This window comes from Stenotrophomonas sp. 89682_Sma (genome assembly GCF_056481405.1).
Genome location: NZ_CM151147.1, coordinates 55,852 through 113,522 on the forward strand (window position 1 = coordinate 55,852; position 57,671 = coordinate 113,522).

Here is a 57,671-nt window from a genome sequence, read left to right on the forward strand (position 1 = left end):
CAGAAATACCGCGTGCTGATGCAGTTCGGCGACCAGCTGGGCGACTTCGTGGAAGTGACCGCCAACACCAATGACGGTCGTGACGCGCTGCTGCAGCAGTACCACGACTGGTTCGGCGAGCGCTGGTGGATGCTGCCGAACCCGACCTACGGCGGCTTCGAGCCGGCGCAGTTCAACAATGACTACAGCCAGTCGCGCCAGGCCCGCCACGACGCCAAGCGCGCTGCCCTGGACTACGCGCCGTGAGCCGCGCGCCGCTGCCGCTGCGCGACGACGAGCGCCTGATCTTCGCGCTGGACGTGCCAGATCGCGTGCAGGCGCTGGAGTGGGTCGACCGCCTCGGCGACAGCGTGGCGTTCTACAAGATCGGCATGGAACTGCTGGCGTCGGGCGAGTACTTCCAGGTGCTGGACGAGCTGGCCCGCCGCGACAAGCGCGTGTTCGTCGACCTGAAGTTCTTCGATATCCCGGCCACTGCCGCGGCGGTGATCAAGCGCCTGTCGCAGTGGCCGGTCAGCTACGCCACCATCCACGGCTGGCACCCGGCGATGATGGAAGCCTGCGCCGCCGCCAACAGCAGCGACATGCGCCTGCTGGCGGTGACCGTGCTGACCTCGATGGGCCGCCCGGACCTGGCGCAGATGGGCATCGACCGTGAACCGGTGGACGTAGTGGTCGAACGCGCGCTGGCCGCGCAGGCGGCCGGTATCGATGGCGTGATCGCCTCGGGCCAGGAAGCCGGCCCGATCCGCGCCGCTACCGGCGCCGGGTTCTCGATCGTCTGCCCGGGCATCCGCCCCGGTGGCCCGGTCGGCGATGACCAGAAGCGTACCGTTGGCGTGGCCCAGGCCTTTGCCGATGGCGCCGATGCCATCGTGGTTGGCCGTCCGATCCGCCTGGCCACCGATCCGCAGGCCGCGGCGCGGGCCATCCAGCAGGAAATCGCGTCGGCGCTGGCTGCGCGCTGAGATTCCGTTGCGCAGGCTGCAGGCCCGAACGCCATCCCGACCCGCGCGGGATGGCGTTTCTGCGTCCGTCCACCGAGCGGTTGTGCCCGAATCGCCGCAAAACCTGCCGTAGATTTCATTGCTTCTACGTCCATCATCCGGTGGATCAATAAAATCAATGATTTATACGACGATAGGTAAAGTGTTGCCTTAACTTGAACGGCAGCGTAGGATCGCCGCCATCCGGTCCTCGGACCGGACATGTGCCACAACACTGTCCACCGGCCCTGCGCCGGTTTGAAGAGCCTGTGATCCCCGTGATCCCGGCTCTTTTTTTATGCGCCGGGCCAGCGTCCCCTGCCGCTGGCAGCGCGATCTGCCCCTCTTGCTGGCGGAAACCGTGACGTCCCGGCTTGCCGCTGTCACGTCACAGGCCGCAAGATGCGGACCGGTCCGGGGAGTCCGAGTGCATGAGCGTGGCAGTGCGAGGAAGGTCTGCGCGTGGATGGGGGCTGGCAGCCATGCTGCTGCTGGCCGTGGCGGCGTGTCGTGAATCGGCCCAAGACCCGGCCAAGCCGGCGGCTGAGCCGGTCGCGGCGGTGCAGGCGATGGCGCTGCGCCTGGCCGAGGACGATCTGGTCGGCTACGCAAAGCTGTCGGTACCGCCGAGCCAGTACCAGCGCCTGCAACAGGCCTGGACCGAAGGCCACAGCCAATGGCCGCTGACCGAACTGCCGCTGGGCGACCAGCTGCTGCCGATGCTGGCCGCACTGCGCAAGCCCAACGCCGGTGCAGAACTGCAGCGCAGCTTCGATCGCCAGCTGGCCGGCCAGGCCGGCGCCGTGCGCCAGGCCGCACAGTCGATGGGCAACTTCGGTGTGCAGTACCTGCGCCACCAGAAGGGCTATACGCCTGGCCAACAGGCGCATTACATCGCCCTGGTCGAAACCCTGGCCAGCTGGGCGCAGGGTGCCCCGATCAGTGACCGGGCCCGCGCACGCAGCACCATCGCCGCGCTGGTCGGCGCCGCCAACAAGGTCGGTTTCGACGACGAAGCCGGCCTGCAGGCCGCGGGCATGGAAGGCAGCCTGGCGCAGCTGGCGCCATTCATCCACACCCTCAAGGCGGTGCTGGGCAGCTACGGGCTGGGCGTGGACGACGCGTTGCGCAGCGTGCGCGGCGAACTGCTGTCGGTGGAAGGTGACAACGCCCTGGTACGCCTGCGCTACGACCTCGCCGGTCGCGAGATGAGCCTGCAGCTGCCGCTGAGCCGCCGCGAAGGCCATTGGTACCTGACCCGCACCCTGGCCGATACCGACGCCCTGCTGCGCAAGGCCGATGCGGCCCGCGCCGCTGCGTCGCCGTCACCGGCTGAAGCCCCCGCCGAGGGTGGGGAAGCGGCAACGCCGCCGCCTAAGCCATAATGGCGCCGATGTCGAAACAGAACCCGCTGCCGTTCCCCGGCGAAGAATCCCAGTCGACGCCCGCCGATACGGTGCCGGCGTCCCCCTCGACCGGTACCGGCCCGAACCCGGTACCGCCGCCCGCGCACGCGCGTCCGGCCGGCCGACGCCCACTGTGGGCACGGTTGCTGGGCCGCCTGGTCGAGCCGTGGCTGTCGCTGAAGATCGAGCCGGAAGACCCGGGCCAGTACAACGATGGCCGCCCGGTCATGTACGTGCTGGAAGACTACGGCCTGTCCAACGCGCTGATCCTGGACAAGGCGTGCCGCCAGGCCGGCCTGCCGTCGCCGCTGGTGCCGCTGGCCGGTGACCCGACCGGCCGCAAGCGCGCCTACCTGGCGCTGTCGCGGCGCAGCTCCAGCAATTCGCTGATCCCCGAGCAGCGCGGTGCCAAGACCCATTCCGATTCGCTGGCCAAGGTCCTGCAGGCACATCGCGTGCGCGATGACCTGGACGTGCACCTGGTGCCGGTGTCGATCTTCGTCGGTCGCGCGCCGGACAAGCAGAGCGGCTGGTTCGCGGTGCTGTTCTCGGAAAACTGGGCGCTGGTCGGCCGCTTCCGCCGCCTGCTGGCGGTGCTGCTGAATGGTCGCAGCACCATCGTCCGCTTCGCACCGCCGATCTCGCTGCGCAACACCGTCGACGAAGGCCTGGAGCCGGAGCGCACGGTGCGCAAGCTGCAGCGCGTGCTGCGTACCCATTTCCGCCGCATCCGTGAATCGGTGATCGGCCCTGACCTGTCGACCCGGCGCCTGCTGGTGGACCAGGTGCTGGCCGCCGAACCGGTGCGCGAAGCGATTGCCGCGCAGGCCAAGCGCGACAATTCGAAGACGGCCGATGCCTGGAAGAAGGCACACGCCTACGCCTGGGAAATCGCCGCGGACTATTCCAGCCCGGTGGTGCGCTCGGCCAGCTTCATGCTCAGCCACGTGTGGAACCGCATCTATGCGGGCGTGCTGGTGCACCATCTGGACAAGTTCAAGGCCGCCGCGCCGGGTCACGAAGTGGTCTACGTGCCCAGCCACCGCAGCCACATGGACTACCTGCTGCTGTCCTACCTGCTGTACGACCGTGGCATCGTGCCGCCGCACATCGTGGCCGGCATCAACCTGAACCTGCCGGTGGTCGGCACCCTGCTGCGCAAGGGCGGTGCGTTCTTCATCCGCCGCTCGATCCGTGGCAACGCGCTGTACTCGGCCGTGCTCAGTGAGTACGTCGCGCAGCTGGTGGCCGGCGGCTACTCGCTGGAGTACTTCGTCGAAGGCGGCCGCTCGCGTACCGGCCGACTGCTGCAGCCCAAGGGCGGCATGATCTCGATGACGCTGCGTGCGTTCCTGCGCCAGCCGCGCAAGCCGGTGCTGTTCCAGCCCATCTACATCGGCTACGAGAAGCTGATGGAAGGCGGCAGCTACCTGGACGAACTGTCCGGGCGGCCGAAGGAAAAGGAATCGATCTGGTCGCTGCTGTGGGGCATCCCCAAGGTGCTCAAGCAGAACTACGGCCAGGTGGTGGTGAACTTCGGCGAGCCGATCGCGCTGAACGATGTGCTGGCCGAGAAGGCGCCGGAGTGGAAGGGCGAGGCAGTCTCCGAGGACGAGAAGCCGGCGTGGCTGTCGACTACGGTGGATACGCTGGCCGAGCGCATCCAGGTGCACATCAACGGTGCTGCCGACGTCAACCCGATCAACCTGCTGGCGCTGGCGCTGCTGTCCACGCCGAAGCACGCGATGGGCGAGGCCGACCTGATCGCGCAGATCGAGCTGTGCAAGACCCTGCTGGTCGAGATGCCGTACTCGGACCGGGTGACGGTGACCCCGCACTCGCCGGAGCGGATCATCGCCCATGCCGAGGAAATCAACGTCCTCACCCGCATCAAGCACCCGCTGGGCGATGTGCTCAGCGTCAGCGGCGATACCGCGGTGCTGCTGAGCTACTTCCGCAACAACGTGCTGCACCTGTTCACCGCCTCGTCGTGGGTGGCCTGCTGCTTCCAGAACAACCGCCGCATGAGCCGTACCGGCCTGGTCCAGCTGGGCCGCACGGTGTACCCGTTCCTGCAGGCCGAGCTGTTCCTGCCGTGGAGCGAGGACGAGTTTGCACAGCGCATCGACCAGACCATCAACGTGTTCGTGCGCGAGGGCCTGCTGCAGAACGTCAATGATGACGACGGCGGCATCCTGGCGCGCAACACCGGGCAGACCGACGAAGTGTTCCGCCTGCGGGCGATCGGCCATTCGCTGCAGCAGGCGTTCGAGCGCTATTACATCGCCATCTCGGTGCTGGTGAAGAACGGCCCGGGCGTGCTGGGTGCGGCCGAGCTGGAAAGCCTGTGCCAGCAGGCGGCGCAGCGCTTGAGCCTGCTCTATGCACCGGCCGCGCCGGAGTTCTTCGACCGCACCCTGTTCCGCGGCTTCATCCAGAAGCTGCGCGAGCTGCGCCTGGTGTGGCCGGACGAGAACAGCAAGCTGCTGTTCGACGAGCGCCTGGATGCCTGGGCCAAGGACGCCAAGTTCATCCTCGGCCGCGAACTGCGCCACACCATCGAACGGGTCAGCCCGGAAGCGGCACGCCCGGACGAGCCTGCGCCGCAGGATTGAAGGTAGCGCCGGGCAGTGCGGTGGGTGCGGACCTTGGTCCGCACACCTTCCATCTGTGCCAACCAAGGTTGGCACCCACCAGGACCGGTGCTACGCCGGTTCGTCGGGAATCTGCAGGCTTTCCAGCTTGGCGATGCAGTCCTTCAACTGCAGCTTGCGCCGCTTCAGGCGCTTGGATTCCAGCTCGTCCTCGCCATTGGCGGCCATGCGGGTGATCTGTTCATCCAGCAGGCGATGCTCGGCGCGCAGGGCGGCGAGGCGTTCGACGATCTCGGCGGGGCTGTAGGTGTCCACAGCCTCCGAGCATACACAGCGATGATGACTGCCGGGAGAGGGGAATTCCGACCCCCGGCCGGGGCGGCTCCGAGCCGTTAGAATGGACCCCATGAGTGCCGTGATTTCCCTTCCCGATCCCCTGCCGCGTTCCCAGCCACGCGCCGCCCGCGATCCGCGCGTGGCCGAGCGCGAGCTGCACAAGCTGGCCAAGCGCCTGCGCCGCCAGGTCGGCGAGGCGATCGCCGACTTCGGCATGATCGAGGCCGGTGACAAGGTGATGGTCTGCCTGTCCGGCGGCAAGGACAGCTACACCCTGCTGGACGTGCTGCTGCAGCTGCAGAAGAAGGCGCCGGTGCCGTTCGAGCTGGTGGCGGTGAACCTGGACCAGAAGCAGCCGGACTTCCCCGAGCATGTGCTGCCGGAGTACCTGGCCGGGCTGGGCGTGCCGTACCACATCATCGAGCAGGACACCTATTCGGTGGTCAGCCGGGTCATTCCGGAAGGCAAGACCATGTGTTCGCTGTGCTCGCGCCTGCGTCGTGGCGCGCTGTACAACTACGCCGAAACCCACGGTTTCACCAAGATCGCGCTGGGCCACCACCGCGACGACATGGTGGCCACGTTCTTCATGAACCTGTTCCACCACGCCAAGCTGTCGGGGATGCCGCCGAAGCTGCGCAGCGACGATGGCAGGCACGTGGTGATCCGGCCGCTGGCCTACGTGCGCGAGAGCGACATCGTCGACTACGCGCAGGCGCGCCAGTTCCCGATCATTCCCTGCAACCTGTGCGGCAGCCAGGAGAACCTGCAGCGCCGCCAGGTCGGCCTGATGCTGAAGCAATGGGAAAAGGACCACCCGGGCCGCATCGAGCAGATCGCGCGTGCCATGGGCGAAGTCCGGCCCTCGCAGCTGGCTGACACCACCCTGTTCGACTTCATGGCGCTGGGCCGTCGCGACGACGCGCCGCTGCCCGACGCCCATGCCTGGCTGGCCGGTTCCCCGGCCGATGCCGACGCAGATCCCGAGACGCCCGCCGTTTAAGGTCGGCCGCCCTTCCTCTTTGCCATCCGGAATTCCATGTTCTTTCGCAACCTGACGTTCTTCCGTTTCCCGACCACCACCGATTTTTCCGAAGTCGACACCCTGCTGCCGCACGCGCTGCTGAAGCCGGTCGGCGCGCTGGAAATGAACTCGCGCGGCTTCATCTCGCCGTTCGGCCGCGAGGAGAAGGAACTGCTGTCCCACCGCATCGCCGAGCACCTGTGGCTGACCGTGGGCGGCGAGGACAAGATCCTCCCGGCGGCGGTGGTCAACGACCTGCTCGAGCGCAAGCTGGAGGAGATCGAGGAGAAGGAAGGCCGCCGCCCGGGTGGCCGCGAGCGCAAGCGCATGAAGGACGACCTGCTGCATGAACTGCTGCCGCGCGCCTTCGTGAAGTCCTCGCGCAACGACGCCTTCATCGACCTGCAGCACGGCTACGTCGCGGTGGATACCTCCAGCCGCAAGACCGGCGAATACTTCATGTCCGACATCCGTGGCCTGCTCGGCAGCTTCCCGGCGATGCCGCTGAATGCCGAAGTCGCGCCGCGCTCGATCCTGACCGGCTGGATTGCCGGCGAGCCGCTGCCGACCGGGCTGAGCCTGGGCGAAGAGTGCGAGATGAAGGATCCAGTGGAGGGGGGCGCAGTGGTCAAGTGCCAGCACCAGGAGCTGCGCTGCGACGAGATCGACAAGCACCTGGATGCCGGCAAGCAGGTGACCAAGCTGGCGCTGATCTTCGAAGACAACCTGTCGTTCGTGATCGGCGACGACCTGATCGTGCGCAAGCTGAAGTTCCTCGACGGTGCCCTGGACCAGCTGGAGCATGCCGACGAAGACGGCCGCCGCGCCGAGTTCGACGCCCGCTTCGCCCTGCAGAGCGCCGAGATCCGCCGCCTGTTCCTGTTGCTGGAAGAAGCCTTCAAGCTCAGCAAGGCTGACTGAACAGGCAGCCCGACGGCCGCCGGTCATCCGGTGGCCCGAAGCGGCGCTATGCTGGGCGCATGAGCCGTCTGCTGCGCCGCCTGATCAGCCCGACCCCGCCCGCCACCGTACAGCGCGACACCGTTCGCCTGCGGCTGGAGGATGCCGAGATCGAGGTGCTGCGCGTGCGCGACCCGCGCGCGCGGCGCATCAAGCTGAGCGTGGATGAGCGCGGCGCGCGCCTGACCCTGCCGCCGCGGGCAAGCCTGGTGATGGGCGAACGCTTCCTGGAACAGCACCGTGACTGGCTGGCGCTGCAGCTGCGCCAGTACCAGGGCCAGGGCCTGCCGGCACCGTTGCAGCCCGGCGAAGATGGCGTGCTGCCACTGCGCGGCGAACTGCTGCCGCTGCGCTGGCAGGAAGGCCGCTACGCGCGACTGGAAATCGACGCCCACGGCGCCTGCGTGCAGTGGCCGACCCGTGGCGGTGACGCCACCCTGCGCCGCCTGCTGCGCGAGTTCTACGAGGCACAGACCCGCACCGACGTCGGTCGATGGTTGCCGAAGTACCTGCCCACCCTGCCGCGCGCGCCCAGCCGCCTGCGGCTGAAGGTGATGTCGTCCCAATGGGGGTCGCTGGCCCCCGACGGCAGCATGGCGCTGGACCTGGCCCTGGTGCTGGGTCGTTCGGAGGCGTTCGAGTATGTGCTGGTGCACGAACTCTGCCACCTGATCCAGCCGAACCACTCGCCCGCGTTCTGGCATGAAGTGGAACAACGCTTCCCCGACTGGCGCGAGCAGCGCGACTACTTCCAGCTGGAAGGGCGACGCCTCAAAGCGATGCTGCGCCAGCTGCTGTGACCGCGCCCCGCACCCTGTAGAGCCGAGCCCACGCTCGGCTGACGCGCGCAGCGCGGGATTCCAGTCATCACGTTGAAGAGCAGCCGAGCATGGCTCGGCTCAACAGAAGAGCGCGCACAGCGCGCGACCGGCTCTTGCTCTTCCTTCTTTCTTCCGTGGTGGGCACACCGGAAACTGTCGAAGGACGGGCGGGTGGGCCATGCAGGGGCGTTGGCGCCATGGATGGCGCCATCGAGCTTACAGGGACGTACTTGCAGCGTCCCCTGCATGGCTCACCCGCCCGGCCAAGCACGGCTTTGCCGTCGGATGCCACCCACCACGAGGGGCTCAGCCGTTGGCCGAAACCCTCACCCCGCCCGCAACGCCGCCGCCGCCGCCCACCGCGCCGCCACCCGTGGTGCCGTAATGCACACCGCCTGGTCGGTCACCGTCGTCACCGCCCGCTCCAGCAGCTGGATATCCGCCTCATGCTGGCGCGCCACATGCGGATCCTCGAAGAAGATCGCGCGCTGGCAGCGCCCTTCCAGCACCCGGTCTGCAATCTGTGCATCGCCGCCCATCGGGCCGCTCTGGTAGCGCGTCACCCACGGCGTGTCGCTGGGCCAGCCACGGCTCCAGGCCAGTTCGTTCAAGCGCTGGCCGGTGGTACCGGTCGCCACGCGCTCGCCGAACCGTGCCAGCACATCGAAGTGCTCATCGGCGAAGGCCAGCATCGCCGGCTTCATCGCGTCGTGCGCGATCAGGGCCAACGTCTGCCCCTCGAACGCATGCAGGTCGTCAGCCCCGGCATCGGCGGCCAGACCGGCGTGGATGCGTTCCACCTCCACCCAGTCGCGTGCGGTGGCCACGGTCGAAATGAACGGCTTGCCGTGGATCACGCACTGCCGCTTCAGCGCCGTGGCTTCCGGAAACACGGAGGACGGATCGACCGGGTCGATCAGGTAGATCGCGCCATCCAGCGTCCGTTCCGGCCCCATGCCAACCACCTCGGCGACCAGCTTCATCAGGCCACCCTCGCGACCGTAGGGATAGCGGTGCAGGCCTGCGTATCCGGTCAGGAAGCCCTGTCGCTCGATCGCGTCATGGGTGCGGCCGACCGCGTGCAGCGACACGCCCAGCTCGCGCAGACCGGGTTCGCTGACGCGCAGCCAGCGGAACAGGGCGGCGCGCGCGTCGTGGTGGTGGAGACGGTTGGCAGCCAGGCCGATGCGCATCGAATGCTCCGCAGATACGGGTGAAAGCGGCAGTGTATGTCGCCATTCACCTATCTTGGTGCTTTTACAACTTTCTTCATTGCGCCTCATCCACGCGCCGCTAGCGTAAGAGGCAGCGGTACCGCTGCGCGGCCGTTCATTTCCGCCCGCCAGAAGAGGATGCCCATCGTGAACGCTGCTGGCCTGCGTGCCGCCACCGCGGTCGTGGCCGGCCTGCTGTTGCCTGCCCTGGCCGCCGCTGCGGATTGCAGGACGCCGCTGCGCATTGCCTGGCCCGCCGACCGCGCGCCGTTGTCCTCCAGCGAGCAGGGCCAGCCGGGCGGGCTCAGCGCGCAGTACCTGAAGCTGCTGGGCGCGCAGCGGCCACTGCAGATGCAGCCATTGCCAACCGCCGCCATCGCCGAGGGAACGGTACCGCCCGACGTCCAGGCGCTGCTGGGCTGGCCGCGCTCGCAGTTGCCAGCGGGTTGGGTGGCCAGTGCGCCCTACGTGCAGCTTCCACAGGTCATCGTCCGGCGCCGGGATGCATCGCCGGTGCTGGGCCTGGAAGCACTGCGCGGACGCACCGTGGCCAGTCCCGACCCGCTGTCGCTGGTCGGGGCGCTGACCGAACAGGCACCTGGCGTGCAGCTGTTGCCCCCCGCCTCCATCGACGACGCCCTGTCACTGCTGGGCACGGGCCTGGTCGATGCCGTGGTCGCCAATCTTGGCGAGGTCGAGGCCGCGTTGCGCCACTATCAGGGCGAGCCGCTGGCAATCGCCGCGCCGGCCTCCATCGACGACGCGCCGGTGCTGGCCACGATGCAGGCCTGCGCCGACGTCATCCCGCTGTTCGAGCAGGCCGTGTCGCAGCTGTCCGCGAACGATCGCGCGGCGATCCGCAGGGCCTGGTTGCCAGACCAGCCGCGACACCCGTCCTCGGCGTCCCCCTTGCGCTGGCTGGTGCCGGCCTCGCTGACCCTGCTGGCGCTGGTACTGGTGTATGCCTTCGGCTACTGGCGCGTGCATCGCGAGAGCGAGCGCCGCCGCGAGGCTGCGCAACGCCTGCAGGAGGTGACCTCGAACCTGCCAGCGGTGGTCTATCAGGCGCGCCGCTCCGCCACCGGCCGTTACAGCTTTCCCCAGATCGCAGGCGATGTGCAGGCGCTGTTCGGAATCAGCGTGGAAACCGCCCTGATCGATCAACAGCGCCTGCTGGCAGCGGTTCATCCCGATGATCGCTCGCGGCTGATGGACACCGTCGACGCCGCTGCCCTGGCGCGGGGCGCGATCGACGTCATCTTCCGCACGCGCTCGCCACAGGGCTGGCGTTGGGTCCACTCGCATGGACGGCCGCTGTCCCTGGACAGCAGCGACGTCGAATGGAGTGGCTACTGGATCGACGTAAGCGAAGTGCAGTCGCGCACCCATGCGTTGGCCGAGGCGCGCCATGCGGCCGAGCAGGCCGCGCTGGCCAAGACCCATTTCCTGGCAACCATGAGCCACGAGATCCGCACGCCGATGAGCACCCTGCTGGGCATGCTCGAGCGGTTGGCGGACAGCGATCTGGATCACCGCCAGCAACAGGTGCTGGTGACCGTGGGTGATGCTGCCCAGATGCTGCGGCAGATCCTGGACGATGTGCTGCACAGCGAACGGCTGCAGGCACTGCCGCTGCAGCTGCGGCCCACGAGCGTGGCGGCACTGGTGCGTGCGGTGCAGCAGCTGCTGATGCCGGTGGCGGCCAGCCGGAGCCTGCATCTGCGGATCGAACTTGATCCGGATTTGCAGGGCGGATCGCTGGCCGACGGCCTGCGCCTGCGCCAGATCCTGTTCAACCTTGCCGGCAACGCGCTCAAGTTCACCGAGCATGGCGGCGTGGACCTGCAGGTGCGGGTGCTGCAGCAGCGCGATGGCGGCCAACGCCTTCGCCTGCAGGTAAGTGACAGCGGTGTGGGCATCAGTCCGGAACGGCAACAGGCCGTGTTCGCTGCCTACACGCAGGCCGAGGCATCAACAACGCGCCGTTTCGGCGGCAGCGGCCTGGACCTGGCGATCTGCCGTGAACTGGCCGCATCAATGGAAGCAGAACTTTGCCTGCGCAGCACGCCGGGCAAGGGCACCACCGTGTGGCTGGAACTGGACCTGGACGCCTGTGAGTTGCCTGCGGAGGCGTTGCCGCTTCCGGCAGAAGCAGCGTGGCCACTGTCGTCGGCCCGGGTGCTGGTAGCTGAAGATCATCCCACCAACCTGCATCTGCTGGAGCAGCGGCTGCGCGATCTGGGACTGCAGGTGCACGCCTGCACCGATGGTCGCCAGGCGTTCGAGGCCTGGCAGGCGCGGGCGTTCGACCTGGTCATCACCGATTGCCACATGCCGCACATGGATGGCTTCGCTCTGGCACGGGCCATCCGTGGCGACGCCTGCGCGATTCGCGCGCAGGTCCCGATCATCGCCCTCACAGCCAGCGTGCTGGACAGCACCCGCGAGGCCTGCCGCGAAGCGGGCATCGATCATTTCCTGGCCAAGCCGGTAGAGGCGCAGGAACTGCGTGGCTTGCTGGCCGTGCTGCTGGCGCCGGATTCAGTGCGCCAGTAGGCGGATGATGCTGGCGGCGGCGTCGCGGCCTTCGGCCACGGCAGTCACCACCAGGTCGGCGCCACGCACTGCGTCGCCACCGGCGAACAGGCGTGGGTGCGCGGTCTGGAAGGGCAGGCGGTCCTTGCCCCCGGCCACGATGCGGCCGTTGGACTGGCCTTCCACGCCGTGTTCGGCCAGCCAGGCCGGCACGGTCGGAGAGAAGCCGAAGGCGATGATCACCACGTCCGCCTCCAGCAGTGATTCACTGCCGTCGATCGGTACCGCATTCTGGCGGCCGTTGGCATCCGGCTCGCCCAGGCGGGTCTCGACCACGGTTACACCGATCACTTCGTCATCGGCACCGGCTTCGATCGACAGCGGCTGTCGGTTGAACAGGAAGCGCACGCCTTCCTCGCGCGCATTGGCGACCTCGCGCGCGCTGCCGGGCATGTTGGCCTCGTCGCGGCGATAGGCGCAGGTCACCTTGGCCGCGCCCAACCGTACCGCGCTGCGCACGCAGTCCATGCCGGTATCGCCACCGCCGAGCACCACCACGCGCTTGCCGTTGAGATCGGGCAGGGCGATGGTGTCTTCCCAGCCGGCAATCGGCCGGCCCTTCGGATCATCACCACCGACGATGCGGCTGTTCTGCACCAGGAACGGCAACGCCGGCAGCACGCCTTTCAGGTCCTGACCGTCGAGGCCGCCATCGGTGTAGCGGTAGGCGCCGGTACCGACGAACACCGCATCGTGGCTGTCCAGCAACTGCTGCACGCTGAGGTCACGGCCGATCTCCACGCCGAGGCGGAACTGCACGCCCATGCCCTCGAGCACTTCGCGGCGGCGGTGGATCACGTCCTTGTCCAGCTTGAAGCTGGGAATGCCGAACTGCAGCAGGCCGCCGATCTGTTCGTAGCGGTCGTAGACCACCGCGGCGATACCAGCCCGGGCCAGGCGGTCGGCACAGGCCAGCCCGGCCGGCCCGGCGCCGATCACCGCCACGCTGTGGCCGCTCGGCTGCACCGCGCCCAGGTCCGGGCGCCAGCCCGTGGCCAGCGCGGTATCAACGATGTACTTCTCGACTGCGCCGATGGTGACCGCGCCGAATTCCTCCAGCGTGCAGCTGCCTTCGCACAGCCGGTCCTGCGGGCAGACGCGGCCGCACACTTCCGGCAGCGGGTTGGTGCTGTGGCACAGCGTGGCCGCCTCGTGGATGCGATTCTCCTGCACCAGCTGCAGCCACTGCGGGATGGCATTGTGCACCGGGCACTTCCAGCTGCAGTACGGATTGCCGCAGTCCAGGCAGCGGCCGGCCTGGTACTGCGCGTCTTCCTTGCCGAATTTTCCGTACAGCTCACCCCAGTCGCCGGACGTGCGCAGTTCCACCGGAATGCGCTGTGGCATGGTGCGGGGCAGGTCGAGGAACTGGAAGGCGTGCTTGCGGCTCATGGCGGGCTCTGTGGTGTTTTCCGGATGCCGGCCAGCGGCCGGCACTACAGCGGTGGGGAGGCCGGGGCGCCGGTTGCGGACGGCGCCCCGCCGTGTCATGCCGCGCGGCGCAGGGTTTCGGTCAGCGACTCGATGCTGGCGGCCTTGGGTTTGACCAGCCAGAACTTGCCGATGTAATCGCGGAACTCGTCCATGATCTGCTGCGCCCAGATGCTGCCGGTCAGTTCGCGGTGGCGGCCGATCAGGCGGTGCAGGTGCTGGCGGTAGTTCTCGAAGCCCTCGGCCGACACGCGGTGGATGTCGATCAGCTCGTGGTTGTAGCGATCGACGAAATCGCGATCCACGTCCAGCACGTAGGCCAGGCCACCGGTGAAGCCGGCACCGAAGTTCAGGCCGACCTTGCCCAGTACCAGCACCACGCCGTCGGTCATGTACTCGCAGCAGTGATCACCGGCCCCTTCCACCACCGCCAGCGCGCCGGAATTGCGCACCGCGAAGCGCTCGCCCGCACGGCCAGCAGCAAACAGCTCGCCCCCGGTGGCGCCGTACAGGCAGGTGTTGCCGATGATGGCCGTGCTGCGCGCCTCGAAGCGCGCGCCGCGCGGTGGGCGTACCACCAGGCGGCCACCGGCCATGCCCTTGCCGACGTAGTCGTTGGCTTCGCCTTCCACTTCCAGGTGCAGGCCGCCGACGTTGAAGGCACCGAAACTCTGTCCGGCACTGCCGCGGAAGCGCAGTTCCAGCGGCGATTCGGCCATGCCCTGGTTGCCGTGCACGCGTGCCACCGCGCCGGCCAGGCGGGTGCCGATGCTGCGGTCGGTGTTGTGGATCAGGAAGCGGTGCTCGCCGCCGCGCTTGTGTTCGATGGCCGGGGCCAGCAGGCCGTCCATCTGCGTGGCCAGGCTGTCCGGTGATTCGTACAGGCGCTGGGGGGCGCAGTGGCTGCCCTCGTAGCGGGCATCGGCCAGCAGGCGCGACAGGTCCACGCGCACACCGTCGCGCGGTGCGGCCTCGATCTGCCGCAGCAGGTCGGTGCGGCCGACGATCTCTTCCAGCGAACGCGCGCCCAGGTACGACAGCCAGCCGCGTACTTCCTCGGCCAGCAGGCGGAAGAAATTCTCCACGCGCTCGGGCTGCCCGGTGAAATGGTTCTCGCGCAGGCGCTCGTCCTGGGTGGCCACGCCGGTGGCGCAGTTGTTCAGATGGCAGATGCGCAGGTACTTGCAGCCCAGCACGATCATCGGTGCGGTGCCGAAACCGAAGCTGTCCGCACCCAGCAGCGCGGCCTTGACCACGTCCAGGCCGGTCTTCAGGCCACCATCGGTCTGCAGCAGGGTGCGCCCGCGCAGGTCGTTGGCCAGCAGCGCCTGGTGCGCCTCGGCCACGCCCAGTTCCCAGGGCACGCCGGCATAGCGGATCGAACTGACAGGCGAGGCACCGGTACCGCCGTCGTGGCCGGAGATGGTGATCAGGTCCGCGCCGGCCTTGACCACACCGGCGGCAATCGTACCCACACCGGCATGGCTGACCAGCTTCACCGACACCAGCGCGGTCGGGTTGACCTGCTTGAGGTCGTAGATCAGCTGGGCCAGGTCTTCGATGGAATAGATGTCGTGGTGCGGCGGCGGCGAGATCAGGCCGATGCCCGGGCGCGCATAGCGCAGGCGTGCGATCAGTTCGTTGACCTTGTGGCCCGGCAGCTGGCCGCCCTCGCCGGGCTTGGCGCCCTGCGCGACCTTGATCTGCAGCACTTCGGCGTTGACCAGGTACTCGGCGGTGACGCCGAAGCGGCCCGAAGCGACCTGCTTGATCTTGCTGCGCTTTGCGGTGCCATAGCGGGCGGGATCCTCACCGCCTTCGCCGGAATTGCTGCGGCCGCCGAGGCGGTTCATGGCGATGGCCAGTGCTTCATGTGCTTCCGGCGACAGTGCGCCCAGGCTGATCGCGGCGGTGTCGAAGCGCGGGAACAGGGCACTGGCAGGCGCGACCTCGTCCAACGGCACGGGCGTGGCCGCCGGCACCAGTTCCAGCAGGTCGCGCAGCGCCGACGGCGGCCGTGCATGCACGGCATCGCAGTACTGCTGCCACGCACGTGCGTCACCGCTGCGCGCCGCGCGCTGCAGGGTGGTGACCACGTCCGGGTTGTACATGTGGTACTCGCCGCCGTGCACGTACTTCAGCAGGCCGCCGACATCCACGTCCTGCTGCGCGTCCCAGGCCTGCGCGCGGAGTTCGCGTGCATCGGCATCCAGGCGGGCGAAACCGGCGCCACCGATGCGCGAGGCGGTATCCGGGAAACACAGGTCCACAACTTCAGGTTCCAGGCCGATGATCTCGAACAGCTGCGCGCCGCGGTAGCTGGCCACGGTGCAGATGCCCATCTTCGAGATGATCTTCGACAGGCCCTTGTAGACGCCCTTGCGGTAGCGGCGGCCGATCTGCGACTGCTCACCGCCCTTGCTGAGCTTGAGGATGCCGCGGCGACCGAGGTCGAACAGGGTCTGGTAGGCCAGGTACGGATACACCGCGGTGGCGCCGAAGCCGAGCAGGCAGGCCATGTGGTGCGGGTCGCGCGCGGTGCCGGTCTCGACGATCAGGTTCACGTCGCAACGCAGGCCCAGCCGCGAGAGGTGGTGATGGATGGCGCTGGTGGCCAGCAGCGCATGCACCATCGGCCGCGCGGCCACCGGGTAGCGGTCGGACAGCAGCAGCATCACCATGCCATCGCGTGCGGCCTGCTCGGCCTCGGCGCAGATGCGCTCGATGCCGGCGCGCAGGCCTTCGTCTTCGCTGTAGGACAGGTCGAGCAGGCGGTTGGCCTGCACGTACTGGTCCATCTTCAGCAGCTGGCGCAGCTTGCGTTGGCTCAGCACCGGCGAATTGAGGATGACGTGGTTCACCGTCTCCGGGCCGGCATGGAAGATGTTGGTCTCCTTGCCGAGCTGGGTGGACAGCGACATCGCGCAGTCTTCGCGCAGCGGATCGATCGGCGGGTTGGTGACCTGCGCGAAGGCCTGGCGGAAATAGTCGTACAGCGGGCGGCTGCGCTGGCTCAGCACGGCCATCGGTGTGTCATCGCCCATCGAGCCGGTGGCTTCCTGCTCGGTCTCGGCCAGCGGACGCAGCACCTGTTCCACTTCCTCGCTGCTGAGCTGGTACAGCTTGTGGTAGCTGCGCAGGGTGCCTTCGTCGAAGGGTTCTTCCACCAGCGACGGGTCGATCAGTTCGGTCTGCAGGTAGGTGACGCCCTGCTGCAGCCACTGCTTGTACGGCGCGCGGCCACGGTTGATGCGGTCCACCGCGTCGGAGTCGAGCAGATCGCCACGCTTGAGGTCGATGGCCACCATCTCGCCGGGGCCGAGCTTGCCCTTGCGCACCACGCGTTCGGTCGGCACTTCCCACACGCCGGCTTCGGAGGCGACCAGGAAGTGGCGGTCGGCGGTCAGCATCCAGCGCGCCGGGCGCAGGCCGTTGCGGTCGAGGGTACACACGGCGTAGCGTCTGTCGCAGGCGACGATGCCGGCCGGGCCGTCCCATGGCTCGCTGTTCAGGCCGTGGAATTCGTAGAACGCGGCCAGGTCCGGATCCTTGAATTCCAGCGATTGCGTGGCCGGCGGCACCAGGATGCGCAGCGCCTGGATCAGCTCCATGCCACCGGCGACCATCAGCTCCAGCATGTTGTCCAGGCTCTGCGAATCCGAACCGTGCATGGAGATGACAGGGTCGAACTCGGCGATGTCGAAGCGCGGCGTCTTCCACACCTTGCTGCGCGCCTGCGCCCAGCGCCGGTTGCCTTCGATGGTGTTGATCTCGCCGTTGTGGGCGAGCATGCGGAACGGGTGCGCCAGTGGCCAGCGCGGCAGCGTGTTGGTGGAAAAGCGCTGGTGGAACACGATGGCGCTGGAGGCCAGTTCGCGGCGCTGCAGGTCCGGATAGAAGCGGCTGAGCTTGTCCGGCAGCACCATGCCCTTGTAGCTGATCGCATCCGGGGTGAGGGTGGTGACGTAGAAGTCGGCGTGTTCGCGCAGCTGCTGCTCGCTGCGGCGACGGGCCAGGAACAGCGCCAGCGCGAAGCCGGCATCATCCTGGCCGACGCCGGCGTCGACGAACACCTGTTCGATGCGCGGCAGCGTGTCGCGCGCCAGCTGGCCGCAGACGCTGTCGTCGGTCGGTACCTCGCGCCAGCCGGCAACCTTGCAGCCCACCGCTTCCACCTGCGTCTGCAGCTGCGCGCGGCAGGCCTGCGCCGCGTCGGCCTGGTGCGGCAGGAACACCAGGCCGGCAGCGAAGCGCGCGGTGGTGGTGATGCCGGCCTCGCTGGCCAGCAGTTTCAGGAACGCATCGGGGCGGCGCAGCAGCAGGCCGCAGCCATCGCCGGTCAGGCCGTCGGCGGCCACGCCACCACGGTGGGTCATGCGCGAAAGCGCGGCGATGGCGGTATCAACCAACAGGCGCGATGGTTGATCGTCGAGCTGGGCGACCATGCCAAATCCACAGGCATCGCGCTCGGAGCGCGGGTCGTAAAGCCCTTGGCGGTTGCGGGGGGCCATCTCTACCTCGATGCGTATAGGGTTGGCGGCGACACTCGTCCCCGCTCATTCCCTGGAGCGCATCGTGAGGCCACCGGATGCCTCGACTAGATCACAGGTTGCTGCAACGCCGCAATACACGGTTGCAGGTGCAACGGAAAGCGCCGGCAACCCAGTGCCGGCGCGGGGCCGGACTCAGCCGCAGCGCGTGCCGCTGACCGCGCCCTTGTCGTCCACTTCGATGTTCAGGCGGTCGCCGAGGAACTCCATCGTGGCCACATCATTGGGCTTGAGCACACGCACCTGACTGGCCCCGGCATCTTCCTGCGCCTGCTTGCCGAGGGCATCGGTGTAGGCCTGGCCGACCAGGCTCTGCACCTGGCTGGCATCGCAGGTGCCGACGGGCGGTGCCTCGGTGGCCTTGCCGGCGTCGTCGGCCGGTGCTTTGGCGGCCTCCGCGGCCTGCTGGGCATGGGCCGTGGCCGAATCCTGTTCATCCAGCGCCGGTGCCTGGCAGGCGGTCAGGGCCAGCACGGCCGGCAGCAACAGGACGGAGAGCGAACGGGCGCGAATCGGAAACGACATCATGACTCCGGAAGGGGTTGTGAAAGCCCGAGCATAGCGGCGAACCGACCCTCACGTGTTTGTCTTGTGTTATCGACAGGATCACTGCGCCGCACCAGTGACACTGCCGGACATGCCAACACCCGCCACTCCGGAACAACAGGCCGCGCGCGCTGCGGGCCTGCGCTACGTTGATGACACCCAGCCCGGCATCAGCCGCCGCCGCGCCGGCAAGGGGTTCAGCTACCGCGATGCCGATGGCCACGCGCTGCGCGATGCCACCACCCTGCAACGCATCCGTGCGCTGGCGATTCCGCCGGCCTACACCGCAGTGTGGATCTGCGCCCATGCCAATGGCCATCTGCAGGCGACCGGCCGCGATGCGCGCGGACGCAAGCAGTACCGCTACCACGCCGACTGGGCCAGGGAGCGCGACGCCGGCAAGTTCGACCGCATCATTGCCTTTGGTGAGGCCCTGCCTGCATTGCGGCAGCGGTTGTCGCGCGATCTCAAGCGGCCCGGCTTCCCGAAGGAGAAAGTGCTGGCCATGGTGGTCGCGCTGCTGGCCGACACGCTGGTGCGGGTCGGCAATGAAACCTATGCGCAGCAGAACCGTTCGTTCGGACTGACCACACTGCGCAACCGCCATCTGGAGCTGCTGCAGGGCGGCCGGGTGCGCATGCGTTTCCGCGGCAAGTCCGGGCAGCTGCAGGAAGTGACCGTGGGCGATCGCAGGCTGGGGCTGCTGGTACGCCGCCTGCAGCAGCTTCCGGGGCAGGCGCTGTTCCAGTACCGCGATGACGACGGCGCGCCGCAGCCGGTGGATTCGGGTGCAGTGAACGACTACCTGCGCGAGGTGATGGGCGAGGACTTCACCGCCAAGGATTTCCGCACGTGGGGCGGCACCGTGGCCGCGGTACAGGCATTTGCCGCCACCGAGCTGCCGGAGCCGGCCAGCCAGCGCGCCTTGGCGCAGGCACAGCGTGCGGTGGTGTGCGAGGTGGCGGCGCGGCTGGGCAACACGCCTGCGGTGTGCCGCAAGGCCTACATCGACCCGTGCGTGTTCGCCGGCTGGGAGCGCGGCGAACTGGCCAAGCTGGCCGGCCTGCGTGGGCCGCGCCAGTGGGAGCAAGCCACCCTGCGCGTGCTGCGCAGGGCACGCCGGCTCAGCCGCAATAGATCGCGGTGATGTTGTTGGTGCGGCCCTTCTCGATGGTCAGGCGGTCGCCACCTTCGTGGGCCGGTGGCACCCGTGGGCCGTCGTGGCGCAGCACCCGCACGTGCAGGCTGTCGCTGTCCACGCGCGCCCGCGCCACGGTGGCATCCGAAGCCGCCAGTCCGAGTGCGCCGCGCACCATGTCGCTGTGGCACTGGCCGGAAATCACACCGTCGATCGGCTGCACCTGGGCCATGGGCGTGCTGCTGCACGCGGCAAGGGCAAAGCAGACGGCGGCGGTGGCGATGGCATGTTTCATGGAGGCGTTCCTTGTGTGATTGCGTGCAGGGTGCGACGGCGTGTGTGGTGGTGGAATGAATGCCGTGCACATGCAGGACACGGCGCGCTCACTGCCGCCAACAGCAGGGGTGGAGAAACTGCAGGAGCGGCCTGTGCCGCCCGGTACTGCGGCGCATGCGCCCGGTAGTGCCGGCCGCTGGCCGGCAACCCCATTCCCCCCTCGAGGAGACCTGCATGGCCACCACAAAAAAGACCCCCGCCCGCGGCAAGGCATCGCCGAAAGTACGTAAAGGCAGCACTCCAACCAAGACGGTCGCCGACTCTGATCGCCCGCGCGTGGTGAAGACCGCAACCCGCAAGGCGGCAGCCGGGGATCCCCGCGCCGCCCGCGTCGCGGCCCGGCAGCGGCGCCTGCAGGACCAGGAGAAGGCCAAGGATGCCCGCGCGGCCAAGAAGGCAAGCAAGAAGGCAACAAAGAAGAGCGCGACCCAGGCCGGCGCACGCCGCCAGCCGGAGGCGATGCCGGCGCAGCAGCTGGCCAAGCCGGGGCACGAACACGAACTGGCGCTGGCGCCGCGATTCCTTGCACCGGACTATGTGGGCAGCGGCAAACTGCAGGGCATGCGCGCGATCATCACTGGCGGCGATTCGGGCATCGGCCGCGCAGTGGCGGTGCTGTTCGCACGCGAAGGCGCCGACGTGGCGGTACTGCACCTGGACGAGGCCGAGGACGCGGACATCACCCGCCAGCACGTGGAGCGCGAAGGTGGCCGCTGCGTGGTGATCGCCGGTGACGTGCGCGATCCCCGCTTCTGCGACAAAGCGGTGAAGCAGGTGGCCAAGGCGTTCGGCGGCATCGACATCCTGGTCAACAACGCCGCGTTCCAGCTGCACTGCGAGCGGCTGGAAGACCTGGAAGACGCGCACCTGCAGGAGACCCTGCAGACCAACATCGGCGGGTACATCCAGATGGCGCGCGCGGTGCTGCCGCATCTGGGCGAGGGCGCCAGCATCATCAACACCGGTTCGGAAACGGGAATCTTCGGCAGCAAGGCGCTGATCGATTACTCGGCGACCAAGGGCGCGATCCACGCGTTCACCAAGTCGCTGGCAAGCCAGCTGCTGCCGCGCGGAATCCGCGTCAACTGCGTGGCGCCGGGCCCGGTGTGGACGCCATTGAACCCGGCCGACAAGGCCGCGCAGGACGTCGCTGAATTCGGCAGGGACAGTGACATGGGCCGGCCCGCACAGCCCGAAGAACTGTCGCCGGCTTACGTATTCCTGGCCTCGCCGGTCTGTGCCAGCTACATCAGTGGCGTGGTCCTGCCGGTGATGGGCGGGCCTCGAGGCTGAACAGGCCTACTGCGTGGGGTCTGCTGAATGGGGCTTCGCGCAGGTGTGTGGCGTGTGTCAAAGGCTGCGCCGGCGTGGTGGGGTAGGCTGGACTTCCACACCGATCACGTTCAAGGAAAGATCATGCCGGAGATGGATATCAACGCAGCGGCCGATGAAGTCGTCGCCCTGCTGCGGCAGAACGACGCCCGTGGCGCGGCCGCGCGCCTGGAGGCCCTGCACAACGGCCAGAGTGCGATGGTGCAGGAATCGCTGGATCGCTACATCGCGGCGCGTGGCGCCACCGAGCTTGAGGCGCTGCGACGGAGCGGTGGCGTGTCCGCCGCGGATGCGGCCACGGTCAACCCGATGCTGGATCGCCTGGGTGAGGCGACGCGCCCTCCGCGCATGCCCGATGCAGCAGAGACCGCCGGCCTGAGCCAGGCCCAGCAGTACGACGTATACGGCAGCATCGTGGCCCAGCGCGGCAACGCCGCGGCGAACGATGCGATGGCCACCCGGGATCGCGTGGTGCTGGGGTTGCGCGATGAGAACCGCACCACCGAGGCACGCGGGCGTGGTGTCTACGACGACCGCATCGTGGTGCTGTGGAAGGATGCGCAGGGCCACGGCCACGTGCGCGAGTTCAACCAGGCCACGACAGAGCCGACGGCCCAGTACGACGGTCACGCCAAGACCACGCCACGCAGCCCCGGCTTCGGCAACGTGGCGCCGCGTACCAAGACAGAGGGCGAGGACGTCAACGGCGACCGGGTCAAGGATCTTGGACGGTTGGGCGAAGGCACCACCGAGATGCGCGCAACAACCCATCCGCGAAATGGCCATCCCGATGAATTTGCGCTGCGCCCTTCGCAGGACGCGATCACCGCAGGCGCCGGCCGTGTGGAGCGCGACAGCAATGGCGACGGCTGGTTCGATGCGCGCGATACCCAGGGCGTGCAGGACCTCAACGACACCTTCAAGATCCATCGTGGCAGCCGGTCCAATACCGATTCGGCCGGCTGCCAGACCATCGGCGGCGGCGAGTACGACGACTTCGTGTCGACGGTGCGTGGCACGCCTGGGCAGAACCGTTGGCAGTACGTGCTGACCTCGGTTGCACCCGGCCAGGCGCGCGAGCTGGGACAGGACACGCCGCTCGCGGCCAACGACGATCCCCGTCAGCCACAGCATCGCGACCATGCCCTGCAGCAGCAGATCAGCACGCACCTGCAGGCCCTGGGCGGACGCTACGCCGAGCATGCCGATGACTACAGTCTGGTGATGCTGCGCGAAGCGAAGGCCGCAGGCATCACCCGGGTCGACCAGATCGTGGCCAGCAATCCCAGTGGTGGCCGCGCTGCGGGCGAGACACTGTTCCTGGTGCAGGGCAGTCCGGGCGACCCCGCGGCAGTGCGCGCAGGCGTCAACGCGGCCGAGGTGCGCGAGACTGCGGTGGAAACCAGCCTGCGCCAGCTGCAGCAGCAAGCGCGCGAACAGGGTGCACCGGCGCCGGCGCCTGCACAGCAGCAGGAAGCGCCGGCGATGGGAGGGCGCTGAACGATGGTCCGTCTACCATTGATGTCCGGTCTGCCATTGGTGTTGCTGCTGGCCTGCAGCGCCTGCGCGCCCGCTGGAGAGCGTGTCGCGCCGGCAGCGCCCACCGCCAGCTCGGCGGCGAACCCGGAGGCCTTGCCTGAGCAGACCCTGCCCACTGATCGTGGACTGCCCGCACTGCCGGAAGCCTCCGGCAGCGCCCATCCCGGCGGTCGCTACGCTGCGCTGCCCGAACCTGCCAGGCAGGTGCTGATGCAGTTGAAGTGCAACGTGGAAGGTGCCAGCAATGTGCAGGTGCTTTCCATTCCCGCGCAGGGGGGGCGGCAGGATTTCATGGTCACCGATCGCAACGGGCCGCGTTTCCGTTACTGGATACGGTCGTTCTCCAGTAGTGGTGGCGCCACGGGCTATCTGGTGCAGCTGCGGGACTGCCCAGCCAGCACCACCGGCATGCGCGCCTACATTGCACAGGGGGCTGCACCGCTGCAGGACGTCACCGCATCGCTGCTGGCGCAGGCAGGGCTGCCTGATGCGGCGACGATGACGGCCTACCAGGACAAGGGCGTGGGCGACCTGTTCGCCTTCATCGGGCCGCTGGACAAGGTGCCGGTGCTGCGCTGGGTGGCCGAAGCCGACCCCGAGCAGCCATTGGCCGCCGACGCGCGCAGCTTCGACCATGGCAATGCCATCCACGGCGGTTTTCTGCGCTGGAACCAGGATCATTTCGAAGTGGCCAGGACCGTGCCTGCCGGGCTATGGCCCTGCGATGACAGCCCGTTATTGCCGTGCAAGGGCGACCCGTTCGTGACTGGGCGTTGAGGCATCGCGCGCATAGGAATCGGCAATGCGCGGAATGAACTGCTGCGGATTGGCACCGACAAGATTGGTCAGCACCACCACCGCCACGCCGCGCTCGGGATAGACCACGAACGCCGAGCGCGCACCGCCGATACCGGCCACCTGAAGGTCGGGCGATGCGCGCAGTACCGGCCAGCCCCCCGCCCACGGGCCGGCACGGCCATCCGCCAGGCGCTCTGCGCTCCACATCCGCCGCAGGGCCGTTTCCGGCAGCAGACGGCCTTCGGTCAGCGCGACCAGCCAGCGCGCGGTGTCGTCGGCGGTGGTGAGGATGCCGCCACCGGCCCACAGCGAAGGCGGTATGTCGTAGAACCAGTGCGACAGGCGGGACGGTGCATCGGCAGCGTCGGTGGCTCGCGGGGCCAGGCTGTACATCGTCGCCGCATCCGGAATCAGGTCGTAGCTGTCGCCGAAGGTGGTGCGGGCCATGCGTGCGCTGCTGAACTGGCGGGTGGCGAGGAAACGTTCGTAGGGCATGCCGGATTGCTTCGCGATGATTCGTGCCAGCAGTACGTAGTTGGTCTGGTTGTAGGCGAAGCGCTGCCCGGGTTCGGCTTCGACCGGCTGCGCAGTGACGGCCGCCCACGCCTGCGCTTCTGAGCCACCGCCCAGCAGTCCCTTCGCATCAAGGATGTCCGGAAGGCCGGAGGTATGCGCCAGCAACTGGTGTACGCGTACGTCTCTCCACGCTGGCGGAAGATCATCCAGGTAGCGCGAGGCCGGCGCGTCCAGATCCAGCTGGCCCTGCTGGGCCAGCTGCGCGGCGGCCACGCCGGTGAACGCCTTGGTGGCCGAATTGAGCGGGAAACGGGTGTCGCGCGAGGCAAGCACACCGTTCTCCACGTTGGCCAGCCCGTAGGCCTCGGACAACACGGTCTGCCCGTCCTTGACCACCGCGATCTGCAATCCCGGGATGCGCTGCTCCAGCATGATCTGGCGGATCAGGCGGCGGGTCTGGTCGTTGGCCTGGTCCTGGCTGGCAGAGACGGCGGCGAAGGGCAGTGCACTGATGATCATGAGCAGGACTCGGAGCATTGGGCGGGACATGCGGAATTCCAGCGGGGCGTTGCGGATCGGATGCAGCGGGCGGGTCAAAGGTTTAAGCGCTCAGTGGTGCCTACCGTTCGTCGGCCCATGACTTCCGGGGGGTTGACTACAGTTGTCGTCAAGCTGACAGTGACGACACGTGTAGTCAAGGGAGTGGTGTCATGCGTGGCAAGACCATCGGGGACCAGGAACTGGCCCTGCTGCAGTACATCGATGAACATGCGCCGGCCACGGTCGGCGAGGTCGCCAGTGGCTACGGCGAAGCCCGCGGCCTGGCCCGTTCCACCGTGCTGACGATGATGGAGCGGCTGCGGGCGAAGGGGTATCTTCAGCGCCGGCAGCAGGACGGCGTCTACCGCTACCAGGCCACCCGTGGCCCGCAGAGCGTGCTGCAGGGGGCCGTGGCCCAGTTCGTCGACAACACCCTGCAGGGCTCGGTGTCGCCGTTCGTGGCCTACCTCTCGCAGCGCCAGCAGGTCAGCGACAACGAACTGGCCGAGCTGGAAGCGCTGGTCGCCCAACTCCAATCGCGTCGCCACGAGGGCTGAGCCATGGACACCACGATGCTGATCCCGATGCTGGAACGGTTGGGCTGGACCAGCCTGCAGACCGTGCTGCTGGTGGCCCTGGTGTACGGCCTGTGCCGCGCGCTGCCGTCGCTGTCGGCGGCGACCCGCTGCCGCCTGTGGTGGCTGGTCTCGCTGCAGGCCGTGCTCGGCCTGTTCTGGAGCCAGCCGTTGCAGTTGGCCTGGCTGCCGGCGCCGCAGGCGGTGCCGATGACCGCGACCGACGTGGCCGCTGACATCGTCTACCCGCTGGCCCCGGAGGCCTCTGCACAGTTGCTGGCCGCGATGCCGCTGCCCGCGGTCGAAGTATCGGCAGTTGCGTGGTGGGCGGTCGCACTGGCCGCGCTGTGGCTGTCCGGCGTGTTGCTGATGGCCCTGCGCACCTTCGGTGAGTGGCGCCGCTGCCGCGCACTGCTGGCTGCGGCCTATCCCTGCGAGGACGAGGCGCTGGTGCAGGCCCTGCAGCTGGCCTCCGACGCGCACGGCGTGCGCCCTGCGCCGCGGCTGTGGATGAGCGCGCAGGTGGACTCGCCGCAGCTGGTCGGGCCGTTCCGCCCGGTGCTGCTGCTGCCGGCCGGCGACAACGCCCTGCAGGGTGACGCGCTGGACCTGGCACTGACCCACGAACTGCAGCACCTGCAGCGTCGTGACCTGCAGTGGGGGCTGCTGCCCGCGCTGGCCCAGCACCTGTTCTTCTTCCACCCCCTGCTGCGCCTGTCGGTGCGCGAATACGCCCAGGCCCGCGAGGAAGCAGTGGATGCGGCCGTGGTCGGCCAGCATGGCGCCAGTCGCCAGGCCTATGGCCGCCTGTTGCTGCAGCTGGGCGTGGCAGCGCAGCCGCATCTGGGCGTGGCCAGTGCCGCACCGAGCACCACCAGCCTCAAGCGTCGCCTGCTTTCGCTGCAGTCGCACCGGTCCTGCCCGCGTCTGCTGGCGATGGCGTTGACCGCCGTCGTGGTGGTGGTGGGCGTGGCGCCGATGCGGCTGGTCGCAGCGCCGGTGCCGCCGGCACCGCCCGCGCCTCCGGCCGCACCGAAGGTTGCTGTGCCGCGGCCGCCGAAGGCCCCGGAAGCGCCTCCGGCACCGCCTGCATCAGCGGTACCTGCTGCACCGGTTGCCCCGGTGCCTCCCGCCGAGCCGACCGATGAGGAGGCGTCGTCTGGCCCTGACGACGCGGATGTGGCGGTTGATGTCGACGTCGATGTCGACACCGGCATGGACAATGACCACACGTCCTCCCGCAGCATGTCCATGAGTACCTATGGCCGCCTGGATCTGGGTACGTCGCCGCCGCAGGCGTTCGTGCTGGTCGATGGCGATTCGGCTTTCGCCAACGGTGCCATCGACGATGTCACGCTGGCCCGCAAGCAGCTCGGCAAGGGCCCCGCTCTGTGGTTCCGCCAGGGTGACAAGCGTTACGTGGTGCGCGACCCGATGTTGATCCAGTCGCTGCAGCGCGCCTATGCCGGTGCGGCGGACCTTGGTCGCCAGCAGAGCGAACTGGGCCGCCAGCAGAGTGCGCTGGGTCGCGAGCAGGGCGAACTCGGCAAGCAGATGGGCGAGATGGGGCGTCTGCAGAGCGAGGAGGCACGCCGCATCGCACTGGCCGCTGCCGAGGCCGCGCGCAACGCGATGGCCGCGCATGACATCAACCGCGAGGCGGCGGCGGAAGCGGCGAAGGCGGCGCGCGGTGCGACCAGCGACATCGCCGTTGCGCGAGAGGCTGCGCGCGAGGCCGCCGCCGAGGCACGTCGTGCGATGCAGGAAGCCCGCAGCGAGGCCGCGCAGTCCGGCCGTACCCGTGACATGCAGCGCCTGGCCAGACAGCAGTCTGAACTGGCCAACCGACAGGCGGCACTGGGCAGCCAACAGGCCGCGTTGGGCGAGCGCCAGGCACGCGTGCATGCGCAGGCATCGCAGCAGGCGCAGCAGGTGATCGCGCGCGCACTGGCCAGTGGCAAGGCCGAGCGACTCTGATCGGTAGTGCCGGCCGCTGGCCGGCAATGGGGGGTGCCGGCCAGCGCCGGCACTACCCTGGGAACATCAACCGCAGCTGGCGCGTTCGATGCGGTTCTGCGCATCCACCTGCACGGTCACGCGGTCCTGGCGGAAGTCCATGGTCACCGCCATGCCAGGCTTGACCACCCGTGCATTGCGCGCGCCGCTGGCGCTGACCAGCTGCTTCACCGTGGCCTCGTCGGCGGTCTTGCCGGTGAAGGCTTCAAGCTTGTCGGGCTGGCACTCATGCGGGCTATCGGCCGCCGGTGGCGGCGTGGTCTCATGCGCGGTACTGCTGCCGGCATGGCTGCAGGCGGCCAAGGGCAGGATGGCGAGCAGGACCAGGGGATTGAGGCGCATCGTCGGGCTCCAGGCGTGGATGGTGGCGGCAGTGTCACCGCTGCCACCGTCAGGCCGCGTCAACGCCTACTGCCCGACCAGCGCCAGCGTCTCGCGCTCGCGCTGTTCCTCGTGCACCAACCGTTGCAGCAGCAAGGCCAGCGTCACCACATCCTGATGGTTGTGGTCGGCCACCCGGCGCAGGTTCACCGCATCGCCGCCACGCAGGAAGCGCAGCCATGCCCCCGGTGCTTCAGAACCTGGCAGGTCGTCCTCGCGCACCACGCGCAGCAGCTGGCGCTCGATGGTGGACAGCTTGCAGTTCTCCCAGCTGCCGCGATAACGGCGGCGGGTGGGGTAGAGCAGGTCGACATGGTCCAGCGCGCTGATCGGGTCGCGTTGCCGGGCCAGCCGGTAGCGGGCCTTCAGCAGCGGCGCATCGTAGCTGCGGCCGTTGTAGCTGCAGAACACGGTGGTCGGCTGCAGCCAGCTGGCGAAGGTGGCCAGCATCGCGTCCTCCGCAGCCATGGTGGACATCAGCAGCTGGCGGATGCGCAGGCCTTCGCCGCGTTGCGGGCAGACATGCCAGTCAGCGGCACCGATCATGAAGGCGCGGGTGCCGGTGCCGCCGGCCAGGCCGGTGGTTTCGGTATCGAAGAACAGCAGGTCGCGCGCGGCCACGTGCTGGCCTTCGCGACGGGCGAAATCCAGCGACAGGGGCTGCGCCGGAATCGTCTGCGGCTGCAGCGATTCGATCAGGAACAGACCGGGTGCGATCTCTTCGCCGGGCAGTTGCCGATCCTGCGCGCTGGCGCGTGCCGGGGCGGCACCACCGCGTGTGCGCAGGCCAAGCAGGCGATGCAGGCTGCCCACCTCCGGCCGACGCAGCGTTGCCGGTGCCGCTGCGGCGGCCGCAGTACCGGTCGGCTTGTGGTGGATTTCCTGTTCGACCCAGGCGAACACCGAACGCTCGGCCGGTGGTTGCCGTGCATCGTTGGCGGCCACGGGTGCGGGGGGCGCAGGCGTTGCATCCGGCGTCGTCGGCGTGGCCGCCTTCGGGTCGCCGGCCTGCTTCCGCAGCAGGCGCAGCTTGTCCAGGCTCAGGCTCACGGCGCCAGCAGCTCCATCGGAACGCGCACGGTCACCACCACGTCGGGCACATGCTGGCAGGCCTCGGCATCGAACAGGTCGAGCACGCGCAGTGCCAGCGCGCGCGGCGAGGTCTCATCCTCTTCCTGCGCAGCCAGCACCGGGCCGACGCAGGCCGGGCAGCCGGCCTTGCAGTCGCAGCGCTGCACCAGCTCGCGCGCGCGCTGCACCAGTTCGGCCTGGCGCTGCCATAGCGGTTCGCTGAGGCCGACGCCGCCGGGGAAGTTGTCGTACAGGTAGACGGTGGGCACGAATTCCTGCAGCAGCTCCACCGCACCCGGGTCACCATTGCTGCCGCGCAGCTGGCCACGGCCACTCTGGTCGGCGATCGCGAACCAGGAACCATCGCCGTTGCCGACCGACTTCTGCAGGTCGCGCGCATCGGCCATCACCGCCACGGTGGCGACGATGTGCAGCGCATAGGCCGCGCCGAGGAAGCCATCCAGCGCATCCTGCTTGCTGGCGAACGCGCGCAGCAGCAGCGCCTGGGGCAGCTGCCACCACACCGCAGTGGTATGCAGTTCCTGGTCGGGCAGGTTCACCGGGCCGTAGCCGATGTTCTCGTGGGTGTAGTAGCGGATTTTCTTGTAGCCGGCCACGCGGCGCACCACGTGCACTTCGCCATGGTGCGAATCGCCGCGGCCGGCCACGCCGCCGTCGAAACGGTCCAGCACCTTGAGCTTGGTGAAGTCGATGCTGTCGGTGTAGTAGTCCACATGCGTGCGGGTGACGTAGGCCTTGCGCCCGTCCCAGTCCAGCGTCTCCACCTGGTACGGGGTGGACTGCACCATGTGGATCGCCCCCTCGTACAGGGTGAGCGCGGCGGCGGAATAATCGACCTCGGCGATGATCTGCTGGCGGCCATCGCTGCGGTCGACCACCACGAAGTTACCGTCGGCCACGGCGCGCAGGCTGACCGCGTTGGCCGGGTAGCTGTCGGCGATCCATTCCCAGCGTTCGCCTTCGCGGTGGATGACTTCGGTTTCGGCCAGCGCTTCCAGGAACACTTCCGGATCGATCGGGCCGAAGCCATCGCCTACCCGGAACGGCAGCTCGAACGCGGCGCAGCGGATGTGGTCGAACAGGATCAACGGCTGGTCCGGCGCGATGCGCGCATGTTCGGGCGATGCTTCGGCGAAGAAGTCCGGATGGCGTACCACGTACTGGTCCAGCGGTTGCGAACTGGCCACCATCACCCCGAGCGCGGGCTGCTGGCGGCGACCGGCACGGCCGAAGCGCTGCCAGGTGGCGGCCACGCTGCCCGGATAACCGTTGAGGATCACCACGTCCAGGCTGCCGATATCCACGCCCAGTTCCAGCGCCGAGGTGCTGACGATGCCGTCGATGCTGCCGGCGCGCATCGCGCGCTCGGTCTCGCGGCGCTCGGTGGGCAGGTAGCCGCCGCGGTAGGCGCGGATGCGCGGTGGCTTGCGCGGATCGTGGTCGAAGATGTCCTTCAGGTACTTGGTCAGCACTTCGACCATCAGCCGGGTCTGTGCGAATACCAGGGTCTTCAACCCGGACTTGATCGCGATGCGCGCGATGCGGTTGCTCTGCGAACGCGCCGAGGCGCGCAGGCCCAGGTCCGGGTTGATCACCGGCGGGTTCCACAGCAGCACCTGCTTCGGTCCGCTGGGCGCGCCGGATTCGGTGATGGCAGTCACCGGCGCCTCGATCAGCGCCTCGGCATGCGCCTGCGGGTTGCCGATGGTGGCCGAGCACAGGATGAACTGCGGTTGCACGCCGTAGAACGCGCAGATGCGCCTGAGCCGGCGCAGCACGTTGGTCACATGGCTGCCGAACACGCCGCGGTAGGTATGCACTTCGTCGATGACGATGTAGCGCAGGTTCTCGAAGAACTGCGCCCATTTGGTGTGATGCGGCAGGATGGCCTGGTGCAGCATGTCCGGGTTGGAGACCACGATGTCGCCATGCAGGCGGATCGCCTGCCGCGCATCGCCAGGGGTGTCGCCATCGAAGGTGAAGGCCTTCACCCCCAGGTCGCCGGCGCGGTTGAGTTCCAGCAGCTCGGCCACCTGGTCCTGGGCCAGCGCCTTGGTGGGGAACAGGTACAGCGCCTTGGCCTTGTCCTGCATGGCCGCGCTGACCACCGGCAGGGTGTAGCACAGCGACTTGCCGCTGGCGGTGGGGGTGACGATGGCCACGTGCTCGCCGCGCTGGCTGGCCTCCCAGGCTTCGGCCTGGTGGCTGTACAGCTGTTCGATGCCGCGCGCCTTCAGCGCGGCGGCCAGCGCCGGCGGTACCGAATCGGGAATGGGCGCATAGCGGCCTTCGCGGCCGGGAATGGCAAAGCTGCCGGTGATGCGGTCTTGGTAGCGGCGCTGCAGCCGCGCGCTGAGCAGGGCGCCGTCGCGGGCGGGCAGGCCATCGCGGGTGGCGAGCTTCTGCTCGGCATCGGCGGTGCGCTTGGCGAGTTCGTAAGCCATGGAAGATGGAGCCGGGACGGATTGCGAGGGGTCACATGGCACCACACTCACGTCTCAGGATGTGAGACACCGGCGTGGGATGCAGTGAACCGTTCAGTGCCCCCGGCGTCGAAGCTGCTCCATGGGCTGAACAGTCGCCGCAGTGGCAACGAAATCTGAAGCCCGTATCCGTATCCTTGTTCACTGGACGCAACCAACAGGGTGGATGGCTGTGGCACGACGTGGAACGCAGGGAGCACTGCTGGCCAGCCTGTTGCTGGCGGGCATCGCGCAGGCCCAGCAGGTAGCGCCGGTAGCGGTGCCCGTGCCCGGGCCTGCCGCCGCTGCGGATGCTCCGGCGGCAACCACCGCGCCGGTTTCCACCACCCTGCCGCAGGACAATGTCACCACCCTTGGCGAAGTGCGCGCGCTCAAGCCGGAAGACGAGCCGCTGGACCTGTACCGCTTCAAGAACCCGGTGAAGTTCGGCGACAACCGCTTCAGCCGCGACTGGAGTGAACCGCCGTCGCCGGAGCAGGTCAGCATGGGCGGCGGCTACATCATGATGGGCGTGGTCAAGGGCGTGATGGCGGCCGCAAAGGGCGTGAACAAGCTTACCGGTGGACCGGCGCAGATCCAGGCTGCGGTGGCGCGGCCACCGCCGGAACTCAGTGCCGAACAGCAGCAGCGTGCGCTGCGCTTCTCCGAGGAGCAGGGTGCCGCCGACCCATCGCCGGTGAAGTAGGCCGGTATATCCTGCCGGCTTCCCCATCGGTGCCATCGCCATGTCCCTGCGTTCTTTCTGCCTGGTGGCTGCGTTGCTGCCGGCCTCCGCCTTCGCTTCAGGCATCGCCGATGGCGGCGCCTGCCGCAACGGCGCGTTCCCGTCCGAACAGAGCCGGTTTGCACTGGCGCGGGTGGTCGACGCACCGCGCCTGTACCTGCTCGGCGACATGGACGGCTGCCCGGGCAAGGGCGAGCCGGCCTGCCGCCAGCGCAGCTATGTGGTCAACGGCGATACGGTGGTGACCGGACGCGACCTGGGTGGTTATCGCTGTGCGTTCTTCCCGAACAAGGTGGGCGGCAGTGCGGGCTGGGTGGACCGCAGCAAACTGCAGCCAGTGCCTGCGGTGGTGCCGTCGCTGCGGGACTGGGCGGGCAGCTGGAAGGATGGCGACAACGGCCTGCACATCTCGGTGCAGGGTGCACAGCTGCATGTGGAAGGCGACGCCTACTGGCCCTCTGCAAACCCCACGCCGGAACAGCGTCCCTACGGGCCGAACATGGGCCAGGTGGAAGCGCGCGCGACGCCACGCGGCGCCGATGTGGAGTTCGCCGAAGACACCTGCAGGGTGCGTGTGCATTCGCTGGGCGAGGTGCTGATCGTGACCGACAACAGCGAGTGCGGTGGCATGAACGTGCGCTTCAATGGCGTGTACCGGCGCGCAGGAAAGCGTTGAAGGGCGCATGAGGGGCCAGTAGATCCACGCCATGCGTGGATGCGGTTCGCGGACCCATCGGCGGGATCAGAGCCCTCTCGCGGGCGAAAGGGATCCGACCCCGAAGTTACCGCCGTCGTTCCAGCCACCACAGCAGCGAGGCGCACAGCACGAAGGCCAGCCACCATGGCCAGCGCGAGCCAGCCACCGGCTGTGTGGCCTGTGCATTCGCGGGCGTGCTGCGGGCCAGCGCCTGCGTGGTCGCATCGATCATCGCCTGCCGATGCAGTGCGGGCGCGTCCTTCGGGTCGAATGCATAGCGCCAGACGATACTGTCCCCATGCTGCAGGCGCTGCCAACCTGCGCCACGTGGCCACCAGCCGGCACAACGCAGCGCCGATGTCGCACCATCGACGATCAGCGGCACGCCGTCGCCACGCGGGTTGAAGGCCTGCAGCGGCGCCTGCACGCCACACAGCGTCTGCCGTTCGCCGGCCCAGGCAACCGCCTGTGGTGACCACAGCTCATCACCGCTGCCCTGCGCGCGTGCCAGCGTGGCCACCACGCCGCTCCACAGTTCGCCGTGGCGGTCATCGCGGCCGGCCAGCACCCAACGCCAGCTGTCGGTGATGGGCAGCAGGCCGATGCGCCCCTTGCCGGCCGCGCGCCAGCCGCCGACGGCCTTGCCGCCCCGATCGTGCAGCAGTGCGTTGCTGCCCGGCGCCTGCAACCCCAGTGCTTCCAGCGAAGGCAGCGCAGCACTGTGCGAGCTGCGGTCAGCCTCTTCGCCGTAGCCGGTCGGCAGTGTGCCGGCGGCAAGCGGGCCACGGCGCGCGGCAAGGACTGCGCTGTCACCGTCGCCGGGAAGTTCGAGGGTGTGGCCGCTGCCATCGCCCTGCACGGGCAGGCCAAGATCGTGCAGGCGCTGGCGCGCGCTGGCCGAAGGCGCCCCCGCACTGCGTACCAGTACACCCAGACCGTCGTGCAGCGCCTGGCGCACGGCGGCCAGCTGGCCTGCACTCAGGGCCGCCAGGCCGCGTTCGTCCAGCAGCAGCAGGTCGCTGCGCGCCAGCGTTGCAGCATCCAGCGAGACCACGCCGTCGCCCACGCTGAGCCCGGCACCGGTATCGGCCTGCACCTGCACGCGCAGGCCGCCGTCAGCGGCCCAGCGCCGCAGGTACTTCAGTTCCGGGCCGGGTGCGCTGGCACGCACCAACAGGCGCAAGGGCGCTGCCGGCAGGGTCTGCTGCGGCACCGGTACGGTATCCACCACATGGCCTTCGGTGTCGAGCAGGCGCAGCCGGAACACGCTGCGGCCTTCGGCGCGGGCGATGCCGGTGAGCTGGACGCTGCCGTCTTCGGCAACGTCTGCGCGATCGACCACGGTGTCGGCCGGGTCCAGCAGCTCGGCCTTCGCCTTTGCCGCGCCGCGCGACTGCGCCTGTACCTCGAAGCGTCCGCCGGGAGCAACGTCGGCCGGTGGCTGCAGCGCGACCCAGCCGCGCGGTGCGGGTGCTGCCTGCCAGCGCACGTCACCCGGCAACGCCGCGTCGCGATCGCGTGCGACCAGGCCGGCGCCAACGAGGGTGAGCGTGGAGGCGGGGTGTTGGCGCAGCCCGGTGGCCAGGTCGGGGATACGCTGTCCACCAGGTACATCGCCCGCTTCCGGCAACAGCAGCAGCGGACCTTCGCTGGCCGGCGGTGCGCCTGCCTTGTCGGCCTCGGCGCCGAGCACGACCAGGCCGGCGGCGGGTTGCTGATGGGTAGGTGGCACCAGGCAGAAATACAGCAGCGTGGCAGCGACGATCTGCAGCGCGATGATGATCCAGCGGCGGCCTGGGTGCGTTGTGCTTCCATGCAACTGGCGCACGCTGGCGATGACCACGACCAGGGCGAGTGCCAGCGCAATCCACAGGTTCGGACCGGAGGCGCTCATGGCTGCGCCTCCAGCGCGTCGAGATACCGTTGCCCCATCGCATCGGCTGCACTGCGCCGCATTACCTGCGGCAACGGACGCTGCAGGGCACGCCACAGCTGCGCACGCAGGCGCTGGCGGCAGTCGCGGCAGCCGGGCTCGATGCGCAGCTGCTCGATGGCGGCAGCCAGGTCCAGTGCATCGGGCAGGTAGGTAGCGTTGCGTTGCTGCCAGGTCGCGAGCGCATCGAGATCGGGTGTGCCGATGTCATCGCCGAGACGCTGCCAGGCTTCGACAATGGCCGGGTCCGGCGGCGTGCGCGCGGCCAGCGGCAGTTCACGGCTGGACAGCCCGGCGCGATTACCGCCCAGCCGGCGGCCTTCATCGATGGGGGGCAGCTCCGGCCCGACCCGGGCAAGGTAGATGCGCTCGGCCTGCTGCACCTGCTTGATGAAGCCCAGCGCCTTGTAGGCGAATGGCAGCGCCTGCTCCGGCCGGCCCTGGCGCAGCTCGCCTTCAGCCGACCACATCTGGTCCAGCGCGGCCTTCAGCGTGGCACGGGTCTGCGGGTCGAGCAGGGTGGCCGCCTCGGCGTGGTCGTGGGTGTGTCCGTACTCGGAAAGCACGTCGGTCGCGCTGCCGAACACCGGCGGGGTATCTGCGTTGGCTGTACCGCCATGGTCATGGCCATGGTCGTCGTGCGCATCGGCCTGCGCGCCATGGCCGTGCTCGTGATCGTCGTCGTGGCCATCTGCGGGCGGCGCATCGCTGGTGGGCAGGTCGCTGGTCGGCGGCGGCTTCGGGGCGCCTTCGCTTTCCTCGCCCAGGAACTGGCCGTAGCGCAGGCGCAGGATGCGCTGGTCGACACCGATCGCATCGCTGCGCTTGATGAAGTCATCAGCGGCGAGACCGCGCCGCTGCCGGATCAACGCCTCGGCATCGATGATGATCTGTCGCTGGCTGCGGAAGTAGGCCGGCAGCGTCTTCTTGATGCGTCCTTCCAGTTCGGCACCCAGCGCGACCTCGGCACTGGGCAGGCGCAGAATCACGCTGCTGCTGCGCCCCGTCTGTGGCGTGGGTGCGTGATTGTCGCGCACCTCAAGCTGGGCGATCACATCGTTGCCGGGCTGCGCGCCCAGTGCGGCGAGGTCGAGCGTATGTGCGAAGCGTCGTGCGGTCGGCTCGCCACTGCCGGTGAGGCTGACGTTGCGACGGACGAAGGTGATGTTCTCACCGCTGCCCTGGGTGGTCGTGATCGACAGCGTTGCCGGTGCGGCCACGCCGTAGTCGTCACTGGCCTCGAAGCGCAGCGACCATTGGCGCTGCCCGGGCGTGGCCAGCACCAGGCTGGCCGCCGGTTCCAGCACGCGCACGGAGGGTGCACGGTCGGCCACCACGTCCAGCCGATGCAGGCGCGTCTCGGCCAGTGCCGGTTCGCTCACCACGCGATACAGCGCCGGCGTGCGCGCCACGTCCTGTGCCTGCCATTGGCCATCGCGTTCGCTCAGCGGCAGGCGACGGCCATCGTGGAACTGCAGCCACGCCTTGTCCGGTGCACGGTCGAAGCGCAACGACCACGACAGCCGGCTGTCGGCGGCAACCTTGGCATCCAGCGCATTCTGGGTGAGTGTGGCCTGGCCGGTATAGGCCGGTGCGTCGATGCGCAGGCGGCTGGATTGCAGGTGAAGTGGACCCGCGGGCAGGGTGTTGTCACGCGCCGTGGGTGCAACGGCGACGGGGCCGCTGTTCGGGCGAGGCCAGCCGAATGCCAGCAGTGCGATGGTCAGGCCCGCAATCCAGCACAAGGCCAGCGCCGCGCGCGGCCAGCGCGGTCGCAGCTCCGGCATGCGGCGCTCCAGCGTGGCCAGCACGTGCGTGCGTTGGCGCTGCTGCAGCGGATTGAGCGTGGCGGCTTCGGCGAACAGCAGGTCCGCGCTGTCCTCGCTGGTGCCGCTGGCATCAAGTTGCCGCTGCAGCCACCGACGGTCGAGCTGCCGGGCACGCGCCGTCGCAACGGCGGCGCAGGCGAGCACGACGAGCGTCCCAGCCACGCAGGCCAGATCGAAGCCGGACAGGCGCAGGGCCAGCGCGGTGGCGGCCAGCGCCAACGGCAGGCCAAGCAGCAGGGTGATCAGGGCGCGCCGGCGCCGCGCACGCTGCCAGGCACGTTGCAACGCGTTCATGCCGCCTCCCTGCGCCGGGCGCTGCTGGCCATCCAGCGTTCGACGGCGAACAGCAGCACGATGGCCAGCAGCAGCCATGCGGTCGGCTCACGCAGCGGCGGCGTCGAGGCTGGCAGGGCGGTCTGGCGGGGCGCGTGGTCTGTTGCATCCCCCACGCGTGGGGGCGATGGCGGTTGCAGTGCCAGCAGCAGCGAGCGTGGCAGCTGCGCGTCGCGCAACGCGGCATGGGTGGTGATGTCCCAGTCACCGGGCAGTGACAGCAAGCGTCCGTGGCCGACGCGCTGTTGCCAGAGCAGCGGCGCGCCATCGGCGCTGCGCAGCAGCACACTGGCCTCGGTGGCAGGTTTTGCAGCGCTCAGTACGCTGCCGCCGTCGTGCAGCCACGCCTGCCAGTGCGGCGGCAGTGCGTCGCTGCGGCTCCAGACACCGATCTCGCCGCGTTCGGGCAAGGCATCGGCCGTCAACGGTGCCGAGGGTGTCTGCACGCCCCAGGCCCGCTGCAGTGCACCGATCCAGCGCTGCACCCCGGCGGGCGCATCGGCGTGCACGCGCAGCCGTGGCGGCGTCGTGGCGGCCTGTGTAGCTGGGGCCGCGACGGCATGCGGGTGCCACTGCACATCGCGCGACAGCTGCAGGCGTGCGCCGTCCAGGCCGGGCAGCGGATCGGGCACGTGCACGGTCAGCGCGGTACCCGCCGGCAGCTGGGCATCCAGTTCGCGCAGCAGGCTGGGCAGGGAGGCATTGGAGGCCAGCGGTGCCTGGTCGATGGAGGGGAAGCCGGTTGCCAGCCAATGCCAGTTGCCATCGTTGACGGTGCCACGCAGTGCGGCGGCATCCAGTCCTGGGGCCACCACGGTCCATGCAGCGGGGACCGGCGCAGGGCCAGTCAACGCCGGCCGCGCCAGCAACAGCGCCAGCGCGGCCAGCAGTAGCAGCCGCACCAGCAGCAGCGGCCAGTCATCGAAGCGGATGCGCTGGCGCGGCCGGATCTGCGCGCTCAGCCAGCGCAGCGCGGCGAAATCCAGCGGCGTGTACGGATGGCGGCGGGCGAGGTGGATCAACAACGGCAGCAGCCATGCGGCGAGCGCGGCCAGGCCCAGCGGGAACAACAGGTTCATGCGCCGCCCCCAAGGCCGAACAGCGCCTGCAGCGGCTGGTCCAGTGGCTGGTCGAGCCAACCGCTGGCGCTGGCGATGCCACTGGCCTGCAGGCGCGCCTGCAGCGCGCTGCGTGCATCGGCGAAGCGCTGCAGGTAGTCGGTGCGGATCGCCGCGCCATCTCCCAGCAGTTCTTCGCCGGTTTCCGGGTCGCGGAAGCGGTGGCCGGCGTCGAACGGGAAATCGCGCTCGTCAGCGGTCAGGATCTGCAGCAATGCCACTTCGCGGCGGGCGCTGGCCAGTTGTTCCAGCAGCACGATACCGGCCTCATCGAAGCCATCACCGATCGCCAGCAGCAGGTCGCCTGGACGCACCCGTTCCCACAGCGGCCGCAGGCGATCAGGCGCAGGCCAGCCACCTCGTGCCTGCAGCGCTTGCAACTGCAGATACACACGGTCGCGCTGGCGCGCGCCGTTCGCCGCGGGTACCAGTTGCAGGCCATCGCCATTGATCGCCAGCAGGCCGAAGCGATCACCCTGTTGCAGGGCCAGTTCAACCAGGCATGCGGCCACGCCACGCATGTGGTCCAGTCGCGTGCGCTGCGGTGCCGCGCGATCAGCCTGGCCGGCCGAGGCGGTGGCATCGAGCAGCAGCCAGACCGTGATCGGGCTTTCGCGTTCGGACTCGCGCACGAAGAAGCGGTCCGAGCGCGCATACAGCTTCCAGTCGATCTGGCGCAGCTCGTCACCCGGTTCGTAGGCACGGTACTGGGCGAATTCCAGGCCGGCACCGCGGCTGCGGCTGGCGTGCTGGCCGATGCCGCTTGCCCCGTTGGCCAGGCGCGGCCGCAACCGCAGCAGGCGCAGGCGCGCACGCAGTTCCGGCGGCAGGATCAACGGCGTACCTGCGTTCACGCGTGGCTCAACCCGGGAACGGCACGGCCTGCAGCAGCGCGGCGACCACGTCGTCGGCACACTTCTGCTCGGCCTCGGCGGCGAACGACAGCAGCAGGCGATGGCGCATCACCGGCGCAGCCAGTGCCTGCACATCCTCGCGGGTGGCGGCGAAGCGGCCCTGCAGCAACGCGCGTGCTTTCGCTGCCAGCACCAGCGACTGGCCGGCACGCGGGCCCGCACCCCACTTCACCCACTGGTTGATCGCTGCCGGTGCGCCTTCGCCAGGCCGGCTGGCACGTACCAGGCGGGTGATCCACGCCAGCACATCGGGGCTGACATGCACCTGGCGCACCGCGGCCTGCAGTGCGATCACCGCCTCGGCATCCATCACCTTCGGCACCGTGTCGGTGGTGCCGCCGGTGGTCTGCTCCAGGATCTGCCGTTCCTCGTCCTCGCTGGGGTAATCCACCAGCACGTGCAGCAGGAAGCGGTCCAGCTGCGCTTCCGGCAGCGGGTAGGTGCCGGCCTGCTCGATCGGGTTCTGCGTGGCCAGCACGAAGAACGGCGCGGGTAGTGCGTAGGTGGTGCCGGCGTAGCTGACCGTGCGCTCCTGCATCGCCTCCAGCAGTGCGGCCTGGGTCTTGGGCGGGGTGCGGTTGAGTTCGTCGGCCAGCAGCAGGTGGGTGAAGATCGGGCCCTGCTGGAAACGGAAATGGCGATGGCCGGTACCGTGGTCTTCCTCCAGCAGCTCGGTGCCGAGGATGTCGCTGGGCATCAGATCCGGGGTGAACTGCACCCGCCGGAACTGCAGTTCCAGGGCCTGGCCGAGCGAGCGCACCAGCAGCGTCTTGCCCAACCCGGGCGCACCTTCCAGCAGGCAGTGGCCGCCGGCCAGCAGGCCGATCAGCAGCTGCTCGACCACGGTGTTCTGGCCCACCACCGCGCGTGCGAGCGCAGCGCGCAGATCGTGCAGGCGCGGCAGCAGGGAATCGAGGTCGGGGGCGGTCATGGGCGTGCAGGTCCTATCAGTTGTTCAACGCGTACATCACGATGTTGACGCCGAAGCGGGTGTTGTCTTCGGCCAGGAAACGCTTGTTGCGCCAGTCGTAGTCCCACTCGCAGCCATAGTCCTTGTTGCTGTAGAGCAGGCCCAGGCGGCCATCGACCTCGATGCCCTTCAGGTAGTCGTGCACCAGGTCGTCGCCCCAGCCGTTGAGCTCGAAGCTGGTCGCGGGCGGGCCGTCGGGGAAACGGAAGAAGCTGCGGTACAGCGCGTGGCTGTTGGGCAGTTTCTGCAATGCCCTGGGCCCGAACAGGCGACCCATCTGCGCTTCGAACGAGGTGGCGAACAACCCGTCGATGTCATGGTTGCAGTCATCGACGAAGACGAAGCCGCCGTTGCGCACGTAGCGCACGAAGTTCTGCCGTTCGGCGGCATTGAACTCGACCAGCGTGTGCCCTGCCAGGTAGCAGAACGGCGCTTCCAGCATGCGCGGGTCGGCCAGTGCCACCACGTGTTCCTGCGGATCCACCCGCAGCGAGGTGTAGTCGATCAGCGAGGTGATCAGGTTGGACGGCATGCGCGCATCCACGTCCCAGTCACCGGAGTCGTACTGCAGGCGGGTGAACCAGAAGTCGTAGCGCGAACTGCGCGGGCCTGCCTGTGCCCAGGCCGGCAGCGCCGCCGCCGAAGCGGCAGCGGCCAACCAGCGCAGGCAGGCCCGGCGATCCATCAGACGGCGTCGGACAGCGAGGTGAAGGTGAAATCGCGCAGCTTCATCGGCGGGATCATCATCACGTAGCTGGATTCATCACCGGCCACGCGCACCGGCTTGCCCAGCTCTTCGATGTTGTTGAGCATGATCACCGGCGATTCGTTGAAGCGGAAGTTCTTCACCGGATGCTTGATCTGGCCGTTCTCGATGTAGAAGGTGCCGTCGCGGGTCAGGCCGGTCAGCAGCACGGTCTGCGGATCGACCATGCGGATGTACCAGGTGCGGGTGACCAGGATGCCCTTCTGAGTGCCGCGCACCAGCTCGGCGGTGCTCTTGTCACCACCGCTCATCAGCAGGTTGCCCGGTGACGCCTTGGCGGTCTTGCCCTGCTTCTGCGCCCAGAAGCGCGAGTAGTCCAGGTTGGCGATCTTGCCGTTTTCGATGATGGCCATGCGCTCGCGGGGCAGGCCCTCGTTGTCCCAAGGCAGCACCGGTGCGTCCGGATGCCACGGGTCGGCGATCATGGTCACGCGCGGGTCATAGACCTGCTCGCCCAGCTTGTTGCCGCCGCCCTTCTTGGACAGGAAGCTGCGGCCTTCATCGGCCGAACGGGCGCTGAAGAAATTCATCATGAAGCTGATCAGGCCCGCCGCCGCTGCCGGTTCCAGGATGACCGTGTACTTGCCCGGCTCCAGCGCCTTGGCCTCGGCCGATTCAGTGGCCTTGCGCATGGCGATGCGGATGTCCTGGTCCGCCTTGAAGTCCGCCGCATCCTTCAGGTTGCGGCCGACCCAGCCCGAACCACGGCCATCTTCGGTACGCACGGTGCAGGTGTAATTGAAGTTGGTGGTGCGCTGGTAGGCGAAGTTGCCGTTGCTGTTGGCGGTGGCCTGGAAGCCCTGGCCGTCTTCGAGGAAGCCGGCGGCGATCAGGCCATGGCCACGGCACGGCGCGATTGAATCGGCGGCAACCTTGGCACGGAAGGCCGGATCGATTGCGGCCGTGGATTCGCTGAAGGTCGGGCTGGCGCGGTAGCTCTGCTTGCCGATGGCCGGCATGAACTCCGGGTTCTCCGGGGCCAGGCGCGCCAGGTCTTCGGCGCGGCGTACCACGCGTTCCAGCGCGGCATCGTCGAACTCGTTGATCGAGGCAGTGCCCACGCGCTTGCCGAAGGCGACGGTGACGGCCAGTTCGGTGTTATCGACAATCCCGCTGGTGGAAACGTTGTTCAGTGCGAAACGGATGTTGCCGTCGATCGCGCCGGCCAGCACGGCGGTGCACTCATCGGCCTTGGACAGGGCAATGACCTTGTCAAGGATGGCCTTGGCCTGGGCTTCGGTGAAGATACTCATGGTGTAAGGGCTCCTGACCGATCAGCCGAGGCTGCGTGCGGTGTTGATGACGTTGATGCCGTTGAAGCGCGCGGTGGAAGAACCGTGCGAGACCGCCGAGACCTGGCCCGGCTGGCCCTTGCCGTCGAAGAACGAACCGCCCAGGCGGTAGTCGCGCTCGTCGGCCACGGCAGTGCAGGCGTTCCAGAACTCCGGCGTGCGGATCTGGTAGGCCACGTCTTCCAGCATGCGGGTGATCTGGCCGTTCTTGATCTCGTAGAACAGCTGGCCGCCGAACTGCGCGTTGTAGCGCTGCTGGTCGATCGAGAACGAACCGTCACCGATGATGTAGATGCCGTTCTCCACGTCCTTGATCAGGTCCGGCACGCTCAGCGGCTTCTTGCCCGGCGCCATCGACACGTTGGCCATGCGCTGGAACTGCACGCTGGACCACGAGTCGGCGTAGCAGCAGCCGTCGGACTCGTTCTTGCCGAGGATGTGGGCCTGGTCCCGGATGGTCTGGTAGTCCACCAGCTTGCCGTTGCTGATCAGGTCCCAGCGCTTGCACTTCACGCCTTCATCGTCGTACGCCACCGCGCCGAGGCTGCCCGGCTGGGTCTTGTCGGCGAAGATGTTGACCAGCTCGCTGCCGTACTGGAAATGCTGTTCGCGCTTGTCCAGGGTGGCGAAGCTGGTGCCGGCATAGTTGGCTTCGTAGCCGAGCACGCGGTCCAGTTCCAGCGGGTGCCCGATCGACTCGTGGATGGTCAGCCAGGTGTGCGACGGGTCGAGCACCAGGTCGTACTTGCCCGGCTTCACCGACGGTGCCTTCAGCTTCTCCTGCGCCTGCCTGGCGGCGGCGATGGCGTCTTCCTTCATGTCGTAGGAAGAACTGTAGTTGACCACGCCATTGGGGCCGACCACCTTGCCGGCGGTGGCGCCATCCAGGTACTCGTATCCCAGGCCCATCGGCGAGGACAGGCCCGAACGGGTACGGAACTTGCCGCTGGACTTGTCGATGGCGGTGACCGTCATCGGCGCCCAGATGCGGTGCACGTCCTGGTCGATGTAGGAACCATCGGTGGAAGCGAAGTACTTCTGCTCGTTGACCAGGAACAGCATCGAGTTGACGAAGCTGGCACCGGCGCCCATTGCTGCAGCGTTGACGTCCAGCAGCAGGCCGACCTTTTCCTTGATCGGCACCTCCATCGCATTCTTGCGGATCGGCGTGCGCCAGCTCACTTCGCCCACGCCCGGTGCCTTGGCCAGCTGCACCGGTGCGGTCTGCACGCCGGCGTTGGCCTTGGCGATGGCCGCCGCCTGCTGGGCGGCCTTGGCCACATCGGCAGTGCCCAGCGCGTTGGTGGCGGCGAAGCCCCACGCACCATTGACGATCACACGGATGCCCACGCCGGTGGACTCGGTGTTCACCACGTTCTGCACCTTATCCTCGCGGGTGATCACGAACTGCCGCAGGTAGCGGCCGATGCGCACGTCGCAGTAGGTGGCGCCAGCGCTGCGTGCGGCCTGCAGGGCGGCGTCGGCCAGGCGCTTCTTCAGCGCCGGGTCGAGGCTGGACTGCAGCTGCTCGGCGGCGATCACCTTGCCGAAGAAGGAGGGCACGATCAACCCGCCCGCGGTAAGCCCGGTCAGGGCCAGGAAGTCACGTCTTTGCAAGGCTGCTCTCCATGTCGAAAGGATGGGTGGCTCAAGCGCCGAGACTGCGCGCGGTGTTGATGATGTTGATGCCGTTGAAGCGGGTGGTGGACGAACCGTGCGAGACCGCCGAGACCTGGCCGGGCTGGCCCTTGCCATCGAAGAACGAACCGCCCAGGCGGAAGTCACGCTCATCGCAGATGGCGGTGCAGGCATTCCAGAATTCCGGCGTGCGGATCTGGTAGGCCGCATCCTCGACCATGCCGGCGATCTTTCCGTCCTTGATCTGGTAGTACAGCTGGCCACCGAACTGCGCGTTGTAGCGCTGCTGGTCGATCGAATACGAACCGCGGCCGTGGATCCAGATGCCGTTCTCCACGTCCTTGATCATGTCCTCGACGCTGAGCGGCGTCCGGCCCGGTGCCAGCGAAACGTTGGCCATGCGCTGGAACTGCACGCTGGACCACGAATCGGCATAGCTGCAGCCGTGCGATGCATCGCGGCCGAGGATATGGGCTTCATCGCGGGTGGCCTGGTAGTCGACCAGGATGCCGTCGCGCACCAGGTCCCAGCGCTGGGTCTTCACCCCTTCGTCGTCGTAGCCGACCGCGCCGAGGCTGCCGGGCTGTGTCTTGTCGGCGAAGAAGGTGACGATATCGCTGCCCCAGCGGAAGCCGGCATCGCGCTTGTCGAGCGTGGCGAAGCTGGTGCCGGCGTAGTTGGCCTCGTAGCCGAGCACGCGGTCCAGTTCCAGCGGGTGGCCAACGTTCTCGTGGATGGTCAGGAACAGGTTGGAGGGGTCCAGCACCAGGTCGTACTTGCCGGGCTTCACCGAGGGCGCCTTCAGCTTCTCGCGCGCGTGGCGGGCGGCGGCAATGGCGTCCTCGACCGGATCATAGGAATCGCGATAGGCGGTAATGCCGCCGGGCAGCTGCACCTTGCCGCGCGCATCGCCGTCGAGGAATTCGTAGCCCATGCCCATCGGCGAGGACAGGCCGGCGCGGGTGCGGAACCTGCCGCTGGCCTTGTCGATGGCGGTGGCGGTGAACGGCAGCCAGATGCGATGGATGTCCTGATCGATGAACGAGCCGTCGCTGGACGCGAAGTACTTCTGTTCGTTGACCAGGAACAGGGTGGAATTGATGTAGTCGGCACCCGCATTCAGCGCCGCAGCGTTGAGCGCCAGCAACAGCTCGACCTTGTCCTGGATCGGCACCGCCATCGCGTTGCGGCGCACCGGCGTCTGCCAGCGCACCTCGCCGACCGCCGGGGTGGGTGCCAGCTGCACCGGCCGGGTCTGGATGGCGGCGTTGGCGCGCGCGATCGCGGCGGCCTGCTCGACCGCGGCACGCACGGCGGCCTCGGTCTGCTGATGGGTGGCGGCGAAGCCCCAGGCGCCGTTGACGATCACGCGCACGCCCACGCCGGACGACTCGCGGTTGGTCACATTGCCGACCTGATGCTCGCGGGTGATGACCGACTGGTTGAGGTAGCGGCCGATGCGCACATCGCAGTAGCTGGCCTTGGCGCTGCGTGCGGCTGCCAGCGCGACCTCGGCCAGGCGCCGGCGCTGGGCGGTATCGACCGGCGCCAGCAGCTGCTCGGCGGCGATGGCACGGGAATGCGGCAGCAGCAGGCCCGCCAGGCCCAGACCGGAAAAAGCCAGGAACTCACGTCGTTGCACAGCGTTTCTCTCTCTCGCTTGCGTGCGGTTGGCAACGGGCCGGACCGATCACGTCAACTGCCCGACTTTCGCCAGCGCGGCGGCTTCGGGCAAGTGACTGCAGTCATGGTTGGGGAGGGTTTCGGCAGGGCTTGCAGCCCTGCACCTGCTTCAAGCCAGGGCAACGTCAACGTCAAAAGCGGGCTATCCGTGGGTTGGTGGGGCGGTGTCGGATTGCGGGGACGCCGCAAGTACGTCCGTGTAGGCTTGGCAGCCGCATCCATGCGGCTGACACCCCGCAATCCGACACCGCCCCACCTTCGACAGGTTCCGTGTGCTGTTGGTGGGTGTCGACCTTGGTCGACACAATCTGTCAGATATCGAAATGAATCCGGGGTCAGATCCGTTTTCCTGCGGAAAACGGATCTGACCCCAATGCCGTTCCAACAGACCGCAGAAAACTGTCGAAGGCGGGGTGGGTCCGGTTGCGGGGGTGTCCGCGGCATGGATGCCGCGGCCAAGCCCCCAAGGACGGGTTTACGGCGTCCCCCGCAACCGGACCCACCCTGCCATCCCACGGAATGCCAGCTTTTGATGTTGCTCTGGCTCTGGCTCTGGCTCTGGCTTCGGCGGGTGCAGGGCGCAGCCCTGCCGAGCAACACCCCCTCGTGCACAATGGGGCCGACCCCGCCTGGACGCCGTCTCGATGTCGAGCAAGCCGTATTCAGAAGCCTGCGAGCGCAACCGCGATCCCATCGCCACCGCGCTCGACCCGTGGATGGGCGACCGCCACCGGGTGCTGGAGATCGGCAGTGGTACCGGCCAGCACGCGGCCTTCTTCGCCGAGCGCTGGCCGTGGTTGCGCTGGCAGCCCAGTGATCACCCGGATCATCTCCCTGGCATCGAGGCATGGCGTGCCGAAGCAGCCTTGCTGAATCTGCTGCCGCCGGTGGCGCTGCAGGTGGAACTGCCGCCGGCGCCCGGGTTGAGCCTGCCGGAGGGAAGTACGTTCGACGCCGCGTTCAGCGCCAACACGTTGCACATCATGGGCTGGGACTACGTGCAGGCGCTGTTCGTCGCGCTGCCACCGGTGCTGCGCCATGGCGCGCTGCTGGCGGTGTATGGCCCGTTCAACTACGGCGGTCGCTACACCAGCGACAGCAACGCACAGTTCGATGGCTGGCTGAAGGCGCGCGCCCCGCGCAGCGGTATCCGCGATAGCGAAGCGGTGCAGGCGCTGGCGGCCGACAATGGCTTCACCCGCCTGGGCGACGTGGCGATGCCGGCCAACAACCGGCTATTGCTGTGGCGGTTGGGGTAAACCGCCGGTAGTACCGGCCGCTGGCCGGCAACCGATTGCCAGGAGGGATGCCGGCCAGCGGCCGGCACTACCATCAGGCCACCTGCACGATATGCAGCGCCTTCGGGTTGCGCCACTGCGCCAGCAGGGCAGCTTCGCGCGCCTTGGCCTGCGCGAAGTGGGCTTCCTTGACGTGGCCGAAGCCGCGGATGTGCTCGGGAATGCTGGCGATCTCCACCGCCAGTGCCAGGCGGTCGTCATCCAGGCCGTCCAGCAGCACCTGCACGGTCGCCTCGTAGTCACCGATCAGCTTGCGCTCCATGCGGCGCTCGTCGGTGCGCCCGAACACATCGAAGCGTCCGCCGCGCAGGAACTTCAGCTTCGCCAGCAGACCGAAGGCCTTGAACATCCACGGACCGTATTCCTTCTTCAGCAACCGGCCCTGCTCGTCCTTCTTCGCGAACAGCGGCGGTGCCAGGTGGAAGCGCAGCTGGTAGTCGCCCTCGAACTGCTGTTGCAGGCGGCGCTGGAAGTCGCCGCTGGTGTACAGGCGCGCCACTTCGTACTCGTCCTTGTAGGCCATCAGCTTGAACAGGTAGCGGGCTACCGTCTCGGTCAACGCAGTGGAGCCGCCGATGCGGTCGGCCTCGGTGGCGCGCACGCGTGCCACCAGGTCGCGGTAGCGGTTGGCATAGGCGGCATCCTGGTACTCGACCAGGAAGGCGGCGCGGCGCTCGATCATTTCGTCCAGCGAACGCGACAGGCGCGCGTCGTCCAGCGGCAGGAACGCCACGTCGCCGCCATGCGAGGGCAGGCCGCGCAGCTCGCGTTCGTCAGCGGTGTTGCGCGGTGCGGCGGTTGCACCCCATTCGTTGCCTTCCCACTCGCCCGGCGGCAACGGGTGCAGCGGGCCCGGGGTGGATTCGGTATCGGTGTGGCGGTTGCGCACCAGGCCGGCGGCCTGCTGCACGGCCTGCGGATCGACCACGGCCAGGCGACCCCAGGCGAACGCCTGCTGGTTCATCGCCACGGCCGCGCCATTCAGCTCGATGGCGCGCATCAGCGACTCGAACGACAGCGGCACCAGCCCCTGCTGCCAGGCGTAGCCGAGGATGAACAGGTTGGCGGCGATGGCATCGCCCAGCAGCGCGGTGGCCAGCTGGGTAGCATCCAGCAGCAGCGGCTCCTGGCCGCCCAGGGCCACGCGCACGCCGGCGACGATGTCGGCGGCGGGGAATTGCATGTCCGGACGGGTGGTGAAGGTGCCCGGCATCGCTTCGTAGGTGTTCAGCACCACCTGCGAACGACCGGCGCGCACCTTGGACAGTGCCCAGTAGTCGTTGACCACCACCATGTCGCAGCCCAGCACCAGGTCGGCCTCACCGGCGGCGATACGCACGGCGTGGATGTCATCCGGGCGGCGTGCGATGCGGATGTGCGTGGTCACCGCGCCACCCTTCTGCGCCAGTCCGGTCTGGTCGAGCACGGTCGCGCCCTTACCCTCCAGGTGGCCGGCCATGCCCAGCAGCGCGCCGATGGTCACCACGCCAGTGCCGCCGACGCCGGTGATCAGGATGTTCCAGGGCTGTTCCAGTGTGCCGCGGATGGTCGGCGCCGGCAGGTTGTCCAGCAGCGTGGAGGCATCACGCTTGCTGCCCTTGCGCGGCTGGCCGCCGTGCACGGTGACGAAGCTCGGGCAGAAGCCGTTCACGCACGAATAGTCCTTGTTGCAGTTCGACTGGTCGATTTCGCGCTTGCGCCCGAACTCGGTTTCCTTCGGCAGCACCGACACGCAGAAACTCTTCTTGCCGCAGTCGCCGCAGCCTTCGCACACCAGCGAGTTGATCAGCACCCGCTTCTGCGGGTCTTCCAGCTTGCCGCGCTTGCGGCGGCGGCGCTTCTCGGTGGCGCAGGTCTGTTCGTAGATCAGGATCGAAACACCCTTCACTTCGCGCAGGCGCTTCTGCACGGCATCCAGCTCGCTGCGGTCGTGGAACTCGACGTCGCTGGGGAAGTGTTCGCGCTGGCCGGTCCACTTGCCGATGTTGTCCGACAGCACCACGATGGTGTGGATGCCTTCGGCGCGCATCTGCCGTGCGATGTCGGGCACGCTCAGTGGGCCGTCCACCGGCTGGCCGCCGGTCATCGCCACCGCATCGTTGTAGAGGATCTTGTAGGTGATGTTGACGCCGGCCGCGACCGCCTGGCGGATCGCCAGCGAACCACTGTGGAAATAGGTGCCGTCGCCCAGGTTCTGGAACACGTGCGGGGTATCGGTGAACGGCGCCTGCCCGGCCCAGGTCACGCCTTCGCCGCCCATGTGGGTGAAGGTGTCGGTGCTGCGGTCCATCCAGGTCACCATGTAATGGCAACCGATGCCGGCCAGCGCACGCGAGCCTTCCGGCACGGTGGTGGAGGTGTTGTGCGGGCAGCCGGAGCAGTAGTGCGGCACGCGCGGGAAACTGGCGCGCGGCAACGCAAGCTCGGCTTCCTTTTCCTGCATCCACTGGAGGCGCTGTTCAATCGATTCGTTGTTGAAGAACTTCTGGATGCGGCGACCGATCACGCCGGCGATGGTGGCCGGGGTCAGTTCGCCGGTGGACGGCAGGATCCACTCGCCGCTCTCGTCGTACTTGCCGACGATGGACGGGCGCTGGCCCCAGCTGGCCGGCCAGTTGAAGAACTGTTCCTTCATCTGGCGCTCGATGAAGGCACGCTTCTCCTCCACCACGATGATGTCTTCCAGGCCCTGCGCGAAGCGCGCGATGCCCTGCGGTTCCAGCGGCCAGGTCATGCCGACCTTGTACACACGGATACCGATGTCGGCGCACGCCGCTTCGTCCAGGCCCAGGTATTCCAGCGCCTGCAGCACGTCCAGGTAGCTCTTGCCGGTGGTGACGATGCCCAGCCGCGCGCGCGGCGCATCCATCACCACCTTGTCGATGCCGTTGGCACGGGCAAACGCCTGCGCGGCCTTCACCGCGTAGCGGTGCAGGCGCATCTCCTGGTCCAGCGGCGGGTCCGGCCAGCGGATGTTGAGGCCACCCGACGGCATCTCGAAATCTCCCGGCAGCACGATACGGCGCGCCATCGGATCGACCTGCACCGACGCCGACGATTCCACCGTCTCGGCAATCGTCTTGAAGCCGACCCAACGGCCGGTGTAACGGCTCATCGCCCAGCCCAGCAGGCCCATGTCGAGGATGTCCTGCACGCCGGCCGGGTTCAGCACCGGCATCATCGCGCTGACAAATTCGTCTTCGCTGCCGTGCGGCAGCGTCGAGCTGCGGCAGGCATGGTCATCGGCAGCCAGTGCCAGCACGCCGCCGTAGCGCGAGGTGCCGGCCGCGTTGGCATGCTTGAACACGTCGCCGCAGCGGTCCACGCCCGGGCCCTTGCCGTACCACATGCCGAACACGCCCTGCACGTTGGCGCCGGGGAACAGGTTGGTCTGCTGGGTGCCCCACACCATGGTGGCGCCCAGATCCTCGTTCAGGCCAGGGGTGAACTTCACCTTCGCCGCTTCAAGATGCTTGCGCGCGCGCCACAGTTCCAGGTCGAAGCCACCCAGCGGGCTGCCACGATAGCCACTGACGAAGCCGGCGCTGTCGATGCCTTCGGCGGCATCGCGCAGGCGCTGCATCAGTGGCAGCCGCACCAGCGCCTGCACGCCACTCAGGTAGATCCGCCCCTCGTTGCGGGTGTACTTGTGGTCGAGCGTGTAATCACGGTCGAGCAGGTCGGCGGAGGAGGGCGAAGTGAGTTGCGCAGTACTGGTCATGGCTGGCCCGGTAGGATCGGCTGGCACCGGCCGCGTGCAGGCACGCGGCGGGAAAGGCGCGAATTGTAGCAGCGGGGCCGTGGTGGTCCCGGCACTCGCGCCCGCGCCGCTGCTGGGGTTAGGATCGGGGCGAGAGAGGGAGGCTGCGGTTGTGCAGCCTGGGGAGAAGGGATGTCAGTTCCAGGAAAGATCCTGGCCAGCGTGCTGCTGGCCTCGGGAGCGGCCACGGCGTGGGCCGCGCCGGCCATGCCGGTACCACAGGAGTTCTACTTCGACAGCGACCTGGCGGCGGCACCGATGGTGGCGATACAGGGCGAAGGCGATGAGCTGGTCACCCAGCTGGTGAGGTTGCGCGAGCGTGGCCGGCGCGCGGTGGAAGCCACCGTGCAGCTGGCGTCGGTGGCCAGCACCCAGGGCCGTGCCGAGCTGGCCGACCAGCTGTACGGCGAGGCTTTGAAGGAGGCGCCGGCACAGAGCAGCGTGGGCCGCAGCGTGCGCTGGAACTATGGCTGGGACCTGCTGCGCCAGGGCAGGCCGGAGGCCGCGCTGGAGCAATGGCTGTCATCGGCCGGCAATGCGCGCAGCAAGCCCAGCTGGGTGCCACCGACCTATGCGCTGGCGCTGTGGCGGATGGGGCAGAAACAGGAAGCGGTGCAGTGGTATGCCGCGGCGGTGCGCACCGAGCCGTCGCAATGGAGCACCAGTGCCAACTATGCGCAGTTGCTGCCGCAATGGCGCGAGGATGAGCGTGCGTCGTTGGCCGAAGTGCAGCAGGCGTGGTTGGCTGCCCCGCCGGCCTGGCCCTGAGGGAGGGGGTCCGGCCGGGTTGCACCCGGCACCCGCAGAGGCAACAGCCGAAGCAACAGCCGAAGCAACAGCAACAGCGGGCAATCCGAGGGATGGCGGGGCGGTGTGGGTTGGCAGGACACGCCGTAAACCCGTCCCTGGGGGCTCGATGGCGCCATCCATGGCGCCAACGGTCCTGCCAACCCACACCACCCCACCTCTGACGGTTCGACGCAGCTGTTGGTAGGTGTCGACCTTGGTCGACACGGTAGATCCACGCCATGCGTGGATGAATCTGCATCGGAATCGAATACTGGAAATCTGATCGAAGAGCAGCCGAGCGTGGGCTCGGCTCTACAAAAAAGCGGCCAGCCAACCGGTTCTGCTTTTGCTCTTGCTCTTCTTCTTTCTTCTACGTGGCTGATCGCCCCCGGAAACTGTCAGAGGCCGGGCGGGGTGGGTTCGCGGGGGTGTCTGATCTGGCCCCCTGAAAACGGACGCCATGAAGCCGTTTCAGGCGGCAGCCCGGCGCTGCCGGGCGTAGTTGTTAGGCGAGCGGTAGCCCAGCACCGAGTGTAGCCGGGCTGGATTGTAGAAGCCGTGGATGTAAGCAGCGATGGACTGGCTGGCTTGTTCCCTACTGGCGTAAGGCTCGGCAGCCTCTTCTGTCTTGAGCGTCGCAAAGAAGCTCTCGGCCACCGCGTTGTCCCAGCAATTGCCAGGCCGGCTCATGCTTTGGACCACGTCATGGGACTGCAGCAGCTGGCGAAACTGGTTCCCCCAGTACTGCCCACCACGATCTGAATGGAAGATCAGGCCGGGTCGTTGTGGATGCAGAGCCCAAGCATTGGCAAATGCTTTCGCCACCAGCTCTTCAGTCAGGCGCTTGGAAACGCTGTAGCCCAGCACCTGCCGGGTCTGGACGCTGATGACCACGGCCAGATGCAGCCATCCCTGGCGGGTGGGGACATACGTGATATCCCCAACCCACGCCGTCGGTCCGGTTCCGGGGGCAAATTGCCGATCCAGCAGGTTGGGGGCGAGCTGAGATGAGCCGCCGGAGGACTTGGGTCGGAATCGGCCTTTGGTCTTGCCCTGGATTCGCTCCTCGGCCATTAACCGTGCCACGCGCTTGTGGCCGACTGGGTGATTCCTGGCTCGTAAGGCCCTGACCAGCCGACGTCGCCCATAACTGCGCTTGCTGGTCACATGAATGGCCCGAAGCTCGGTACGGAGGGCCGAATCGACATCGCACGTTTGGGCACACTGCCGGCGCAGGTAATCATGGAATCCAGAGACAGAAACCCTAAGAACCCGACACAACAACCTGGTCGGGTAGTGAGTCCTTTGACTGGCGACGAAGGCGTACCTCACTTGGACTCTCTGGCAAAGAACGCCGCCGCTTTTTTTAGGATTTCCCGCTCCATCTTCAGATTGGCGTTCTCGGCCCGAAGGCGGCTGATCTCGCTTTCCAGGTCGGTGGCCGGCCTGCGAGCCTCAGAGGTCAACGACCGGCCAGCACGGACCGCGTCAAGCCAATTTGCCAGCGTCTTGACCGACATCTCCAGCTGACGGGCTGCTGCGGCAGGCCCGAGCGACTCGGCCAACTCCACGGCTTGGTGCTTGAACTCATCGGTGTAGCTACGACGGGTGATACGGGACATAAGGGACCTCCAGGTGCGATCAAAGTATCGCTTCTTGGCGTCCGCTGACGGGGGGCCAGATCAGTCCGCGGCAGGGATGCCGCGGCCAAGCCCCCATGGATGGGTTTACGGCGTCCCCCGCGAACCCACCCCGCCCGGCCAACCACGGCTGTTGCTTTGAGCGATCAACCACGAGGGGCTGCGCCGTTCGCCGGAAACTCAATCGTCCGCGGAAACCGTCCGTCCCGACGCCCACGCCCGCAGTGCCTCCACCTGCTCGACCATCAGCACCGACAACGGCCGCGTGGCGCGGATCTCGTTCATCAGCAGCTCGGTGTCCAGCGGCCGGCCCTCGGCATGTGCCGCGTACAGCCCGGCCACGATCGCCTGCTCGATCTCGGCGCCGGAGAACCCATTGGCGGCAGCCGCCAGCGCGGGTAGCGCGAAGTCGTCGGCGTTGAGCTGGCGCCGGCCCAGGTGCAGCCGCAGCAGCTCCACGCGTACCTCAGGCGAGGGCAGGTCGACGAAGAAGATCTCGTCGAAGCGGCCTTTGCGCAGCAGCTCGGCAGGCAGCTCGTGCACTTGGTTGGCAGTGGCCACGATGAACACCGGTGCCTTGCGCTCGGCCATCCAGGTCAGCAGATGGCCGAGCACGCGGCGCGACACGCCACCGTCCTCGCCACCGCTGGCCAGGCCCTTCTCGATTTCGTCCATCCACAGCACGCAGGGCGCCAGCTGCTCAGCCGAGGCCAGGGCCTGGCGCAGGTTGGCCTCGGTCTCGCCGTGGTACTTGTTGTACAGCGCGCCGACGTCCAGGCGCAGCAGCGGCACACCAAAGCCGGCAGCGGTGGCCTTGGCCAGCATCGACTTGCCGCAGCCCTGTACGCCCAGCAGCAGCATGCCGCGCGGTGGGTCCAGCCCGGCCGGTGCGGAGCCAGCGATGAACGCCACACGCCGCTGGTTGATCCAGCGCTTGAGCCGGTTGGCGCCGGCCACGTCGCCGAAGCGCGCGCTGTCATGCTCGAAGAACAGGTGGCCGCTGCGGTTGAGCAGCTCGAACTTCAGCCGTGCCAGCTGCGGCAGGTCGTCGTCGCGCAGCGCGCCGTCGGCGTAGATCAGCTGCCGGGCGATGCGCCGGGCATCGACCAGGCTCAGGCCCTGCAGGTTCTTCAGGATTTTCTTCACCGCCTCGCTGTCGACCTCGACGCGGCGGCCGCCGTGTTCGCGGGCGTAGGCATCGGCCTCCTCGCGCAGCATCTTCAGCAGGGCGTTGGCATCGGGCAGGCGCGGGTTGAAGCGGACCGCCAGCGCTTCCAGCTCGGCCGGCAGTTCGACCTTGGCGCCGATCAGCACCAGCACGTGCGGTTCGCTGTGGCGGCGCTGGATCAGGTCGCGCAAGGCGCGCTGGTGGCTGGCATAGCCCAGGTAGGGGTGGAAATCGAGCAGCAGGTAGACCCCGCGCTGCTCGGCCTGGCGGATCATCTGCAGGGCCGCGCTGGCGTCGGGTGGCCCGGCCGGCGGATCTTCGCTGTCCAGGTCGATGCGGCGCAGGCCCTCGGTGATCGACCACCGGTGCAGCGCCCGCCAGACGTGCATCAGCGTCTGCCGGAACAGGTCGACGATGCGACCCTCGTCCTGGGTCTCGATCACGATCAGGGGGGTGTTGGCGCGGATCAGTGCGCTCAGGTCCTGCAGCTCGCTCATGCCGGTTCGATCCTTCGGGGGCGCCACGATAGCAAAGGGATGGCCGCAGGTTCAGCGCGGTGCTACCTCCCGTCACCACCGCCGGTGTACGCTCGGGGCACGTACCCGGAAGCGAGGCTGGCATGAAGACGATCCTGGTGGCCGGTTCCAAGGGCGGGGTGGGCAAGACCACCGTCGCCACCCACCTGGCCGCGTACGCGGCATTGCAGGGCAGGGCCACGGTGATCGCCGACGCCGACCCTCAGGGCTCCAGCACCCGCTGGGCGCAACGGCGTGCCGGGCTGGAAAGCGCGGTGCTCCCCATTGATGTGTATCGGAAGAAGCAGTGGGCGCAGAAGCTGCCCGATGGCACCGAAACCGTCATCATCGACGCACCGGCTGGTGCGTTGGCCGACGATATCCCCCATTTCCTTGACGCTGCCGACGCGGTGGTGGTGCCGGTGCTGCCCTCGGCGCTGGACATCGAAGCCATCGTCGGCTTCCTCAACAGTCTGGCCCAGAACCCGCGGGTGCACAGCCGCAAGCTGCCGGTCGGGCTGGTCCTGAACCGCACCAAGCCCTGGACCCAGACCTCGCAGCAGGCATTGCAGATGCTGGCCGAATGGCCGTACCCGGTGGTCGCGCAGCTGCGTGACAGCCAGAGCTACGTGGTCATGACCGGCCTCGGCCGCAGCCTGTTCGACTACCGCTCCGCCCAGGTGCGCGAGCACCAGGCCGACTGGGAGCCGCTGCTGTCCTGGCTCAAGCTTTGATGCCTGCGTCACTCTTTCTGCTGCATCCTCTTCTTCATGGAAACCCGCGATGCGTGAATTGATCCTGCTGCGCCACGCCCATGCCGAACCGGCTACCCCCGGCCAGGCCGACCTCGACCGGCCGTTGTCGCCGGTGGGGCTGGCCGAAGCCGAAGCCGCCGGCAAGTGGCTGAAGGAAAACAACCTGCTGCCGGACTGCGTGCTGTGTTCACCGGCGCGGCGTACCCGCGAAACCCTGGAAGCCGTGCTCGGCACCATCGGTTACGTGGAAAAGCGCCTGGAAGACCGCATCTACGAAGCCACCCCCGGCACCCTGGCGGCATTGGTGGACGACCGCCGTGATCTCGACCGGGTGCTGATCGTCGGCCACAACCCGGGCCTGGAGCGGCTGGTGGCGTTGATGACCGAGGGCACCAGCAGCGACTACCGCGGCATGCCGCCGGCCGGCATCGCCGTGCTCGGCTTCCCGCGCGAGGCCTCGATCGAGCCAGGCGTGGCCAGCCTGAACGCATTCTGGTGGCCGTGATCCGATGAGCCTGGCGCGGCGCAGCCGCTATCTGCTGCCCGCGCTGCTGGCACTTGGCCCGGCCTGGGCCGCCGTGCCCACGCCAACCACCCTGCCACCGGTGGTCGCCGAGGCGCACCGGGTGATGCGCCTGGATACCCAGCGTTCGCAGATCGGCTTCGAGGTGCGCACCCGCTTCGGGCAGCGTATCGAAGGCCTGTTCCCGCACTTCGAAGGGCGCATCGAGATCCTCTCCGACGGCCGCCACCAGGTGCACCTGAAGATGTTCACGCGCTCGGTCGAGATTCCGGGCAAATCACGCTACACCGGCTGGATGCGCGGCGAGGAGTTCTTCGATGCCGGCCGCCATCCGGTGGTCGAGTTCGACTCGCTGCCGTACTGGCCGGAAACCGTGGAGAGCGGTGGCGACATCAACGGCCGGCTGACCCTGCGCGGGATCAGCCACCCCGAGACACTGAAGGTCGAGAAGGCGGAGTGTGCCCGACCCGGCTATGATTGCGACGTCGTCAGCCGCGGTACCGTGCAGCGAGGCCGGTACGGCATGGACAGCTGGCAGCTTGCCTTGAGTGACCGAGTGACTTTCGTATTGCGTGCGCGCCTGAGCGAGGCGCCGAAACCGTGAACCTCCTGCTGCGTGTACTGGCGCTGGCAACCGTGTTGCTGGGCAGCGGTTGTGCATCGCTGTCGAATGCCGAGCGCGACCGCGCCGAGGCAATCGCCGTGCAGGCACGTTCGACCGTGGTCGACTGCCAGCGTGCCGACCGCTGTGCACAGGACTCACCGCTGCGGGCGCTGGCCGGCCGGGCGTTCACCGAATCCACCCCGGAACGACCGCGCCACTACGCCACCCTGCTCGATGAGGGCGAGGGCGCCCTGGTGGCACGCCTGAACCTGCTGCGCAGCGCCACCCGCAGCATCGACCTGCAGACCTACATCTTCGACAAGGATGACAGCGCCCGCCTGGTCATCGACGAACTGCTGGCCGCCTCGCGGCGCGGGGTGAAGGTGCGGCTGCTGATCGACCAGCTCTCGGCGATCTCCGACCTGCAGATCCTCGGCGCCCTGTCCGGTGCGCACCAGAACTTCCAGCTGCGGGTCTACAACCCGACCTTCGGCAAGGCCCGGCTGAACTACTTCGACTATGCCGGCAGCGTGCTGTGCTGCTTCCGCCGGTTCAACCAGCGCATGCACAACAAGCTGCTGGTGATCGACGATGCGATCGGCGTGGTCGGTGGCCGCAACTACCAGGACGACTATTACGACTGGGACCGCGAGTACAACTTCCGCGACCGCGATGTACTGATCGCCGGCCCGGAAGCACGTGCGATGGCGGCCAACTTCGACGCATTCTGGCGCGCACACCGCAGCGTGCCGGCCGAGCGCCTCAACGACGTGGGCCGCACGTTGCTGCGCGAGGGTGTGCCAACGCTGCCGCCGGCCAGCTTCCGCCGCCCGGAACGGGTACAGCGGGTCAGTGCCGAAGCCAACGACACCGAGTTCGTCACCCGTTCCTTCGTCGATACCGCGCTACCGGTGGCTTCGGTGCGCTACGTGGCCGACCTGCCACGCAAGCATCGCCGCGAGAAGGCCGATGCACCGCTGGCCGGCCAGCATGTGACCGAGCCACAGCTGGATGCGCTGATCGCCAGTGCGCAGAAGGAAGTGATCCTGCAGACGCCGTACCTGGTGCTGTCCAAGCCGGCGCAGAAGCTGTTCCGTGAATTGCGCAAGCGCCCGCAGCCACCACGCGTGGTGGTGTCCAGCAACAGCCTGGCGGCGACCGACAACCCGATCGTGTATGCGCTGTCGTACAAGTACAAGCGGCGCAACATGCGCGAACTGGGCTTCAACATCTTCGAATACAAGCCGTTCCCGCTGGATGCGCCGGTCGATTACCGCAACCTGCTGCCGGACCCGATTGCCGCGCCCGGGGGTGAAGACGAGGGCGACCGCAACCCGCTGATCGGTGGCAGTGCCGCCGGCAGCAACGCACGCAGTGGCAGCAGTAGTGGTTCGGGTGCAGGCAGCAAGCAGGGCCCGTTGAACCATCGCCACAGCGATGGTGCCTACGACAACGCACGCGCGCGCCGTCGCGCCGCCGGCAGCGAGGTGGAAACGCGCCTGCTGCGCACCGA

Annotated in this window: 45 protein-coding genes (2 of these 45 only partly in view); 22 read left to right on the plus strand and 23 right to left on the minus strand. The window is 68.1% G+C overall.

The genetic code is table 11. The features are described 5' to 3' along the window. From ACZK29_RS00265 to plsB, 4 genes are all read left to right on the plus strand, one after another. Positions 1 to 246: the end of a 5'-nucleotidase, lipoprotein e(P4) family gene (locus ACZK29_RS00265; protein ID WP_005407497.1), read on the plus strand. Its footprint begins 678 nt before the window's first position; the window shows 246 of its 924 coding nt (coding positions 679–924); its start codon lies off the left edge, out of view; the stop codon is at positions 244 to 246. Continuing rightward, on the plus strand, positions 243 to 968 hold the full coding sequence (pyrF, locus tag ACZK29_RS00270) for an orotidine-5'-phosphate decarboxylase (protein ID WP_053511292.1): 726 nt from the start codon (positions 243 to 245) through the stop codon (positions 966 to 968). Before ACZK29_RS00265 ends, pyrF begins: the two co-directional genes overlap by 4 nt. Before the next feature lie 449 nt (positions 969 to 1,417). Then, a complete protein-coding gene (locus ACZK29_RS00275) occupies positions 1,418 to 2,371 on the plus strand; it encodes a hypothetical protein (protein WP_459048377.1) in 954 nt (317 codons plus the stop codon). Next, positions 2,371 to 5,007: a glycerol-3-phosphate 1-O-acyltransferase PlsB gene (plsB, locus tag ACZK29_RS00280; RefSeq protein ID WP_478446514.1), complete on the plus strand. Its 2,637-nt coding sequence runs from the start codon at positions 2,371 to 2,373 to the stop codon at positions 5,005 to 5,007. Before ACZK29_RS00275 ends, plsB begins: the two co-directional genes overlap by 1 nt. Positions 5,008 to 5,097: 90 nt before the next feature. On the opposite strand, the gene ACZK29_RS00285 is transcribed toward plsB, so the two are convergent. Beyond that, on the minus strand, positions 5,098 to 5,301 hold the full coding sequence (locus ACZK29_RS00285) for a YdcH family protein (RefSeq protein WP_049430910.1): 204 nt from the start codon (positions 5,299 to 5,301) through the stop codon (positions 5,098 to 5,100). A gap of 91 nt (positions 5,302 to 5,392) precedes the next feature. Here ACZK29_RS00285 and ttcA point away from each other — a divergent pair, with 91 nt between their 5' ends. From ttcA to ACZK29_RS00300, 3 genes are read left to right on the plus strand one after another with little or no spacing between them, the layout of a single operon-like run. Then, positions 5,393 to 6,325 carry a tRNA 2-thiocytidine(32) synthetase TtcA gene (gene ttcA / locus ACZK29_RS00290; protein ID WP_181502506.1) on the plus strand — a complete coding sequence of 311 codons (933 nt, stop codon included), beginning with the start codon at positions 5,393 to 5,395 and terminating at the stop codon, positions 6,323 to 6,325. A gap of 36 nt (positions 6,326 to 6,361) precedes the next feature. Then, the gene (locus ACZK29_RS00295) at positions 6,362 to 7,267 is read left to right on the plus strand and encodes a recombination-associated protein RdgC (protein WP_005411825.1); all 906 of its coding nucleotides are present in this window, start codon (positions 6,362 to 6,364) and stop codon (positions 7,265 to 7,267) included. Between the two features lie 59 nt (positions 7,268 to 7,326). Next, complete coding sequence (locus ACZK29_RS00300; protein WP_478446515.1) at positions 7,327 to 8,106, plus strand: M48 family metallopeptidase; 780 nt, start codon at positions 7,327 to 7,329, stop codon at positions 8,104 to 8,106. Between the two features lie 347 nt (positions 8,107 to 8,453). On the opposite strand, the gene ACZK29_RS00305 is transcribed toward ACZK29_RS00300, so the two are convergent. Beyond that, positions 8,454 to 9,320, minus strand: a complete 867-nt coding sequence (locus tag ACZK29_RS00305; protein ID WP_111204494.1) for a methylglyoxal synthase — start codon at positions 9,318 to 9,320, stop codon at positions 8,454 to 8,456. A 168-nt stretch (positions 9,321 to 9,488) separates the two neighbouring features. On the opposite strand from ACZK29_RS00305, the gene ACZK29_RS00310 reads away from it, so the two are divergent. Then, positions 9,489 to 11,897 carry a response regulator gene (locus ACZK29_RS00310; protein WP_478446516.1) on the plus strand — a complete coding sequence of 803 codons (2,409 nt, stop codon included), beginning with the start codon at positions 9,489 to 9,491 and terminating at the stop codon, positions 11,895 to 11,897. Here the strand turns inward: ACZK29_RS00310 and ACZK29_RS00315 are convergent. From ACZK29_RS00315 to ACZK29_RS00325, 3 genes are all read right to left on the minus strand, one after another. Then, entirely contained in the window at positions 11,883 to 13,328 is a 1,446-nt protein-coding gene (locus tag ACZK29_RS00315; RefSeq protein ID WP_111204493.1) for an FAD-dependent oxidoreductase, read from the minus strand. The genes ACZK29_RS00310 and ACZK29_RS00315 overlap by 15 nt on opposite strands. A 95-nt stretch (positions 13,329 to 13,423) precedes the next feature. Next, positions 13,424 to 17,878 carry a glutamate synthase large subunit gene (gltB, locus tag ACZK29_RS00320; protein WP_478446517.1) on the minus strand — a complete coding sequence of 1,485 codons (4,455 nt, stop codon included), beginning with the start codon at positions 17,876 to 17,878 and terminating at the stop codon, positions 13,424 to 13,426. Positions 17,879 to 18,052: 174 nt separating this feature from the next. Next, the gene (locus ACZK29_RS00325) at positions 18,053 to 18,442 is read right to left on the minus strand and encodes an I78 family peptidase inhibitor (RefSeq protein WP_049430928.1); all 390 of its coding nucleotides are present in this window, start codon (positions 18,440 to 18,442) and stop codon (positions 18,053 to 18,055) included. A gap of 112 nt (positions 18,443 to 18,554) precedes the next feature. Here ACZK29_RS00325 and ACZK29_RS00330 point away from each other — a divergent pair, with 112 nt between their 5' ends. Next, complete coding sequence (locus ACZK29_RS00330) at positions 18,555 to 19,610, plus strand: DNA topoisomerase IB (RefSeq protein WP_111204491.1); 1,056 nt, start codon at positions 18,555 to 18,557, stop codon at positions 19,608 to 19,610. On the opposite strand, the gene ACZK29_RS00335 is transcribed toward ACZK29_RS00330, so the two are convergent. Continuing rightward, positions 19,588 to 19,896: a putative periplasmic lipoprotein gene (locus ACZK29_RS00335; RefSeq protein ID WP_099552786.1), complete on the minus strand. Its 309-nt coding sequence runs from the start codon at positions 19,894 to 19,896 to the stop codon at positions 19,588 to 19,590. The genes ACZK29_RS00330 and ACZK29_RS00335 overlap by 23 nt on opposite strands. A gap of 215 nt (positions 19,897 to 20,111) precedes the next feature. Between ACZK29_RS00335 and ACZK29_RS00340 the strand changes: the two genes are divergently transcribed. The 3 genes from ACZK29_RS00340 (at position 20,112) to ACZK29_RS00350 (ending at position 23,585) form a co-directional block, all read left to right on the plus strand. Next, positions 20,112 to 21,230, plus strand: coding sequence for an SDR family oxidoreductase (locus tag ACZK29_RS00340; RefSeq protein ID WP_111204490.1), 1,119 nt, complete (start codon positions 20,112 to 20,114; stop codon positions 21,228 to 21,230). 123 nt (positions 21,231 to 21,353) lie between these two features. Then, positions 21,354 to 22,769: an XVIPCD domain-containing protein gene (locus ACZK29_RS00345; RefSeq protein WP_111204489.1), complete on the plus strand. Its 1,416-nt coding sequence runs from the start codon at positions 21,354 to 21,356 to the stop codon at positions 22,767 to 22,769. 21 nt (positions 22,770 to 22,790) lie between these two features. Then, positions 22,791 to 23,585, plus strand: coding sequence for a hypothetical protein (locus ACZK29_RS00350; protein WP_239504036.1), 795 nt, complete (start codon positions 22,791 to 22,793; stop codon positions 23,583 to 23,585). Here the strand turns inward: ACZK29_RS00350 and ACZK29_RS00355 are convergent. Continuing rightward, positions 23,544 to 24,641: a serine hydrolase domain-containing protein gene (locus ACZK29_RS00355; protein ID WP_478446518.1), complete on the minus strand. Its 1,098-nt coding sequence runs from the start codon at positions 24,639 to 24,641 to the stop codon at positions 23,544 to 23,546. The two genes, ACZK29_RS00350 and ACZK29_RS00355, sit on opposite strands and share 42 nt — an antisense overlap. Positions 24,642 to 24,832: 191 nt before the next feature. On the opposite strand from ACZK29_RS00355, the gene ACZK29_RS00360 reads away from it, so the two are divergent. Together ACZK29_RS00360 and ACZK29_RS00365 are read left to right on the plus strand one after the other, a co-directional pair. Continuing rightward, positions 24,833 to 25,219, plus strand: a complete 387-nt coding sequence (locus tag ACZK29_RS00360) for a BlaI/MecI/CopY family transcriptional regulator (RefSeq protein WP_005407516.1) — start codon at positions 24,833 to 24,835, stop codon at positions 25,217 to 25,219. A 3-nt stretch (positions 25,220 to 25,222) separates the two neighbouring features. Further along, positions 25,223 to 27,214, plus strand: coding sequence for a M56 family metallopeptidase (locus tag ACZK29_RS00365; protein WP_478446519.1), 1,992 nt, complete (start codon positions 25,223 to 25,225; stop codon positions 27,212 to 27,214). 66 nt (positions 27,215 to 27,280) lie between these two features. On the opposite strand, the gene ACZK29_RS00370 is transcribed toward ACZK29_RS00365, so the two are convergent. The 3 genes from ACZK29_RS00370 to ACZK29_RS00380 form a co-directional block, all read right to left on the minus strand. After that, entirely contained in the window at positions 27,281 to 27,595 is a 315-nt protein-coding gene (locus tag ACZK29_RS00370) for an I78 family peptidase inhibitor (RefSeq protein ID WP_111204486.1), read from the minus strand. Positions 27,596 to 27,661: 66 nt separating this feature from the next. Further along, positions 27,662 to 28,684, minus strand: coding sequence for a ribonuclease H-like domain-containing protein (locus ACZK29_RS00375; RefSeq protein WP_478446520.1), 1,023 nt, complete (start codon positions 28,682 to 28,684; stop codon positions 27,662 to 27,664). Next, positions 28,681 to 31,170 (minus strand): DEAD/DEAH box helicase, encoded by a 2,490-nt coding sequence (locus ACZK29_RS00380; RefSeq protein WP_478446521.1) that lies wholly within the window; start codon positions 31,168 to 31,170, stop codon positions 28,681 to 28,683. The genes ACZK29_RS00375 and ACZK29_RS00380 overlap by 4 nt, the downstream gene beginning before the upstream one ends. A gap of 205 nt (positions 31,171 to 31,375) precedes the next feature. On the opposite strand from ACZK29_RS00380, the gene ACZK29_RS00385 reads away from it, so the two are divergent. Together ACZK29_RS00385 and ACZK29_RS00390 are read left to right on the plus strand one after the other, a co-directional pair. Further along, positions 31,376 to 31,894 (plus strand): hypothetical protein, encoded by a 519-nt coding sequence (locus ACZK29_RS00385; RefSeq protein WP_478446522.1) that lies wholly within the window; start codon positions 31,376 to 31,378, stop codon positions 31,892 to 31,894. A gap of 40 nt (positions 31,895 to 31,934) precedes the next feature. Then, positions 31,935 to 32,609: a hypothetical protein gene (locus ACZK29_RS00390; protein WP_111204482.1), complete on the plus strand. Its 675-nt coding sequence runs from the start codon at positions 31,935 to 31,937 to the stop codon at positions 32,607 to 32,609. A 106-nt stretch (positions 32,610 to 32,715) separates the two neighbouring features. On the opposite strand, the gene ACZK29_RS00395 is transcribed toward ACZK29_RS00390, so the two are convergent. The 9 genes from ACZK29_RS00395 to ACZK29_RS00435 are packed head-to-tail and all read right to left on the minus strand — an operon-like array spanning position 32,716 to position 45,065. Continuing rightward, the gene (locus ACZK29_RS00395) at positions 32,716 to 34,524 is read right to left on the minus strand and encodes a hypothetical protein (protein WP_478446523.1); all 1,809 of its coding nucleotides are present in this window, start codon (positions 34,522 to 34,524) and stop codon (positions 32,716 to 32,718) included. Continuing rightward, positions 34,521 to 36,686: a hypothetical protein gene (locus tag ACZK29_RS00400; protein WP_478446524.1), complete on the minus strand. Its 2,166-nt coding sequence runs from the start codon at positions 36,684 to 36,686 to the stop codon at positions 34,521 to 34,523. Before ACZK29_RS00400 ends, ACZK29_RS00395 begins: the two co-directional genes overlap by 4 nt. Continuing rightward, positions 36,683 to 37,804, minus strand: a complete 1,122-nt coding sequence (locus tag ACZK29_RS00405) for a BatA domain-containing protein (RefSeq protein ID WP_164147268.1) — start codon at positions 37,802 to 37,804, stop codon at positions 36,683 to 36,685. Before ACZK29_RS00405 ends, ACZK29_RS00400 begins: the two co-directional genes overlap by 4 nt. Further along, entirely contained in the window at positions 37,801 to 38,697 is an 897-nt protein-coding gene (locus ACZK29_RS00410; protein ID WP_164147269.1) for a DUF58 domain-containing protein, read from the minus strand. The genes ACZK29_RS00405 and ACZK29_RS00410 overlap by 4 nt, the downstream gene beginning before the upstream one ends. A 7-nt stretch (positions 38,698 to 38,704) precedes the next feature. After that, positions 38,705 to 39,688: an AAA family ATPase gene (locus ACZK29_RS00415; RefSeq protein WP_111204477.1), complete on the minus strand. Its 984-nt coding sequence runs from the start codon at positions 39,686 to 39,688 to the stop codon at positions 38,705 to 38,707. A 16-nt stretch (positions 39,689 to 39,704) separates the two neighbouring features. Next, positions 39,705 to 40,412 (minus strand): DUF4159 domain-containing protein, encoded by a 708-nt coding sequence (locus tag ACZK29_RS00420; RefSeq protein WP_049430856.1) that lies wholly within the window; start codon positions 40,410 to 40,412, stop codon positions 39,705 to 39,707. Continuing rightward, positions 40,412 to 41,746, minus strand: coding sequence for a TldD/PmbA family protein (locus ACZK29_RS00425; protein ID WP_111204475.1), 1,335 nt, complete (start codon positions 41,744 to 41,746; stop codon positions 40,412 to 40,414). The genes ACZK29_RS00420 and ACZK29_RS00425 overlap by 1 nt, the downstream gene beginning before the upstream one ends. A gap of 21 nt (positions 41,747 to 41,767) precedes the next feature. Then, positions 41,768 to 43,402 carry a TldD/PmbA family protein gene (locus ACZK29_RS00430; RefSeq protein WP_111204474.1) on the minus strand — a complete coding sequence of 545 codons (1,635 nt, stop codon included), beginning with the start codon at positions 43,400 to 43,402 and terminating at the stop codon, positions 41,768 to 41,770. Between the two features lie 31 nt (positions 43,403 to 43,433). After that, positions 43,434 to 45,065 carry a TldD/PmbA family protein gene (locus ACZK29_RS00435; protein ID WP_164147271.1) on the minus strand — a complete coding sequence of 544 codons (1,632 nt, stop codon included), beginning with the start codon at positions 45,063 to 45,065 and terminating at the stop codon, positions 43,434 to 43,436. Between the two features lie 685 nt (positions 45,066 to 45,750). Here ACZK29_RS00435 and ACZK29_RS00440 point away from each other — a divergent pair. After that, on the plus strand, positions 45,751 to 46,365 hold the full coding sequence (locus ACZK29_RS00440; protein WP_111202432.1) for a DUF938 domain-containing protein: 615 nt from the start codon (positions 45,751 to 45,753) through the stop codon (positions 46,363 to 46,365). Between the two features lie 73 nt (positions 46,366 to 46,438). Here ACZK29_RS00440 and ACZK29_RS00445 read toward each other — a convergent pair whose 3' ends face one another. Continuing rightward, positions 46,439 to 50,125, minus strand: coding sequence for an indolepyruvate ferredoxin oxidoreductase family protein (locus ACZK29_RS00445; RefSeq protein WP_111202431.1), 3,687 nt, complete (start codon positions 50,123 to 50,125; stop codon positions 46,439 to 46,441). 171 nt (positions 50,126 to 50,296) lie between these two features. Here ACZK29_RS00445 and ACZK29_RS00450 point away from each other — a divergent pair, with 171 nt between their 5' ends. After that, positions 50,297 to 50,932: a tetratricopeptide repeat protein gene (locus ACZK29_RS00450; RefSeq protein WP_111202430.1), complete on the plus strand. Its 636-nt coding sequence runs from the start codon at positions 50,297 to 50,299 to the stop codon at positions 50,930 to 50,932. A 492-nt stretch (positions 50,933 to 51,424) separates the two neighbouring features. On the opposite strand, the gene ACZK29_RS00455 is transcribed toward ACZK29_RS00450, so the two are convergent. The 3 genes from ACZK29_RS00455 to ACZK29_RS00465 form a co-directional block, all read right to left on the minus strand. Continuing rightward, a complete protein-coding gene (locus ACZK29_RS00455; RefSeq protein WP_478446525.1) occupies positions 51,425 to 52,285 on the minus strand; it encodes an IS3 family transposase in 861 nt (286 codons plus the stop codon). Next, positions 52,282 to 52,575 carry a transposase gene (locus tag ACZK29_RS00460; protein WP_006388655.1) on the minus strand — a complete coding sequence of 98 codons (294 nt, stop codon included), beginning with the start codon at positions 52,573 to 52,575 and terminating at the stop codon, positions 52,282 to 52,284. The genes ACZK29_RS00455 and ACZK29_RS00460 overlap by 4 nt, the downstream gene beginning before the upstream one ends. A 198-nt stretch (positions 52,576 to 52,773) precedes the next feature. Then, positions 52,774 to 54,258, minus strand: a complete 1,485-nt coding sequence (locus ACZK29_RS00465) for an AAA family ATPase (protein ID WP_111203136.1) — start codon at positions 54,256 to 54,258, stop codon at positions 52,774 to 52,776. Between the two features lie 122 nt (positions 54,259 to 54,380). On the opposite strand from ACZK29_RS00465, the gene ACZK29_RS00470 reads away from it, so the two are divergent. The 4 genes in view from ACZK29_RS00470 to ACZK29_RS00485 are tightly spaced (at most 49 nt apart) and all read left to right on the plus strand, a layout consistent with a single transcriptional unit that may run on beyond the window. Next, on the plus strand, positions 54,381 to 55,010 hold the full coding sequence (locus ACZK29_RS00470; protein ID WP_005407538.1) for a ParA family protein: 630 nt from the start codon (positions 54,381 to 54,383) through the stop codon (positions 55,008 to 55,010). A 49-nt stretch (positions 55,011 to 55,059) separates the two neighbouring features. Then, the gene (locus ACZK29_RS00475) at positions 55,060 to 55,536 is read left to right on the plus strand and encodes a SixA phosphatase family protein (protein WP_005407539.1); all 477 of its coding nucleotides are present in this window, start codon (positions 55,060 to 55,062) and stop codon (positions 55,534 to 55,536) included. A gap of 4 nt (positions 55,537 to 55,540) precedes the next feature. Then, complete coding sequence (locus ACZK29_RS00480; protein ID WP_099552524.1) at positions 55,541 to 56,158, plus strand: YceI family protein; 618 nt, start codon at positions 55,541 to 55,543, stop codon at positions 56,156 to 56,158. Further along, positions 56,155 to 57,671: the 5' portion of a phospholipase D family protein gene (locus tag ACZK29_RS00485; protein WP_111203134.1), read on the plus strand. The gene runs 535 nt beyond the window's last position; only the first 1,517 of its 2,052 coding nucleotides appear in the window; it begins with the start codon at positions 56,155 to 56,157; the stop codon falls past the right edge of the window. Before ACZK29_RS00480 ends, ACZK29_RS00485 begins: the two co-directional genes overlap by 4 nt.

Bases quoted from the DNA above. Each gene is read 5' to 3' on its own strand.
- ACZK29_RS00275 (WP_459048377.1), top strand. From the start codon at position 1,418: ATGAGCGTGGCAGTGCGAGGAAGGTCTGCGCGTGGATGGGGGCTGGCA.
- plsB (WP_478446514.1), top strand. From the start codon at position 2,371: ATGGCGCCGATGTCGAAACAGAACCCGCTGCCGTTCCCCGGCGAAGAA.
- ttcA (WP_181502506.1), top strand. From the start codon at position 5,393: ATGAGTGCCGTGATTTCCCTTCCCGATCCCCTGCCGCGTTCCCAGCCA.
- ACZK29_RS00295 (WP_005411825.1), top strand. From the start codon at position 6,362: ATGTTCTTTCGCAACCTGACGTTCTTCCGTTTCCCGACCACCACCGAT.
- ACZK29_RS00300 (WP_478446515.1), top strand. From the start codon at position 7,327: ATGAGCCGTCTGCTGCGCCGCCTGATCAGCCCGACCCCGCCCGCCACC.
- ACZK29_RS00305 (WP_111204494.1), bottom strand. From the start codon at position 9,320: ATGCGCATCGGCCTGGCTGCCAACCGTCTCCACCACCACGACGCGCGC.
- ACZK29_RS00315 (WP_111204493.1), bottom strand. From the start codon at position 13,328: ATGAGCCGCAAGCACGCCTTCCAGTTCCTCGACCTGCCCCGCACCATG.
- gltB (WP_478446517.1), bottom strand. From the start codon at position 17,878: ATGGCCCCCCGCAACCGCCAAGGGCTTTACGACCCGCGCTCCGAGCGC.
- ACZK29_RS00325 (WP_049430928.1), bottom strand. From the start codon at position 18,442: ATGTCGTTTCCGATTCGCGCCCGTTCGCTCTCCGTCCTGTTGCTGCCG.
- ACZK29_RS00330 (WP_111204491.1), top strand. From the start codon at position 18,555: ATGCCAACACCCGCCACTCCGGAACAACAGGCCGCGCGCGCTGCGGGC.
- ACZK29_RS00335 (WP_099552786.1), bottom strand. From the start codon at position 19,896: ATGAAACATGCCATCGCCACCGCCGCCGTCTGCTTTGCCCTTGCCGCG.
- ACZK29_RS00340 (WP_111204490.1), top strand. From the start codon at position 20,112: ATGGCCACCACAAAAAAGACCCCCGCCCGCGGCAAGGCATCGCCGAAA.
- ACZK29_RS00345 (WP_111204489.1), top strand. From the start codon at position 21,354: ATGCCGGAGATGGATATCAACGCAGCGGCCGATGAAGTCGTCGCCCTG.
- ACZK29_RS00350 (WP_239504036.1), top strand. From the start codon at position 22,791: ATGTCCGGTCTGCCATTGGTGTTGCTGCTGGCCTGCAGCGCCTGCGCG.
- ACZK29_RS00355 (WP_478446518.1), bottom strand. From the start codon at position 24,641: ATGATCATCAGTGCACTGCCCTTCGCCGCCGTCTCTGCCAGCCAGGAC.
- ACZK29_RS00360 (WP_005407516.1), top strand. From the start codon at position 24,833: ATGCGTGGCAAGACCATCGGGGACCAGGAACTGGCCCTGCTGCAGTAC.
- ACZK29_RS00365 (WP_478446519.1), top strand. From the start codon at position 25,223: ATGGACACCACGATGCTGATCCCGATGCTGGAACGGTTGGGCTGGACC.
- ACZK29_RS00370 (WP_111204486.1), bottom strand. From the start codon at position 27,595: ATGCGCCTCAATCCCCTGGTCCTGCTCGCCATCCTGCCCTTGGCCGCC.
- ACZK29_RS00380 (WP_478446521.1), bottom strand. From the start codon at position 31,170: ATGGCTTACGAACTCGCCAAGCGCACCGCCGATGCCGAGCAGAAGCTC.
- ACZK29_RS00385 (WP_478446522.1), top strand. From the start codon at position 31,376: ATGGCTGTGGCACGACGTGGAACGCAGGGAGCACTGCTGGCCAGCCTG.
- ACZK29_RS00390 (WP_111204482.1), top strand. From the start codon at position 31,935: ATGTCCCTGCGTTCTTTCTGCCTGGTGGCTGCGTTGCTGCCGGCCTCC.
- ACZK29_RS00395 (WP_478446523.1), bottom strand. From the start codon at position 34,524: ATGAGCGCCTCCGGTCCGAACCTGTGGATTGCGCTGGCACTCGCCCTG.
- ACZK29_RS00400 (WP_478446524.1), bottom strand. From the start codon at position 36,686: ATGAACGCGTTGCAACGTGCCTGGCAGCGTGCGCGGCGCCGGCGCGCC.
- ACZK29_RS00405 (WP_164147268.1), bottom strand. From the start codon at position 37,804: ATGAACCTGTTGTTCCCGCTGGGCCTGGCCGCGCTCGCCGCATGGCTG.
- ACZK29_RS00415 (WP_111204477.1), bottom strand. From the start codon at position 39,688: ATGACCGCCCCCGACCTCGATTCCCTGCTGCCGCGCCTGCACGATCTG.
- ACZK29_RS00420 (WP_049430856.1), bottom strand. From the start codon at position 40,412: ATGGATCGCCGGGCCTGCCTGCGCTGGTTGGCCGCTGCCGCTTCGGCG.
- ACZK29_RS00425 (WP_111204475.1), bottom strand. From the start codon at position 41,746: ATGAGTATCTTCACCGAAGCCCAGGCCAAGGCCATCCTTGACAAGGTC.
- ACZK29_RS00440 (WP_111202432.1), top strand. From the start codon at position 45,751: ATGTCGAGCAAGCCGTATTCAGAAGCCTGCGAGCGCAACCGCGATCCC.
- ACZK29_RS00445 (WP_111202431.1), bottom strand. From the start codon at position 50,125: ATGACCAGTACTGCGCAACTCACTTCGCCCTCCTCCGCCGACCTGCTC.
- ACZK29_RS00450 (WP_111202430.1), top strand. From the start codon at position 50,297: ATGTCAGTTCCAGGAAAGATCCTGGCCAGCGTGCTGCTGGCCTCGGGA.
- ACZK29_RS00460 (WP_006388655.1), bottom strand. From the start codon at position 52,575: ATGTCCCGTATCACCCGTCGTAGCTACACCGATGAGTTCAAGCACCAA.
- ACZK29_RS00465 (WP_111203136.1), bottom strand. From the start codon at position 54,258: ATGAGCGAGCTGCAGGACCTGAGCGCACTGATCCGCGCCAACACCCCC.
- ACZK29_RS00470 (WP_005407538.1), top strand. From the start codon at position 54,381: ATGAAGACGATCCTGGTGGCCGGTTCCAAGGGCGGGGTGGGCAAGACC.
- ACZK29_RS00475 (WP_005407539.1), top strand. From the start codon at position 55,060: ATGCGTGAATTGATCCTGCTGCGCCACGCCCATGCCGAACCGGCTACC.
- ACZK29_RS00480 (WP_099552524.1), top strand. From the start codon at position 55,541: ATGAGCCTGGCGCGGCGCAGCCGCTATCTGCTGCCCGCGCTGCTGGCA.